This is a genomic window from Kitasatospora sp. NPDC004531 (assembly GCF_053602195.1).
Map to the genome: position 1 here is coordinate 1 of NZ_JBSGDD010000044.1, position 55,558 is coordinate 55,558.

54 protein-coding genes are annotated in these 55,558 nt (G+C 72.1%); 30 read left to right on the forward strand and 24 right to left on the reverse strand.

The features are described from left to right. Window positions 1-152: 152 nt before the first annotated feature. From ACWEMJ_RS18940 to ACWEMJ_RS18960, 5 genes are all read right to left on the reverse strand, one after another. Entirely contained in the window at window positions 153-638 is a 486-nt protein-coding gene (locus ACWEMJ_RS18940; protein ID WP_452138203.1) for a hypothetical protein, read from the reverse strand. A gap of 103 nt (window positions 639-741) precedes the next feature. Next, the gene (locus tag ACWEMJ_RS18945; RefSeq protein ID WP_452138204.1) at window positions 742-1,512 is read right to left on the reverse strand and encodes a TIGR04222 domain-containing membrane protein; all 771 of its coding nucleotides are present in this window, start codon (window positions 1,510-1,512) and stop codon (window positions 742-744) included. An 80-nt stretch (window positions 1,513-1,592) separates the two neighbouring features. Next, window positions 1,593-2,714 carry a TIGR04222 domain-containing membrane protein gene (locus ACWEMJ_RS18950; RefSeq protein ID WP_452138205.1) on the reverse strand — a complete coding sequence of 374 codons (1,122 nt, stop codon included), beginning with the start codon at window positions 2,712-2,714 and terminating at the stop codon, window positions 1,593-1,595. A 40-nt stretch (window positions 2,715-2,754) separates the two neighbouring features. Further along, on the reverse strand, window positions 2,755-3,192 hold the full coding sequence (locus ACWEMJ_RS18955; protein WP_452138206.1) for a hypothetical protein: 438 nt from the start codon (window positions 3,190-3,192) through the stop codon (window positions 2,755-2,757). Then, window positions 3,161-4,033 carry a DUF692 domain-containing protein gene (locus tag ACWEMJ_RS18960; protein WP_452138207.1) on the reverse strand — a complete coding sequence of 291 codons (873 nt, stop codon included), beginning with the start codon at window positions 4,031-4,033 and terminating at the stop codon, window positions 3,161-3,163. The genes ACWEMJ_RS18955 and ACWEMJ_RS18960 overlap by 32 nt, the downstream gene beginning before the upstream one ends. 199 nt (window positions 4,034-4,232) lie before the next feature. Here ACWEMJ_RS18960 and ACWEMJ_RS18965 point away from each other — a divergent pair, with 199 nt between their 5' ends. Next, window positions 4,233-5,141 (forward strand): N-acetyltransferase family protein, encoded by a 909-nt coding sequence (locus ACWEMJ_RS18965; RefSeq protein ID WP_452138208.1) that lies wholly within the window; start codon window positions 4,233-4,235, stop codon window positions 5,139-5,141. 292 nt (window positions 5,142-5,433) lie between these two features. On the opposite strand, the gene ACWEMJ_RS18970 is transcribed toward ACWEMJ_RS18965, so the two are convergent. The 5 genes from ACWEMJ_RS18970 to ACWEMJ_RS18990 all read right to left on the reverse strand — a co-directional run bounded on the left by ACWEMJ_RS18970 (window position 5,434) and on the right by ACWEMJ_RS18990 (window position 10,918). Next, window positions 5,434-7,512 (reverse strand): restriction endonuclease, encoded by a 2,079-nt coding sequence (locus ACWEMJ_RS18970; RefSeq protein ID WP_452138209.1) that lies wholly within the window; start codon window positions 7,510-7,512, stop codon window positions 5,434-5,436. Window positions 7,513-7,615: 103 nt separating this feature from the next. After that, window positions 7,616-8,020 (reverse strand): peptide-methionine (R)-S-oxide reductase MsrB, encoded by a 405-nt coding sequence (gene msrB, locus ACWEMJ_RS18975; RefSeq protein ID WP_452138210.1) that lies wholly within the window; start codon window positions 8,018-8,020, stop codon window positions 7,616-7,618. Window positions 8,021-8,048: 28 nt separating this feature from the next. Continuing rightward, window positions 8,049-9,455: a UDP-N-acetylmuramate--L-alanine ligase gene (gene murC / locus ACWEMJ_RS18980; RefSeq protein ID WP_452138211.1), complete on the reverse strand. Its 1,407-nt coding sequence runs from the start codon at window positions 9,453-9,455 to the stop codon at window positions 8,049-8,051. 92 nt (window positions 9,456-9,547) lie between these two features. Beyond that, entirely contained in the window at window positions 9,548-10,012 is a 465-nt protein-coding gene (locus ACWEMJ_RS18985) for an indole-3-glycerol phosphate synthase (protein ID WP_452138212.1), read from the reverse strand. Window positions 10,013-10,144: 132 nt separating this feature from the next. After that, window positions 10,145-10,918 (reverse strand): pyrimidine reductase family protein, encoded by a 774-nt coding sequence (locus ACWEMJ_RS18990; protein WP_452138213.1) that lies wholly within the window; start codon window positions 10,916-10,918, stop codon window positions 10,145-10,147. A 347-nt stretch (window positions 10,919-11,265) separates the two neighbouring features. Between ACWEMJ_RS18990 and zapE the strand changes: the two genes are divergently transcribed. Next, window positions 11,266-12,279 carry a cell division protein ZapE gene (gene zapE / locus ACWEMJ_RS18995; protein WP_452138214.1) on the forward strand — a complete coding sequence of 338 codons (1,014 nt, stop codon included), beginning with the start codon at window positions 11,266-11,268 and terminating at the stop codon, window positions 12,277-12,279. Between the two features lie 7 nt (window positions 12,280-12,286). Here zapE and ACWEMJ_RS19000 read toward each other — a convergent pair whose 3' ends face one another. Beyond that, the gene (locus tag ACWEMJ_RS19000) at window positions 12,287-12,841 is read right to left on the reverse strand and encodes a hypothetical protein (protein ID WP_452138215.1); all 555 of its coding nucleotides are present in this window, start codon (window positions 12,839-12,841) and stop codon (window positions 12,287-12,289) included. Window positions 12,842-12,916: 75 nt separating this feature from the next. Between ACWEMJ_RS19000 and uvrB the strand changes: the two genes are divergently transcribed. The 3 genes from uvrB to ACWEMJ_RS19015 all read left to right on the forward strand — a co-directional run bounded on the left by uvrB (window position 12,917) and on the right by ACWEMJ_RS19015 (window position 16,971). After that, a complete protein-coding gene (gene uvrB, locus ACWEMJ_RS19005; protein WP_452138216.1) occupies window positions 12,917-15,007 on the forward strand; it encodes an excinuclease ABC subunit UvrB in 2,091 nt (696 codons plus the stop codon). A 179-nt stretch (window positions 15,008-15,186) separates the two neighbouring features. Continuing rightward, the gene (locus ACWEMJ_RS19010) at window positions 15,187-15,765 is read left to right on the forward strand and encodes a TerD family protein (protein WP_452138217.1); all 579 of its coding nucleotides are present in this window, start codon (window positions 15,187-15,189) and stop codon (window positions 15,763-15,765) included. Between the two features lie 222 nt (window positions 15,766-15,987). Next, window positions 15,988-16,971, forward strand: a complete 984-nt coding sequence (locus ACWEMJ_RS19015; protein ID WP_452138218.1) for a TerC family protein — start codon at window positions 15,988-15,990, stop codon at window positions 16,969-16,971. A 58-nt stretch (window positions 16,972-17,029) separates the two neighbouring features. On the opposite strand, the gene ACWEMJ_RS19020 is transcribed toward ACWEMJ_RS19015, so the two are convergent. After that, complete coding sequence (locus ACWEMJ_RS19020) at window positions 17,030-17,683, reverse strand: MBL fold metallo-hydrolase (RefSeq protein WP_452138219.1); 654 nt, start codon at window positions 17,681-17,683, stop codon at window positions 17,030-17,032. A gap of 46 nt (window positions 17,684-17,729) precedes the next feature. Next, window positions 17,730-18,479 (reverse strand): maleylpyruvate isomerase family mycothiol-dependent enzyme, encoded by a 750-nt coding sequence (locus ACWEMJ_RS19025; protein ID WP_452138220.1) that lies wholly within the window; start codon window positions 18,477-18,479, stop codon window positions 17,730-17,732. A 228-nt stretch (window positions 18,480-18,707) separates the two neighbouring features. Between ACWEMJ_RS19025 and uvrA the strand changes: the two genes are divergently transcribed. The 11 genes from uvrA (at window position 18,708) to ACWEMJ_RS19080 (ending at window position 31,315) form a co-directional block, all read left to right on the forward strand. Next, complete coding sequence (gene uvrA / locus ACWEMJ_RS19030) at window positions 18,708-21,584, forward strand: excinuclease ABC subunit UvrA (protein ID WP_452138221.1); 2,877 nt, start codon at window positions 18,708-18,710, stop codon at window positions 21,582-21,584. A 110-nt stretch (window positions 21,585-21,694) separates the two neighbouring features. Beyond that, a complete protein-coding gene (locus ACWEMJ_RS19035) occupies window positions 21,695-22,102 on the forward strand; it encodes a Rieske (2Fe-2S) protein (protein WP_452138222.1) in 408 nt (135 codons plus the stop codon). A 43-nt stretch (window positions 22,103-22,145) separates the two neighbouring features. After that, window positions 22,146-24,137 carry an excinuclease ABC subunit UvrC gene (gene uvrC, locus ACWEMJ_RS19040; RefSeq protein ID WP_452138223.1) on the forward strand — a complete coding sequence of 664 codons (1,992 nt, stop codon included), beginning with the start codon at window positions 22,146-22,148 and terminating at the stop codon, window positions 24,135-24,137. A 2-nt stretch (window positions 24,138-24,139) separates the two neighbouring features. After that, a complete protein-coding gene (rapZ, locus tag ACWEMJ_RS19045; protein ID WP_035867026.1) occupies window positions 24,140-25,018 on the forward strand; it encodes an RNase adapter RapZ in 879 nt (292 codons plus the stop codon). A 61-nt stretch (window positions 25,019-25,079) separates the two neighbouring features. Beyond that, window positions 25,080-26,141, forward strand: a complete 1,062-nt coding sequence (locus ACWEMJ_RS19050; protein WP_452138224.1) for a gluconeogenesis factor YvcK family protein — start codon at window positions 25,080-25,082, stop codon at window positions 26,139-26,141. Next, on the forward strand, window positions 26,132-27,112 hold the full coding sequence (whiA, locus tag ACWEMJ_RS19055; RefSeq protein WP_043910002.1) for a DNA-binding protein WhiA: 981 nt from the start codon (window positions 26,132-26,134) through the stop codon (window positions 27,110-27,112). Before ACWEMJ_RS19050 ends, whiA begins: the two co-directional genes overlap by 10 nt. A gap of 230 nt (window positions 27,113-27,342) precedes the next feature. Then, the gene (gene gap, locus ACWEMJ_RS19060) at window positions 27,343-28,350 is read left to right on the forward strand and encodes a type I glyceraldehyde-3-phosphate dehydrogenase (protein WP_452138225.1); all 1,008 of its coding nucleotides are present in this window, start codon (window positions 27,343-27,345) and stop codon (window positions 28,348-28,350) included. A gap of 169 nt (window positions 28,351-28,519) precedes the next feature. After that, entirely contained in the window at window positions 28,520-29,725 is a 1,206-nt protein-coding gene (locus ACWEMJ_RS19065; RefSeq protein WP_452138226.1) for a phosphoglycerate kinase, read from the forward strand. Window positions 29,726-29,731: 6 nt separating this feature from the next. After that, window positions 29,732-30,517, forward strand: coding sequence for a triose-phosphate isomerase (gene tpiA, locus ACWEMJ_RS19070; RefSeq protein WP_452138227.1), 786 nt, complete (start codon window positions 29,732-29,734; stop codon window positions 30,515-30,517). Window positions 30,518-30,604: 87 nt separating this feature from the next. Further along, complete coding sequence (gene secG, locus ACWEMJ_RS19075) at window positions 30,605-30,838, forward strand: preprotein translocase subunit SecG (RefSeq protein WP_452138228.1); 234 nt, start codon at window positions 30,605-30,607, stop codon at window positions 30,836-30,838. Between the two features lie 141 nt (window positions 30,839-30,979). After that, window positions 30,980-31,315 (forward strand): RNA polymerase-binding protein RbpA, encoded by a 336-nt coding sequence (locus ACWEMJ_RS19080; protein WP_073814874.1) that lies wholly within the window; start codon window positions 30,980-30,982, stop codon window positions 31,313-31,315. A gap of 217 nt (window positions 31,316-31,532) precedes the next feature. Here ACWEMJ_RS19080 and pgl read toward each other — a convergent pair whose 3' ends face one another. From pgl to tkt, 5 genes are all read right to left on the reverse strand, one after another. Next, the gene (gene pgl, locus ACWEMJ_RS19085) at window positions 31,533-32,255 is read right to left on the reverse strand and encodes a 6-phosphogluconolactonase (protein ID WP_452138229.1); all 723 of its coding nucleotides are present in this window, start codon (window positions 32,253-32,255) and stop codon (window positions 31,533-31,535) included. Then, complete coding sequence (opcA, locus tag ACWEMJ_RS19090; protein ID WP_452138230.1) at window positions 32,252-33,310, reverse strand: glucose-6-phosphate dehydrogenase assembly protein OpcA; 1,059 nt, start codon at window positions 33,308-33,310, stop codon at window positions 32,252-32,254. The genes pgl and opcA overlap by 4 nt, the downstream gene beginning before the upstream one ends. Beyond that, complete coding sequence (zwf, locus tag ACWEMJ_RS19095; RefSeq protein WP_452138248.1) at window positions 33,307-34,866, reverse strand: glucose-6-phosphate dehydrogenase; 1,560 nt, start codon at window positions 34,864-34,866, stop codon at window positions 33,307-33,309. The genes opcA and zwf overlap by 4 nt, the downstream gene beginning before the upstream one ends. A 70-nt stretch (window positions 34,867-34,936) precedes the next feature. Then, entirely contained in the window at window positions 34,937-36,070 is a 1,134-nt protein-coding gene (gene tal, locus ACWEMJ_RS19100; protein WP_452138231.1) for a transaldolase, read from the reverse strand. A gap of 96 nt (window positions 36,071-36,166) precedes the next feature. After that, a complete protein-coding gene (gene tkt / locus ACWEMJ_RS19105; protein WP_452138232.1) occupies window positions 36,167-38,263 on the reverse strand; it encodes a transketolase in 2,097 nt (698 codons plus the stop codon). A gap of 402 nt (window positions 38,264-38,665) precedes the next feature. Between tkt and ACWEMJ_RS19110 the strand changes: the two genes are divergently transcribed. Then, window positions 38,666-39,607, forward strand: a complete 942-nt coding sequence (locus ACWEMJ_RS19110) for a heme o synthase (protein WP_452138233.1) — start codon at window positions 38,666-38,668, stop codon at window positions 39,605-39,607. Between the two features lie 26 nt (window positions 39,608-39,633). On the opposite strand, the gene ACWEMJ_RS19115 is transcribed toward ACWEMJ_RS19110, so the two are convergent. Next, window positions 39,634-40,278, reverse strand: coding sequence for a DUF2461 domain-containing protein (locus tag ACWEMJ_RS19115; protein ID WP_452138234.1), 645 nt, complete (start codon window positions 40,276-40,278; stop codon window positions 39,634-39,636). 135 nt (window positions 40,279-40,413) lie between these two features. Between ACWEMJ_RS19115 and ACWEMJ_RS19120 the strand changes: the two genes are divergently transcribed. Genes ACWEMJ_RS19120 through ACWEMJ_RS19130 form a run of 3 tightly spaced genes read left to right on the forward strand, consistent with a single transcriptional unit; the run spans window position 40,414 to window position 42,584 of the window. Next, complete coding sequence (locus tag ACWEMJ_RS19120) at window positions 40,414-41,001, forward strand: hypothetical protein (protein ID WP_452138235.1); 588 nt, start codon at window positions 40,414-40,416, stop codon at window positions 40,999-41,001. Then, window positions 40,998-42,242, forward strand: a complete 1,245-nt coding sequence (locus ACWEMJ_RS19125; RefSeq protein ID WP_452138236.1) for an FAD-dependent monooxygenase — start codon at window positions 40,998-41,000, stop codon at window positions 42,240-42,242. Before ACWEMJ_RS19120 ends, ACWEMJ_RS19125 begins: the two co-directional genes overlap by 4 nt. A gap of 9 nt (window positions 42,243-42,251) precedes the next feature. After that, a complete protein-coding gene (locus tag ACWEMJ_RS19130; RefSeq protein WP_035867061.1) occupies window positions 42,252-42,584 on the forward strand; it encodes a hypothetical protein in 333 nt (110 codons plus the stop codon). Window positions 42,585-42,593: 9 nt separating this feature from the next. On the opposite strand, the gene ACWEMJ_RS19135 is transcribed toward ACWEMJ_RS19130, so the two are convergent. Continuing rightward, window positions 42,594-43,031 (reverse strand): MarR family winged helix-turn-helix transcriptional regulator, encoded by a 438-nt coding sequence (locus ACWEMJ_RS19135; RefSeq protein ID WP_452138237.1) that lies wholly within the window; start codon window positions 43,029-43,031, stop codon window positions 42,594-42,596. 120 nt (window positions 43,032-43,151) lie between these two features. On the opposite strand from ACWEMJ_RS19135, the gene ACWEMJ_RS19140 reads away from it, so the two are divergent. Continuing rightward, the gene (locus ACWEMJ_RS19140) at window positions 43,152-43,682 is read left to right on the forward strand and encodes a nitroreductase family protein (RefSeq protein WP_452138249.1); all 531 of its coding nucleotides are present in this window, start codon (window positions 43,152-43,154) and stop codon (window positions 43,680-43,682) included. 3 nt (window positions 43,683-43,685) lie between these two features. On the opposite strand, the gene ACWEMJ_RS19145 is transcribed toward ACWEMJ_RS19140, so the two are convergent. Next, window positions 43,686-44,639 carry a COX15/CtaA family protein gene (locus ACWEMJ_RS19145; protein ID WP_452138238.1) on the reverse strand — a complete coding sequence of 318 codons (954 nt, stop codon included), beginning with the start codon at window positions 44,637-44,639 and terminating at the stop codon, window positions 43,686-43,688. A gap of 214 nt (window positions 44,640-44,853) precedes the next feature. Between ACWEMJ_RS19145 and ACWEMJ_RS19150 the strand changes: the two genes are divergently transcribed. Then, complete coding sequence (locus ACWEMJ_RS19150; RefSeq protein WP_452138239.1) at window positions 44,854-46,137, forward strand: choice-of-anchor A family protein; 1,284 nt, start codon at window positions 44,854-44,856, stop codon at window positions 46,135-46,137. 30 nt (window positions 46,138-46,167) lie between these two features. On the opposite strand, the gene ACWEMJ_RS19155 is transcribed toward ACWEMJ_RS19150, so the two are convergent. Continuing rightward, entirely contained in the window at window positions 46,168-46,938 is a 771-nt protein-coding gene (locus tag ACWEMJ_RS19155) for an ABC transporter permease (RefSeq protein WP_073814855.1), read from the reverse strand. After that, window positions 46,935-47,852 (reverse strand): ABC transporter ATP-binding protein, encoded by a 918-nt coding sequence (locus ACWEMJ_RS19160; RefSeq protein WP_452138240.1) that lies wholly within the window; start codon window positions 47,850-47,852, stop codon window positions 46,935-46,937. Before ACWEMJ_RS19160 ends, ACWEMJ_RS19155 begins: the two co-directional genes overlap by 4 nt. A 133-nt stretch (window positions 47,853-47,985) precedes the next feature. Here ACWEMJ_RS19160 and ACWEMJ_RS19165 point away from each other — a divergent pair, with 133 nt between their 5' ends. The 8 genes from ACWEMJ_RS19165 to ACWEMJ_RS19200 are packed head-to-tail and all read left to right on the forward strand — an operon-like array spanning window position 47,986 to window position 54,762. After that, complete coding sequence (locus ACWEMJ_RS19165; RefSeq protein WP_452138250.1) at window positions 47,986-48,834, forward strand: helix-turn-helix transcriptional regulator; 849 nt, start codon at window positions 47,986-47,988, stop codon at window positions 48,832-48,834. Then, a complete protein-coding gene (gene sufB, locus ACWEMJ_RS19170; protein ID WP_452138241.1) occupies window positions 48,831-50,243 on the forward strand; it encodes a Fe-S cluster assembly protein SufB in 1,413 nt (470 codons plus the stop codon). Before ACWEMJ_RS19165 ends, sufB begins: the two co-directional genes overlap by 4 nt. A 60-nt stretch (window positions 50,244-50,303) precedes the next feature. Further along, entirely contained in the window at window positions 50,304-51,536 is a 1,233-nt protein-coding gene (gene sufD / locus ACWEMJ_RS19175; RefSeq protein ID WP_452138242.1) for a Fe-S cluster assembly protein SufD, read from the forward strand. Then, window positions 51,533-51,856 carry a non-heme iron oxygenase ferredoxin subunit gene (locus ACWEMJ_RS19180; RefSeq protein ID WP_400897593.1) on the forward strand — a complete coding sequence of 108 codons (324 nt, stop codon included), beginning with the start codon at window positions 51,533-51,535 and terminating at the stop codon, window positions 51,854-51,856. Before sufD ends, ACWEMJ_RS19180 begins: the two co-directional genes overlap by 4 nt. A 7-nt stretch (window positions 51,857-51,863) precedes the next feature. Next, window positions 51,864-52,628, forward strand: coding sequence for a Fe-S cluster assembly ATPase SufC (gene sufC, locus ACWEMJ_RS19185; protein ID WP_452138243.1), 765 nt, complete (start codon window positions 51,864-51,866; stop codon window positions 52,626-52,628). Further along, complete coding sequence (locus ACWEMJ_RS19190) at window positions 52,625-53,887, forward strand: cysteine desulfurase (RefSeq protein ID WP_452138244.1); 1,263 nt, start codon at window positions 52,625-52,627, stop codon at window positions 53,885-53,887. The genes sufC and ACWEMJ_RS19190 overlap by 4 nt, the downstream gene beginning before the upstream one ends. 10 nt (window positions 53,888-53,897) lie before the next feature. Next, window positions 53,898-54,350 (forward strand): Fe-S cluster assembly sulfur transfer protein SufU, encoded by a 453-nt coding sequence (gene sufU / locus ACWEMJ_RS19195; RefSeq protein WP_452138245.1) that lies wholly within the window; start codon window positions 53,898-53,900, stop codon window positions 54,348-54,350. A 22-nt stretch (window positions 54,351-54,372) separates the two neighbouring features. Beyond that, window positions 54,373-54,762, forward strand: a complete 390-nt coding sequence (locus tag ACWEMJ_RS19200) for a metal-sulfur cluster assembly factor (RefSeq protein WP_452138246.1) — start codon at window positions 54,373-54,375, stop codon at window positions 54,760-54,762. A 57-nt stretch (window positions 54,763-54,819) separates the two neighbouring features. On the opposite strand, the gene ACWEMJ_RS19205 is transcribed toward ACWEMJ_RS19200, so the two are convergent. After that, entirely contained in the window at window positions 54,820-55,323 is a 504-nt protein-coding gene (locus tag ACWEMJ_RS19205; protein WP_452138247.1) for a hypothetical protein, read from the reverse strand. Window positions 55,324-55,558 lie beyond the last annotated feature (235 nt).

Here is a 55,558-nt window from a genome sequence, read left to right on the forward strand (position 1 = left end):
GGGGGAGGGTCCTTTCCTCCCCCGCCCCCCCCCGGTGGGGGGGCCCGCGGGGCGGGGGGTGTTACGCCCGCCCCAGCCCCCCCCCCCCCCCCGCGGCCCCCCCCCCCCCGCCGCCCCCCGGCTGTCGGTGTGTCAGGGCATGGCCGTCCGGGTCAGGACGGGGCGTTCTCCAGGTCGTCGATCACCAGGTCGGGCAGCCGCAGCTGGTACTCCACGGGGATGGTGGAGCCGTCCGCCCACCGCTCGGTGAGCAGCACGGTGGTGTGGCCGGCGCCGCTGCCGCCCTGGGCGAGGGTCCAGCTCGCCGGGACGTTCTGGGCCCGGAACACCGGGTCGGCGTCGTACTCGGCCGCCCACTGGTCGAGGCGGTCGTTCAGGTCCTTGGTCAGGTACTTCAGCCGGACCATGCGGGCCGCCTCGGGCGCGCCGTGCAGGATCGCGTTGCGGTAGTCGGTGAAGAACCGGTTGACCCGGTCCTCGGCGGCGGTCAGCAGCACGCCCGGCTGCGAGGACGGCCAGGCCTGTGTGGTGAGCGGGGAGTCGGGTCGGGTGGCGGCGAACGCCGCCGGGCCGGGGGCCAGCGGGCCGGCCAGGGACAGGGTGAGGACCGCCGCGGCGGCGGTGCGGAATCGAATCATGGCGACGAGTCTGCGAGCGGCCCCGGGCCCTTCGGACACGGCGCGCTGGTGCGGTGCGGGAGTCGGCACGGACGGTTGCGCTCCGGTCGGGTCAGCGCGGTGTTCAGCGCCGGTGGTGACCCAGCGCGGCCCGCAGGCGCGGGTCCTGGACGGCCTCGGGGCCGCGGATCGCGACCGCGGTGAGCAGGTCGTCGGCGGTGCGGGCCCGGCAGATGTGCGGCCGGCGCAGGGTGCGCAGCAGGTGCTGCCCGGCAGGGGCCGCCCACGCGGTGTAGGCGTGCACGTCGACCCGGGCCATCAGCAGGGTGCCGCCGGTCAGCACCAGCGGCAGCGAGTACCAGGCGACGGCGGTCCTGGCCGCCTCCCCGTCGGAGGTCAGCACCACCGTGAGCAGCAGCATCGCGACCGCCGTGAGCAGCGCGCACCGCACGTGCCCGACCGCCTGCCGGGCGCGCTCGCGGACCACGGCCGGGGTGGCCAGGCCGGCCAGCGCCAGCCGGTCGCCGATGTCGCGGACGGTCGGGTGGGCGGCCAGCGCGGCCTTCAACTGGGCGGTGCGGCACTGGCCTTCGGGCCCGATCGCGGCGATCAGCGCCCGTTCCAGGCGGCTGCGGCCCTGCGGATCGACCACCGTCGTCCAGCCGGTGTGCGCGAGGTGCAGCCGGCCGAGGCCCGCCATCCGCACCAGCGCCAGCTCGGCCACCCGGGCCGGGCCGCCCGCCAGGTACGCGGTCTCGTACAGGCCGACGCCCGGGACGCGGTCGGCGGCCGGCAGGTGCTCGGTGAGGGCGTCGGCGACCGAGGCGACCCGGACCAGGCGCAGACAGCTCAGCACGGCGGCGGCACAGGTCGGGATCAGCAGCAGCACCCACATGGTGTTTGTTCTAGTCCGGTGTGCGCGGCAAGCGGAATGGATCCACCTGCCGCGATACCGAACTGTGACACGGCGTCGGCTCAGGAACCGCAGCCCCCGCCGCCACCGCAGCTGGAGCCGGACGAGCCGCAGGAGCTCGACGAACCGCAGGAGTGCGAGTGCCCGCCGCCGCACGAGTGCCCACCGGAGTGGCCGCCGGAGTGCCCGCCGGAGTGGCCGTCGGAACCGCCCGAGTGACCGCCGGAGTGCCCGCCCGAGCCGCCGGAGTGGCCGGAGCCGCCGGAGCCGCCGGAGTGGCCGGAGGACGAGCCGCACGCGTAGGTGACGGCCCCGCACCACGCGTTGCCCACCGACGCCGTCCCGCCGGCCGGTTCGTTGCCCGACCCGGTGGAGCGGCGGCCCGCCTTCGTCAGCCGGACCGGCCAGGCGACGGCGCCGCCGAACGCCTCGCGCAGCAGGTGCTCCTCGTCCGTCAGCGCGGCGGCCCCGCCCAGGGCGAACGCGCCGACCACGGCGGCGTGCTCCCCGGCCACCTCGCGCGGACGCCACGGGCTGCTGCCGCGCACCAGTTGCAGCTGGCGCTGCCCGGCGGGCGTGATCGGCTCCCGCGGCGGCCGTCCGACCATCAGGTACAGCCCGCCGACCAGGGCCAGCGCCGCGAACGCGAAGACCGGCGGGGTGCTCTCGTTCGGGTTCGGCCCGGACAGCCACTCGGCGGTGGCGTACGTGCCGAGCACCAGGGTGGCCAGCAGCGCGAACGCCACCAGCCGGCGGGCCCGCCAGGCCGCCTCGATCGCGGCGGGCCGGCGCAGCAGGCCGCGGGCGGCCAGCGGCTCGCCGATCCGCTGCACGTCGGGGCTGCCCACCACGGAGGTGCGCAGCACGGACAGGTCCCGGCCGGTGCGGCCGCCGACCGCCGTGATCAGCACGGCCTCGACGGCGTCGCGCGGCTCGCTGTCGGTGACCGTCACCCGGTGGGCCCGGGAGATCACCGCCCGGCCCTCGCGCTCCATCCGGACCAGCGCGGTGTCCACCGCGCGGGCCGGGCCGCCGGCCAGGTACGCGGCCTCCAGCAGCGACATGCCGCGTCCGGGCAGGCCGCTGGGCTCGGTGACGCGGCGGCAGCGCCGGTCGAAGACGGCGGCGACGACCATGGCCAGGGCGACCAGGACCAGCGCCACCACGAACTCGATGTTCCACATTCCCCCGTACGTCCTTTCGTGCTGTCGTGCGGTGCGGTTCCTACAGGTGCGCCGGGCGCGAGCGGCGCGGCAGCAGCCGGCCCCAGCGGCGGGCGGCCGGGTGGAGCAGGCGGTGCAGCGCGGAGTGCCACGGTGCGGTGGGAGCGGCGTCCAGGGCCCACTCGGCGAAGGCGCGGGCGTCGGCCCGGTAGCCGCCGGTGAGCGGCCGGCCGGCGGCGTAGCGGCGGAACAGCGGCGCGAAGTCCGCGCCGAGCAGGTCGGGCAGTTCGGGCATCAGGTGGCCGACGGTCTCGCGGCGCTTGGCGAGCAGGCCCTCGGCCTGGGTGCGCAGCTGCGCCGGGTCGAAGCCCGCGGGGGCGGGGCCGCCGGCCACCAGGGCGGTCAGCAGTTCCTCCTGGCGGGCCGCCAATCGGCGGCGGGACAGCGCGAGTTCGGCGTCGGCGCGGTCACGGATCAGATATTCGTCCCGTTCGGACACGGTCGGGCTCCTTCCGGTGGTCGCGGGCCGTGCGGTGGACCCGGCGAATGGCGTCGAGTTCGGCGGAGAGTTCGGCGGGCGGCGGGTAGGCGCCGTCCCGTTCCAGCAGCACCCCGGGCGGGTCGGTGCGTTCGCACAGTGCGGCGAGCACCTCCAGCACAGGGGCGGTGACGGGATGGGTGTGGGTGTCGTGCCAGACGCCGTCGCGCTCCACCCCGCCCGCGACGTGCACGTAGGCGAGCGCCTCCAGCGGCAGCCGGTCGAGCTCGGCGGCCGGGTCGACGCCCAGGTTGACCCGGTTGGTGTGCAGGTTGGCGACGTCCACCAGCAGGTGCACGCCGGTCTGTTCGACCAGCTCGGCGAGGAATTGCGCCTCCGTCAACTCCTCGTCGGGCCAAGCCAGTTGGGCGGCGATGTTCTCCAGCGCCAGCGGCACCGGCAGCTCGCGCTGGGCGATCCGCACATTGGCCGCCACCACCCGCAGCGCCTCCCGGGTGCGCGGCACCGGCAGCAGGTGACCCGCCTCCAGGCCGCCCGCCCGGACGAACGCCATATGCTCGCTGACCAGCGGCGAACCCAGCGCCTGGGCGACCGCCGCCAGCCGGGCCAACCGCCCCCGGTCCGGCTCGGCGGCGTCGCCGAGACCCAGCGAGACCCCGTGCGGGACGACCGTCACGCCCCGCGCCCGCAACGCCTCCAGCGACGGCGGCAGATGGTCGGCGCAGACGTTCTCGGCGACCACCTCCACCCAGTCCAGCCCGGGCATCCGCTCCACGGCGGTGTCGATCTCGGGGCGCCAGCCGAGCCCCGTGCCCAGCTGCGGAATTCCGTACGAAGACATGCCCCACCCCTTCCCACCGGGCTTTTCGACCGCCCCGACTTCTCCCTGCCGAGGGTGTATCCGGGCGGGGCCGGTGCCAAGCCGGACACCGGAAACTCAGAGCTGAACTTGAGCTTTCCCGGGCACTGAACATCCCGGCCCGCAGGTGGGGGGAAATTCAGCAGCGCGCAGGCGAACGACTGACTAACGTGACATGCCTATGACTTCGATGCCGTACCACCTCCGCCCGTTCGCACCCGAGGACGCCGCCGGGGCCACCGAGGCCTACCGGGCCGGCCGGCCGCACCTGGTCGTCACGCCCGAAGTGACCAACTGGCTCACCCGCCTCCCGCACTACCACCTGCTGGTCGCCGAACGGGCCGGCCAGGTGGTCGGCTCCGCGAGATTCGGCCCGGTCACCGAGAGCACCACCCCGCACCAGGGCTTCCTCAACGTCAGCGTGCAGCCCGAACACCGGGGCGTCGGCATCGGCACCGCACTGCTCACTGCCGCCGAACGCGAACTCGCCGCGATGGACGTCCGCGACGTCCACGGCTGGGCCGACGGCACCCCCGCCGCGCTCGGCTTCGCCGCCGCCCGCGGCTACCACCGGGGCCGGCGCGCCCAGTTCGCCGGCCTCGACCTGACGGCGCCGCTGCCCACACTGCCGCCCACCCCGGCCGGCGTCGAACTGCGGCCCGCCGCGGACTTCCTGGACGACCCGTACCCGATCTACCTGGTCGACATCGACGGGACGCGCTCCGAACCCGGCGACCTGACGATGGACGACCAGCCCTACGAGAGCTGGCTCGCGGAGATCTGGCAGCGCCCCGACCAGGACCACACGCTCACCATGGTCGCCCTGGACGGCGGCGAGGCGGTCGCCTTCTCGGCGGCCCAGACGGACGGCCGCAACTACTGGTCGGCCTTCACGGCGACCCGCTCCACCCACCGCGGCCGAGGACTCGCGAAGCTCGCCAAGGCGCACTCCCTGCACCGCGCGCAGGCCCGCGGGCTGGCGGCGGCGTACACCCACAACGACGGGGAGAACGCGGCGATGCTCGCCATCAACGAGTGGTTCGGGTACCGGGTGTGCGCGGAGGAGTGGAAGCACACGCGCACGCTCTGACGGGCGGGCGCGCAACGCTAAGAGGCGCGAAACGCGACAGGGCGCACAACGCAGGCGGGCGCACAACCGGGGGCGCGGGGAGACTCGCGCGAGCGGGTGGGCGTGAAAACAGGGGCGCGGGGAACTGCGCGACGAGCGCAAGTCACGTCCGTAAGGTCGCGATCACGTGCAGGTCATTGTCCTGCGTCGCGATCTTGCGGTTGGGTGCCTTCCGCTTCGCGCAGTTCCCCGCGCCCCTGGTTGTGCTCTCCCTGGTTGTGCGGCCTCTGGTTGTGTAGCCCCTGCCCGCCTGCTACTCCACGTCCACGCCGTGATCGCGGGCCAGCCCCGCCAGCCCGTCCGACCAGCCCTGGCCGACGGCGCGGAGTTTCCAGCCGTCGGCGGGGTGGCGGTAGAGCTCGGCGACGAGCATCGCGGAGATGGCCGGGTCGGTCGGTGGGCGGAAGAGCCAGCGGGTGGGGCCGGCGGTGAGTTCCACGGTGGGGTCGATCAGGTCGGCGCAGGTGGCGTCGCTCTCCGCGTCCAGGTTGACCGAGATGGCCACCCGGTGGACGGCGGCCGGGAGCCGGCCGGTGCGGACCAGCGCGCTGCCGTCGCCGGGCTCCAGGGTGACGGCCCCGTCGGCGGCGGTCGGCTGATGGTAGAAGACGAAGTCCTCGTCGGCCCGGACCTTGCCGTCGGCAGTGAGCAGCAGCAGCGTCAGGTCGGCGTCCGCGCCGTCGGACCGGAAGCGCACCCGCACCTCGTCGGCGGCCAGCACCGCGTTCTGGCCGGGCGTCAACTCCGTTGCGGGAAGGGCGTCTTCGGTCCGCTGGGCGGGTACGGCACCCGGCCCGAGGCGGCCCGGGAGGCCGTGTTCGCGGAGTAGGGTGACCAGCATCGGCCCGTCCACCAGGGTGAGCGGCTGGCCCTCGGCGTGCTTGCGGGAGCCCGGGCCGAAGCCCGAGGTGGTCACCAGGATGCCGCGGTTGGCGCCCTGGCGGCGCATGGTGGACTCCAGGTCGCGGACGGCGCTGGGGGAGACGGTGTGCCGGTACCGCTTGGCCTGGATGACGATCTTTCCGCCGGTGATCGGGTCCGGGTCCTCGGCGAGCACGTCCACGCCCTCGTCGCCGCTGCGCGCCGTGGTGCTGGTGCGGAAGCCGCGGCGCCGGAACAGTTCGGCGATCAGCTTCTCGAACTCGATCGGGTCCATCGCGAACAGGTCCGGCTCCTCGCCGTCCCCGGCCGAGGTCGCGGCGGCCGGGATCGCGGCCACCGTGTCGGCCTTCTCGGGACGGGCGGACAGCCGTCCGCCGAGCGCGTCCAGCAGGCAGTCCAGCGGGGCGACCCGGTCCAGCGCCAGCCCGGCGAAGGTCGCCCGGTCCACCTCCACCGCCAGCAGGCAGCGGTCGCCCTCCTGGCCGGTCGCCGGGTCCGGGGCGACCACCACGCCGTTCAGACCGACGGTGGCGATCAGCCCGTCGGGGTCGGCCCGGAAGACCTCCGCCAGGACGCGCAGCGCGCACTGCGCCAGCACCTCGCGGTAGACCTCCTTGCGCTGGGTGGCCGGCCGGGCCACCTCGTCCTCCCGGTCGTCGGAGCGGACGTAGCGGTAGCGGCCGACCGTCGGCACCACGTCGAACGACGGCAGCTCCCAGCGCACCACCAGCCGGCGGGCGTCCGCGTCCCAGGAGGTCTCGCCGTCGGTGGGGAAGCCGTCCGGCCAGTCCTCCCGCCAGTCGATCACCGCCTCGAAGTACTCGGCGACCGCCGCGGCCTCGCCCGCCCGCAGCCGCTCCGCGAGCCGCCCCGCCTGCGTGCTCTGCCCGGCCAGCAGCCGGTGCCGCTCCGCCGCCCACGCGTCGTACTGGGCGCGGTAGTCGGCGAGTTGGCGCTGCCGCTGCTGCTCGGCCGCCCACGCCGCCTGCCAGTCGTACTCGAACCTGGCGCGGGCGTGCGCGGACTGCTCGTCCCACTGGCGGCGCGCCGCCGGGTTGTACGCCTGCGGGCCCGTCAACGGCGGCACCAGGTACCAGTTCTGATCGGGCATCGGCACCGGGACGCCCAACGGACCCGGGTCGAACGGCGGGATCGCGCCCTGCCCGCCCCGGCTCTGCTCCGCCAGCGAGAACCCCGGACCGGCCAGCCCCGCCGCCAGTACGCCGCGCAACTCGGCGATCCGCTCGTCCAGTTCGGCCGTCCGACGGGCCGCGTCCGCCTCCCGCTGCTGCTGGTACGCCTTCAGCGCCTCGCGCTCACCGCGCGCCGCCGCCCGCTGCGCCTCGCGTTGCGCCCGCTCGTGGTCCCGCTGCTGCGCGGCCGCCGCTTTCCGCTGCGCCTCCGCGCGTTGGTGCTGCGCGCGCTGCGCCTCCGCCAGTACCGACCACACCCCGGAAGACCGCCGCCGCGCCACGCCCGCCCCACCCACGTTCCAGACCGATCAAGGGAGTTCAGTCTTCCACGGGGGCGGGCGTCGGCGCGCGGGGTGGCGGCTACTCGGCGGGCTTCAGGCGCAGCGAGATCGAGTTGATGCAGTACCGCTGGTCGGTGGGCGTGTCGTAGCCCTCGCCCTCGAAGACGTGCCCGAGGTGGCTGCCGCACTTCTTGCAGCGCACCTCGACCCGGCGCATGCCGAGCGTGGTGTCCTCCAGGTACTCCACCGAGTCGCCGGCCAGCGGCGCGTAGTACGACGGCCAGCCGCAGTGCGACTCGAACTTCGTCTCGCTGCTGAACAGTTCCGCCCCGCACGCCCGGCAGCTGTACACGCCGACCGTCCTGGTGTCGGTGTACTCGCCGACGTACGGGCGCTCGGTGCCGGCCTCGCGGAGCACGTGGTACTCCTCGGGGGTCAGCTCGGCGCGCCACTCGGCGTCGGACTTCTGGACCTCGTAGCTCACGGCACTCTCCCGGGGCTCGCCGTTCGACTCAGACAGCAGGTGCAACGTCCGCCAGGGCGGCCAGAATTTCCGGGCCCAGGTTGGTGACGTCGCCCGCGCCCATGGTCAGCACCAGGTCGCCGGGGGCGGCCAGGGCGGCCAGCACGGCGGGCGCGGCGGCGAACTCGTGCTCGGCGCGGACGTCCGCGCCGGCCCGGCGGGCCGCGTCGATGATCAGTTCGGCGGTGACGCCGGGGATCGGGTCCTCGCGGGCCGGGTAGATGTCCAGCACCACCGAGGCGTCGGCCAGCGCCAGCGCCCCGCCCATCTCCTCGGCGAGCTGCTGGGTGCGGGAGAACAGGTGCGGCTGGAACACCACCAGCACCCGGCCCGCGCCCGCGGCCTCACGGATCGCCTCCAGGTCGGCGGCCATCTCGGTCGGGTGGTGCGCGTAGGAGTCGATCACCTGCACGCCGCGGGCCTCGCCCTTCAGCTGCAGCCGCCGCTTCACGCCGGTGTACGCGCCCAGCGCCTTCGCCAGCCCGTCCGCCGGAACGCCCAGCGCGACGCCCGCGGCCAGCGCCGCCACCGCGTTGTGCGCGTAGTGCCGGCCCGGCACCGAGACGGTGAACGTCAGCCGCTCGCCGCCCAGTTCGACCGTCACCTCGCTGGTCATGCCGCGCGCCGCCACCGACAGCACCCGCACGTCCGCGTCCTCGGCCGCGCCGACCGTCACCACGTTCAGGCCCGCGCGCCCGGCCACCCGGCGGGTCAGCTCACGGGCGCCCTCGTGGTCGGCCGACACCACCAGGGTGCCGCCGGGGACGATCCGGCCGACGAAGGTCTCGAAGGACTCGTAGATCTCCTCCATCGACGCGTAGTTGGCGTGGTGGTCCAGCTCCACGTTCAGCACGATCGCCACCTCGGGCGCGTACTTGTGGAAGCTGCGGTCGCTCTCGTCCGCCTCCGCGACGAAGATCTCGCCCGCGCCGTGGTGCGCGTTCGACCCCGGCAGGTCCAGGTCGCCGCCGATCGCGTAGGAGGGCTCCAGGCCCAGCTCGGCGAGGCTGACCGCCAGCATCGAGGTGGTGGTGGTCTTGCCGTGGGTGCCCGCCACCGCGAGCGCCCGACGGCCGCCCATCAGCGCCGCCAGCGCGTCCGAGCGGTGCACCACCGGGACGCCGCGCTCGCGCGCCGCGACCAGCTCCGGGTTGTCGGCGCGGATCGCGCTGGAGACCACCACGCTGCTGGTCCCGGCCGGCAGGTGCTCGGCGGCGTGGCCGACGAACACCGTCGCCCCCAGCTCGCGCAGCGCCCGCACGGTGTCCGACTCCTTGGCGTCACTGCCCGAGACGGTGGCGCCGCGCACCGCGAGGATCTTCGCCAGGCCGGACATGCCGGCGCCGCCGATGCCGATGAAGTGCGGGGCGTGCAGGTCGTGCGCGGCGTCGTTCAAGGCTGGCTCCGTACTGGCGAGGAATGAGTCGTCCCGTGCGCTATGCAGCTAGCACGACGCACGGGACGATTCTGCCCTAGTCGGGAGGGCGGTCAGGAGTCGCTCGCGAACAGCTTGAGCACCGGGACGCCGACCTCGTGCCGGGCGCGGGAGGCCCAGTCCCGGTGGAAGAACTCCTCGACGAAGTGCGGCGAGGTCAGCACCAGCACCTCGTCGGCCCGGAACTCCTCCACCACCTCGCGCAGGCGCACCAGCGGCTGCTGCTCCACCACCTCGCCCACCGCCTCCGCGCCGGAGTGGCGCAGGTGCCGCAGGCTGTGCTCCAGGGACTCCCCGGCGAGGGTCGGCCCCTCCTCGTCGGACTCGTCGTGCTCGTGCACCGCCCGGTCGAGATGGCCGAGGGCCACATCGTCCAGGGCGCGCAGCAGTTCGTCCTGCTTGCCGCGCGGTTGCATCAGGACGACGAAGGACACCTGTTCGTCGCCGTGGAGAGTGGTGACCAGTTCCACGTCGGCGTCCGAGAGTGCCTTCTCGATCATCAGTACGGTCTTGAACACGCGAGTCCCTTCGGTGGTTCGGGCCCCCGGGTCCGGTTCCACATCCCCTCCTTCATAGTGCCCGGAGGAAGGATTCCTCACGCTGCACACGCGCCACACAGAGCACGTGGTCCACATCGGTCAGGAAGTGGCTCAGGTGAGGGCGGGGTCGCTCGGCGAGCGGTCCGGATCGGTCGACCGAAGATAGCGGGTGAAGAGGAAACCTTTCTCCTCGATCAAGGACACCAGCCGCATCCGCTGGACGTCCGCGATCTGCGGACCGTTCACGATCCTCGGTGAATCACCGCCCGTCACCAGCGGGGCCACCGAGAGGCACAGCTCGTCCAGCAGGCCGTCCGCCGCGAGCTGGCCGAGCAGGCGCGGGCCGCCCTCCGTGAGCTGCCGGCGCCAGCCACGCTCGGTGAGCGCCGCGACCGCCCGGGGCAGGTCCACCGCACCCGTGCCGGCCGTGATCACCTCGGCGACGGCGGCCACCCGGGCGAGCCGGTCGGCCGGGGCGTCGGAGGTGGTGATCACGACGGTCGGCACCAGCGGCTCGGTGAACAGCGGGGCCGACAGATCCAGCTCCAGGCTGCGCGAGACCACCGCGATCACCGGCGCCGGGAGCTGGCCCGCGGCCCGCCGCCGCTCGGCGAACTCCTTGCGCGCCCGCCCCGGCCGGTACCCCTCCGCCCGCACCGTCTCGGCACCCACCAGCACCACGTCGCACAGCGCGCGCAGCACGCCGAAGATCCGCTTGTCCGCTTCGCTGGACAGGCCGTCCGAGAGGCCGTCCAGCCGGGCCGCGCCGTCCAGCGAGGACACCATGTTCGCCCGCAGCCAGGCGGTCTCCGGATACGCGTACGCCTGGGCCAGCCACTCCAGGGTGCCGGGGGTGCCGGGGGTGTCGCCGATCAGTTGCTCCATGGCACCGAGTCTTCCAGGCCGGGCGGGCACCGACGGACGCGAAACCCGTGCGGGCGCGAAACCCGTGCGGACGCGAAGACCGTGCGGGGCGCGAAACCCGTGCGGGCGCGAAACCGGGGGCGCGGGGAACTGCGCGACAAGCGCCAACGGGTCCGTAAGGTCGCGAGCACGTGCAAGTCACTGTCCTGCGTCGCGATCTTTGCGGTGGGCTGCCTTCCGCTTCGCGCAGTTCCCCGCGCCCCTGGTCTCGCATCCCTCCCGCGCGCCCCCGGTTTCGCGCCCTCCTGGGTGTCCCCGTACGCTTGTTCTCCGTGTCTGCACCTGCCTCGGAGTCCGAAATCCGTACCGTGACAGCCCTCGCCTCTCGGCGGCCGGTGGTTCCGGCCGAGCGGCTGGTGGCCGAGATGGTGCCGCCGCCGCGGTTCGCCGGTGTGAGCTTCGGCAGTTACCTGCCGGATTCCTCGCAGCCGAGCCAGTACGAGGCCGTGCAGATCCTGGAGGGCTTCGCGGCGAGCCTGAACGCGGGTGCGGAGCCCGCCAGGCGCGGATGGTTCCGCAGGTCCGCGCCGGCGCCGAGCGGCCCGGCGGGGATCTACCTGGACGGCGGGTACGGCGTCGGGAAGACGCACCTGCTGGCGTCGCTGTGGCACGCGGTGCCGGGCCCGAAGGCGTTCGGCACGTTCGTCGAACTGACCAACCTGGTCGGCGCGTTGACGTTCCAGGGCGCGGTGCGCACGCTGAGCTCGCACCGGCTGCTGTGCATCGACGAGTTCGAGCTGGACGACCCGGGCGACACGGTGCTGGTCTCGACGCTGCTGAGCCGGCTGGTGGAGAACGGCGTCAAGCTCTGCGCGACGTCGAACACCCTGCCGGAGAAGCTCGGCGAGGGCCGCTTCGCGGCGGCGGACTTCATGCGCGAGATCCAGGGCCTGTCCGCGCATTTCCGCCCGGTGCGGATCGACGGCCAGGACTACCGCCACCGCGGTCTGCCGGCCGCGCCGCCGCCGTACACCGACGCCGAGGTGACCGCGCGGGCCGAGCAGACCCCGAACGCCTCGCTGGACGACTTCGACGGGCTGCTGGAGCACCTGAAGGAGGTGCACCCCAGCCGGTACGGCGCGCTGCTGGACGAGGTGGGCGCGGTGTTCCTGCGCGGGGTGCGGCAGGTGGACGACCAGGCGACGGCGCTGCGGCTGGTGGTGCTGGCGGACCGGATGTACGACCGGGAGCTGCCGATCACCGCGTCCGGCGTGCCGTTCGACCAGGTGTTCACCGAGGAGATGCTGCGCGGCGGCTACCGCAAGAAGTACCTGCGGGCGGTCTCCCGCCTGGTCGCGCTGGCCCGGGACTCCGCCAAGTAGCCGGGGCTCAGGCGTCCAGGACCACGCCGGGAAGCGGCCGGCCGGCGGCGTCGAACAGCGGCGTCCCGCAGTCGCAGTGCTCCCCGGCCAGGGTCTCGCCGGGCGGCAGCTGCCAGATCAGCGGCTCGGCGCAGCCGGGGCAGTCCAGGCAGACCAGGCCCGGTTCGGTGCCCCAGCGAAGCACCAGGGCGTCCTGGTGGGTCAGCGCGGGCGGTTCGCGGTCGTCGGTCCGGGCGACCAGCACGGTGTAGGAGTCGTCCCCGCGGTGCACCAGCAGGAGCGTGCAGCCGAGGCCGGCCAGCACCTCGGACAGGTGGTTCAGCTGGCGCACCGGGAGGTCGCCGCGCTCCAGCGCCGGGTCCTGCTCGGCCGCCCGGCGGACGGCCGTGTCGTCGACGCCCGCCGGGTCCGCCCCGAGGGCCCGCACCCGTTCGGCGACGAATGCCGCGAGCTGCCCGGGCGCGTCCTCACCGCTCCAGTCCATGGAGAACGCCACGCGGTCGACGTCGATCCCGCGGCTGCGCTCGTCGGGGGTCAGCACCAGTTCTTCCAGCTCTGTCATGCCGGGCACGGTAGCGGCCGCCGCCGACAGCCGGAGCGGTCCCGGTCTGTCAGTGGCCGGTCGTACCGTGGAGTGGTGCGTCCCATCACGAGTATTGAGCGGTCCGTGGCGCCCTTCGAGGTCGTCAGCCCCTACCAGCCCAATGGCGACCAGCCGGCGGCCATCGCCGAGCTGGAACGCCGCATCCGCGCGGGGGAGAAGGACGTCGTCCTGCTCGGCGCGACCGGCACCGGCAAGTCCGCCACCACCGCGTGGATGATCGAGAAGCTGCAGCGCCCCACCCTGGTGATGGCGCCGAACAAGACGCTGGCCGCGCAGCTGGCGAACGAGTTCCGCGAGCTGCTGCCGAACAACGCCGTCGAGTACTTCGTCTCGTACTACGACTACTACCAGCCCGAGGCGTACGTCCCGCAGACGGACACCTACATCGAGAAGGACTCCTCGATCAACGAGGAGGTCGAGCGGCTGCGCCACTCCGCCACCAACAGCCTGCTCACCCGGCGCGACGTCGTGGTGGTGGCGTCCGTGTCGTGCATCTACGGCCTCGGCACCCCGCAGGAGTACGTGGACCGGATGGTGCGGCTCAAGGTCGGCGAGGAGGTCGACCGGGACGCCCTGCTGCGCCGCTTCGTGGACATCCAGTACACCCGCAACGACCTGGCGTTCAGCCGCGGCACCTTCCGGGTCCGCGGCGACACCATCGAGATCTTCCCGGTCTACGAGGAACTCGCCGTCCGGATCGAGATGTTCGGCGACGAGATCGAGGCGCTGTACACGCTGCACCCGCTGACCGGCGAGGTGATCAGCCAGGACGAATCGGTGTACGTCTTCCCCGCCTCGCACTACGTGGCCGGCCCGGAGCGGATGGAGCGCGCGGTCCGCGACATCGAGACCGAGCTGGAGCAGACCCTGGCCCGGATGGAGAAGCAGGGCAAGCTGCTGGAGGCCCAGCGGCTGCGCATGCGCACCACGTACGACATCGAGATGCTGCGGCAGATCGGCACCTGCTCGGGCGTGGAGAACTACTCGATGCACTTCGACGGCCGGCAGCCCGGCTCGCCGCCGAACACCCTCCTCGACTACTTCCCCGAGGACTTCCTGCTGGTCATCGACGAGTCGCACGTCACCGTCCCGCAGATCGGCGCGATGTACGAGGGCGACGCCTCGCGCAAGCGCACGCTGGTCGAGCACGGGTTCCGGCTGCCCTCGGCGATGGACAACCGGCCGCTGAAGTGGGAGGAGTTCCAGGAGCGGATCGGCCAGACCGTCTACCTGTCGGCCACCCCCGGCAAGTACGAACTGGCGCGCGGCGACGGGCAGGTGGAGCAGATCATCCGCCCGACCGGCCTGATCGACCCCGAGGTGATCGTCAAGCCCACCGAGGGCCAGATCGACGACCTGGTGCACGAGATCCGGCAGCGGGTGGAGAAGGACGAACGCGTCCTGGTCACCACCCTCACCAAGAAGATGGCCGAGGACCTCACCGACTACTTCCTCGGCCTGGACATCCGGGTCCGCTACCTGCACAGCGACGTCGACACGCTGCGCCGGATCGAGCTGCTGCGCGAGCTGCGGGCCGGCGAGTACGACGTGCTGGTCGGCATCAACCTGCTGCGCGAGGGCCTCGACCTGCCCGAGGTGTCGCTGGTGGCGATCCTGGACGCCGACAAGGAGGGCTTCCTGCGCTCCGGCACCTCGCTGATCCAGACCATCGGCCGCGCCGCGCGAAACGTCTCCGGCCAGGTGCACATGTACGCCGACAAGATCACCCCGGCGATGGAGCTGGCGATCTCCGAGACCAACCGCCGGCGCGCCGTCCAGCAGGCGTACAACGAGAAGCACGGCATCGACCCGCAGCCGCTGCGGAAGAAGATCGGCGACCTGCTCTCCACCATGGCCGGCGAGGACGTCGACACCGAGGAGCTGCTCGCCACCGGCTACCGCCAGCAGGGCAAGGGCAAGGCCCCGGTGCCGTCGCTGGGCATCGACCGCAAGCCCGCCAAGAGCCTGCCCGCGGCCGAACTCGCCCAGCTGATCCAGGACATGACGGACCGGATGCACACCGCCGCCGCCGAGCTGCAGTTCGAGGTGGCGGCCCGGCTGCGCGACGAGGTCAAGGAGCTCAAGCGCGAGCTGCGCCAGATGCGCGAGGCCGGCATGGCCTGATCCGGGCGGTCCGAAACGGCCGTCATGTCGTAGTTCTGCCACAGTCTCGACCGTCCCGGACCGGGGCGGCGGGGCGGCGGCGTAGGGTGGTGCGCGACCGGCTCGGGGCCCGGACGCTCCTGTCACGGCCGGTCGTGCGCGAGAGGCCGGGGTCAGCCCGGAGGAATGGGGTGGTCGGCGTGTCGGTGAGCCTGGCGAAGGGGCAGAGCGTCAGCCTGGCGAAGTCCAGTGGCGAGACGCTGAGCGTGGTGCGGATGGGCCTCGGCTGGAAGTCCGCCCCGGGCAAGCGCGGCTTCTTCAGCCGCCGCCCGAAGGAGATCGACCTGGACGCCTCCGCCCTGCTGTACGACGGCAGGGCGATGAGCGACGTGGTGTTCTTCTCGCACCTGGTCAGCAACGACGGTTCGGTGCAGCACACCGGCGACAACCTGGTCGGCGGCGTCGGCGGCGAGGACGACGAGAGCATCCTGGTCGACCTGACCAAGGTGCCGGCCCGGGTCACCCAGATCGTGTTCACCGTCAGCTCGTACAGCGGCCAGAACTTCCTGGAGGTGCAGAACGCGCACTGCCGGCTGGTCGACGAGACCACCAACACCGAGCTGGCCCGCTACGAGCTCACCGGCGGCGGCACCCACACCGGGCAGATCATGGCCAAGGTCGAGCGGGACGGCGCGGGCTGGAAGATGACCGCGATCGGCGCCCCCGCCACCGGCCGCACCTTCCGGGACATGCTGCCGCACATCGAGCCCTTCCTGTAGGCCGTCCAGGGCAGCCCTTTACCTTCTTTACCTTCCCTTGGTGTTCCTGTTACTCTCGACGGGAGCGGAGGGGAGTATTCCCCGTTCAGTGACCCCGTCATCACGGCTGCCCGTCGCGGCATCCCGGGGCGCTGGCCGCGCGGCGCCCGCCGATGGGCGTGCCGCGCGGTGGAAGAGACCTCCGGCAGTGACGATGTTCGCCTAGCTGCCGGAGGAGCAGTCATGGACGTTTCCGCAGGCCTGTGGGCCGGCACCATCGCGGTGCTGGCCCTGTTGATCATGGCCGATTTCTTCATCGGCGGTCGCAAGCCGCACGAGGTCTCCCTCAAGGAGGCCGGGATCTGGACGGCGGTCTGGGTCGTGCTGGCGGTGCTGTTCGGCGGTTTCCTGTGGTGGTACGGCGGCGGTGAACCGGCCGGCGAGTTCTTCGCGGGCTACATCACCGAGAAGTCGCTCAGCGTGGACAACCTGTTCGTGTTCATCCTGATCATGGGCAAGTTCGCGGTGCCGAAGATCTACCAGCAGCGGGTGCTGATGTTCGGTGTGATCATCGCCCTGGTGCTGCGGGCGGTGTTCATCGCCGGCGGCGCGGCGCTGGTCTCCAGTTTCTCCTGGGTGTTCTTCATCTTCGGCGGTTTCCTGATCTGGACGGCCTGGAAGCTGCTCAAGGAGGCGCGCGCCGAGGAGGAGGGCGAGGAGGACTTCGAGGAGAACCGCCTGCTCAAGTCCATCCAGAAGCGCGTCCCGTCCACCGGCGAGTACCACGGCACCAAGCTGTTCATCCGGGAGAACGGCCGCCGGCTGGTGACCCCGATGCTGATCGTGATGATCGCGATCGGCACCACCGACGTGCTGTTCGCGCTGGACTCGATCCCCGCCATCTTCGGTCTCACCCAGGATCCGTACATCGTCTTCACCGCCAACGCCTTCGCGCTGATGGGCCTGCGGCAGCTGTACTTCCTGATCGGCGGCCTGCTGAAGAAGCTGGTCCACCTGTCCTACGGCCTGTCGGTGATCCTCGGCTTCATCGGCGTGAAGCTGGTGCTGCACGCCCTGCACGAGGCCGGCGCGCACGTCCCGGAGATCAGCATCCCGGTGTCGCTGGGCTTCATCCTGGTCACCCTGGTGGTCACCACCATCACCAGCCTGATCGCCGCCCGCAAGCAGGACGACGACTCCGGCCGGCCGGAGAAGATCGACGCCTGACGCCGACGGTAGACGCAAGGAGGGCCCCCGCCTCGGCGGGGGCCCTCGGTCGTGCGGTTCACCAGCCGCGTTCGCGCCACTCCGGCAGGTGCGGGCGCTCGGCGCCCAGCGTGGTGTCGCCGCCGTGGCCGGGGTAGACCCAGGTCTCGTCCGGGAGGGCGTCGAAGATCTTCTCGTTGACGTCCCGGAACAGCGACTCGAAGGCGGCCGGGTCGCCCCAGGTGTTGCCCACCCCGCCGGGGAACAGGCAGTCGCCGGTGAACAGGTGCGGGTGGCCCTGCGGGTCGTCGTAGACCAGCACGATCGCGCCGGGGGTGTGTCCCACCAGGTGGCGGACGGTCAGCCGGATCTGCCCGACCCGGAGCACCGAGCCGTCCTCCAGGGCGACGTCGGTGGGCACCTCGATGCCCTCCGCGTCGATCCGCCCGGCGGCGGTGCGCGCCCCGGTGGCGGCGACCACCTCGGCCAGCGCGCCCCAGTGGTCGCGGTGCCGGTGGGTGGTGACCACCATGGCCAGCCGGTTGCCGACGGTCTCCAGCAGCACCGGGGCGTCGGCGGCCGCGTCGATCAGCAGCTGCTCGTCGGTGGCCCGGCAGCGCAGCAGGTAGGCGTTGTTGTCGTACGGCCCGACCGCCACCTTGGTGATGATCAGATGGGCCAGCTCCCGGACGTCCGGCGCACCGCCGACCTTGACCGTTCCGTGGTACGTCATCACGCGCTCCTCGCTGCCGCTGGGGGTGTCCCGTCAACCGGCACCATCATCCCATCGGGGGCAGCTGGGGCAGGGCGGTGCGCGCGTCGACCAGGTGGCCGTCGCGGTGGACCTGCAGGCCGTCGCCGTCCGAACGCCCCGACAGCCAGCCGGTGAGCGCCCGCACCGGGCCCTCGACGGTCAGCTCCGGCTCGCCCGCGCCGCCGAGCCGGGCCTCCAGGCCGGTGTCCTCGGCGATCAGCCGGACCGCCGGGAGGCCGTCCTGGGCGCCGAAGTGGGTGCCCAGGCGGTGGAACTCGGCGATCGCGAACTGCTCCGACCAGTGCGCCGGGGTGTAGCCGGCGTTCAGGTCGACGTGGTGGTACTCCAGCTCGGCCAGCCGCTTGCCGGGCAGCTGCCAGGCCGGGAACGTGTAGCCGGAGCGGTGGGTGAGGACGGCCTGCCAGTGCTCGGGGGCGAGCAGCCGGGCGGCGTCCACGAAACGCTGCTGGCTGTCGCGGATGTCGGCCAGCTGCACGTCCAGCGGGCGGCCGGAGTCGGCCTCGATGCCGGCGTTGCGGGCCGCGGAGCTGGCGTACTGCGGGTCCTCGCGGCCGGTGCGGGCGTTGTTCAGCAGGATCACCAGCGAGTCGGCGTTGCGGGCGATGTGCGCCAGCACGTGGCCGCGGGTCCAGCCGGGCAGCGCGGACGGTTCGAACACCTCCTCGGGCTTCAGCTCGGCCAGCGTGTGCAGCAGGAGTTCGGTGCTCTCGACAGTGGCCTGCAGCTGTCCGGCTGCGGTGGTCGCGTCGCTCATCGGGCGGTGCCTTTCGACGGTCGGTGGAGCGGTTCCCACCGCCCCAGACCGTTGCCGGGGGCGGTTGTCAGTCGTTGACGCTACCGTCGGGCGAGGGTGCCGTTCACTCCTTTGGGTGGACCCTGCCGGACGGTTCGATATTCGAACAGATGAGCTAGTACGCTGGCGGGCGCATCCTGGAAGAAGCAGACCTCAGACATTTCGACCCGGAGAAAGGCGCCAGAAGCAGTGGCAGACCGCCTCGTCGTCCGCGGTGCACGCGAGCACAACCTCAAGAACGTCTCGCTCGACCTGCCCCGGGATTCCCTCATCGTCTTCACGGGCCTCTCCGGGTCCGGTAAGTCCTCGCTCGCCTTCGACACGATCTTCGCCGAGGGCCAGCGGCGCTACGTCGAGTCGCTGTCCTCGTACGCCCGTCAGTTCCTCGGGCAGATGGACAAGCCGGACGTCGACTTCATCGAGGGTCTCTCCCCGGCCGTCTCGATCGACCAGAAGTCCACCAGCCGCAACCCGCGCTCCACCGTCGGCACCATCACCGAGGTGTACGACTACCTGCGCCTGCTGTTCGCCCGCATCGGCAAGCCGCACTGCCCGCACTGCGGCCGCCCGATCGCCCGGCAGTCGCCGCAGGCGATCGTCGACAAGGTGCTGTCGCTGGAGGAGGGCACCCGGTTCCAGGTCCTCAGCCCGGTCGTCCGCGAGCGCAAGGGCGAGTTCGTCGACCTCTTCGCCGACCTGCAGTCCAAGGGCTACGCCCGGGCCCGGGTCGACGGGCAGACCGTCCAGCTGACCGAGCCGCCGACGCTCAAGAAGCAGGAGAAGCACACCATCGAGGTGGTGATCGACCGCCTCACCGTGAAGTCCAGTGCCAAGCGCCGCCTCACCGACTCGGTGGAGACGGCCCTCAAGCTGGCCGGCGGCATGGTGGTGCTCGACTTCGTCGACCTCGCCGAGGACGACCCCGAGCGCGAGAAGATGTTCTCGGAGCACCTCTACTGCCCCTACGACGACGTCTCCTTCGAGGAGTTGGAGCCGAGGTCGTTCTCCTTCAACTCCCCGTTCGGCGCCTGCCCCGACTGCTCGGGCCTGGGCAACCGGATGGAGGTCGACCCCGAACTGCTCGTCCCCGACGAGGAGAAGTCGCTCGACGAGGGCGCCATCCACCCGTGGTCGCAGGGCGCCACCAAGGAATACTTCCAGCGCCTGGTCAACGCGCTGGCCGGCGAGCTCGGCTTCCGCACCGACATCCCGTGGGCCGGGCTGCCCGCCCGCGCCCGCAAGGCCCTGCTGTACGGCCACAAGACCCAGGTCGAGGTCCGCTACCGCAACCGGTACGGCCGCGAGCGCTCCTACACCACCGCCTTCGAGGGCGCCGTCCCGTTCGTGACGCGGCGGCACTCCGAGTCCGAGAGCGACTCCAGCCGCGAGCGCTTCGAGGGCTACATGCGCGAGGTGCCCTGCCCGACCTGCAAGGGCACCCGGCTCAAGCCGGTCGTCCTCGCGGTCACCGTGATGGAAAAGTCCATCGCCGAGGTCTCCGCCATGTCGATCAGCGACTGCGCGGACTTCCTCGGCGCGCTGCGCCTCGACGCCCGCGACAAGAAGATCGCCGAGCGGGTCCTCAAGGAGGTCCTGGAGCGGCTGCGCTTCCTGGTCGACGTCGGCCTCGACTACCTGTCGCTGAACCGTGCCGCGGGCACCCTCTCCGGCGGCGAGGCCCAGCGCATCCGGCTCGCCACCCAGATCGGCTCCGGCCTGGTCGGCGTGCTCTACGTGCTGGACGAGCCGTCCATCGGCCTGCACCAGCGCGACAACCACCGCCTGATCGAGACCCTGGTCCGGCTGCGGGACATCGGCAACACCCTGATCGTCGTCGAGCACGACGAGGACACCATCAAGACCGCCGACTGGATCGTCGACATCGGCCCCGGCGCCGGCGAGCACGGCGGCAAGGTGGTGCACTCCGGCTCGCTCAAGGAGCTGCTGGAGAACGACGAGTCGCTCACCGGCCAGTACCTGTCCGGCAAGCGCGGCATCCCGATCCCGGCCGCCCGCCGCCCGCGCGACAAGAAGCGCCAGATCGTGGTGCACGGCGCCCGCGAGCACAACCTGCGGGACGTCACGGTCGCCTTCCCGCTGGGTACCTTCACGGCCGTCACGGGCGTCTCCGGCTCCGGCAAGTCCACGCTGGTCAACGACATCCTCTACTCGCACCTGGCCCGCGAGCTCAACGGCGCCCGCAGCGTCCCCGGCCGGCACACCCGGATCACCGGCACCGACCTGGTCGACAAGGTGGTGCACGTCGACCAGTCGCCGATCGGCCGCACCCCGCGCTCCAACCCGGCCACCTACACCGGCGTCTTCGACCACGTCCGGCGGCTGTTCGCGGAGACCCAGGAGGCCAAGGTCCGCGGCTACCTGCCCGGCCGGTTCTCGTTCAACGTCAAGGGCGGCCGCTGCGAGAACTGCTCCGGCGACGGCACCATCAAGATCGAGATGAACTTCCTGCCGGACGTCTACGTCCCCTGCGAGGTCTGCCACGGCGCCCGCTACAACCGGGAGACGCTGGAGGTCCACTACAAGGGCAGGTCCATCGCCGAGGTGCTCGACATGCCGATCGAGGAGGCCCTCGACTTCTTCGAGGCCGTCCCCGCGATCGCCCGCCACCTGCGCACCCTCAAGGAGGTCGGCCTCGGCTACGTCCGCCTCGGCCAGCCCGCCACCACCCTCTCCGGCGGCGAGGCCCAGCGCGTCAAGCTCTCCGCCGAACTCCAGAAGCGCTCCACCGGCCGCACGGTCTACGTCCTCGACGAGCCCACCACCGGCCTGCACTTCGAGGACATCAGCAAGCTGATCAAGGTCCTCGAAGGCCTGGTCGACAAGGGCAACACCGTCATCGTCATCGAGCACAACCTCGACGTCATCAAGACCGCCGACTGGCTCGTCGACATGGGCCCGGAGGGCGGCGCCGGCGGCGGCACCGTCGTCATCGAGGGCACCCCCGAGGAGGTCGCCGCCTCCACGGCCAGCCACACCGGCAAGTTCCTCCGCGACATCCTCCCGGGGGTCTCGGACGCCGCACCGGTCAAGCGCCGCAAGAAGTAGTACCGGCCGCCGACGCGGGCCGCCCGGAGAGCGCACCAGGCTCCCCGGGCGGCCCGCGTTGTGCGTGCTACGTTGCTGGCGCCCTTCCCCGCACCACCGAGGAGTTCCCGATGTCCGAGCCCGTCGCCTCCCGCCGTACCGTCCTCTGCTGCGCGGCCGTCGCGCTGGCCGGTGCGACGGCGGCCGGTTGCTCAAGCTCCAAGGAGAAGACCGAAACGCCCTCCGGCCCGATCGACCTCGGCGCGGCCTCCGACGTCCCGGTCGGCGGCGGCAAGGTGTACCGCGAGCAGGCCGTCGTCGTCACGCAGCCGACCGCCGGCCAGTACAAGGCCTTCAGCGCCAAGTGCACGCACGCCGGCTGCCTGGTCAACGGCGTGCTCAAGGAGCAGATCCAGTGCCTGTGCCACGGCAGCCGCTTCGCCATCACCGACGGCGCCGTGCAGGACGGCCCGGCCCCGAAGCCGCTGCCCGAGTACCAGGTCGCGGTGCAGAACGGTCAGCTCCAGGTCACCAAGTAGCATCCCGCCCCGAGGTGTCGGCGCCAGTCGGTACGGTAGGGGCATGGCTGACCCGTCCACCTACCGTCCGGCTCCGGGGGCGATCCCGCTCTCGCCCGGGGTGTACAAGTTCCGTGACGCGCACGGGCGGGTCATCTACGTCGGCAAGGCGAAGAACCTGCGCCAGCGGCTCTCCTCCTACTTCCAGGACGTCGCGAACCTGCACCCGCGCACCGCGACGATGGTCACCACCGCGGCGTCGGTGGAGTGGACGGTGGTGTCCACCGAGGTCGAGGCGCTGCAGCTGGAGTACTCCTGGATCAAGGAGTTCGACCCGCGGTTCAACGTCAAGTACCGGGACGACAAGAGCTACCCGGAGCTGGCGGTCACCCTGAACGAGGAGTTCCCGCGGGTCCAGGTGATGCGCGGGGCGCACAAGAAGGGCGTGCGCTACTTCGGCCCCTACGGGCACGCCTGGGCGATCCGCGAGACCGTCGACCTGCTGCTGCGGGTCTTCCCCGTCCGCACCTGCTCCAACGGCGTCTTCAAGCGCGCCCAACAGGTCGGCCGGCCCTGCCTGTTGGGGTACATCGGCAAGTGCGCGGCCCCCTGCGTGGGCCGGGTCGACGCCGCCGAGCACCGCGAACTCGCCGAGGAGTTCTGCGACTTCATGGCCGGCCGGACGGGCAACTACCTGCGCCGCCTGGAGCAGCAGATGCAGGAGGCCGCCGCCGAGATGGAGTACGAGAAGGCGGCCCGGCTGCGCGACGACCTCGGCGCGCTGCGCCGCGCGATGGAGAAGAACGCGGTGGTGCTGGGCGACGGCACCGACGCCGACCTGCTCGCGCTGGCACAGGACGAACTCGAAGCGGCCGTGCAGATCTTCCACGTCCGCGGCGGCCGGGTGCGCGGCCAGCGCGGCTGGGTGACCGACAAGGTCGAGGACGTGGACACGGCCGGCCTGGTCGAGCACGCGCTGCAGCAGCTGTACGGCGCGGGCACCGAGCAGGTCCCGCGCGAGGTCCTCGTCCCGGCCGTGCCGGACGAGGCCGTCCATGAGTGGCTGTGCACCCTGCGCGGCTCCCAGGTCGACCTGCGCGTCCCGCAGCGCGGCGACAAGAAGGACCTGATGGAGACGGTGCAGCGCAACGCCCAGCAGGCGCTGGCGCTGCACAAGACCAAGCGCGCCTCGGACCTCACCACCCGCAGCCGCGCGCTCCAGGAGATCGCCGAGGCCCTGGAGTTGGACTCGGCGCCGCTGCGCATCGAGTGCTTCGACATCTCCCACCTGCAGGGTGAGGACGTGGTCGCGTCCATGGTCGTCTTCGAGGACGGCCTGGCCCGCAAGAGCGAGTACCGCCGGTTCCAGATCAAGGGCTTCGAGGGCCAGGACGACGTCCGCTCGATGCACGAGGTGATCACCCGCCGCTTCCGCCGCTACCTCCAGGAACGCGAGCAGACCGGCGAGTGGGCCGTCCCGGAGGAGGACGAGTCGCTCACCGACGAGACCGGCCGCCCCAAGCGCTTCGCCTACCCGCCGCAACTGCTGGTGGTCGACGGCGGGCAGCCCCAGGTCGCCGCCGCCCAGCGGGCCCTGGACGAACTGGGCATGGACGACGTCGCGGTGTGCGGCCTGGCGAAGCGCCTGGAGGAGGTGTGGCTGCCCGGGCAGGACGACCCGGTGGTGCTGCCGCGCTCCTCCGAAGGCCTCTACCTGCTGCAGCGGGTGCGCGACGAGGCGCACCGGTTCGCGATCAACTACCAGCGCTCGAAGCGCTCCAAACGGCTCACGGCGGGGGAACTGGACTCCGTCCCCGGGCTCGGCGAGACTCGCCGCCGGGCCCTGCTGAAGCACTTCGGTTCGCTGAAGAAGCTCCGGGCGGCCACCGTCGACGAGTTGTGCGAAGTCCCGGGGATCGGGCGCCGGACCGCGGAGACTGTTGCCGCAGCCTTGGCCTCCCGTACACCCGCCGCATTCGCGGTCAACACCGCGACCGGCGAGATCATCGAAGACAGCACCGCCACAGCAGTACCGAGAAGCGGGGAAGAGACGTGACTGTGTCCAACGGGGGAGAGAGCACCCCCGAGCTGGTGATCATCTCCGGCATGTCCGGGGCGGGCCGCTCCACCGCGGCCAAGTGCCTGGAGGACCTCGGCTGGTTCGTGGTCGACAACCTGCCGCCGGCGCTGATTCCCACCATGGTCGACCTGGGGGCCCGCTCGCAGGGCGCGGTGCCGCGGATCGGCGTGGTCGTCGACGTGCGCGGCCGCACCTTCTTCGACGACCTGCTGACCTCGCTGGAGGAGCTGGAGAAGCGCGGCGTCCGGCTCCGGGTGGTCTTCCTCGACTCCTCCGACGACGCCCTGGTGCGCCGCTTCGAGTCGGTGCGCCGCCCGCACCCGCTGCAGGCCGACGGCCGGATCGTCGACGGCATCGCCCAGGAACGCGAGCTGCTGCGCGAGCTGCGCGGCGAGGCCGACCTGGTCGTCGACACCTCCAACCTCAACGTGCACCAGCTGCGCGCCAAGATGGACGCCCAGTTCGCCGGCCAGGACGAGCCGGAGCTGCGCGCCACCGTGATGTCCTTCGGCTTCAAGTACGGCCTGCCGGTCGACGCCGACCTGGTCGTGGACTGCCGCTTCCTGCCGAACCCGCACTGGGTCCCCGAGCTGCGGGCCCGTACCGGAACCGATCCGGACGTGGCAGAGTACGTGTTCCAGCAGCCCGGGGCGCAGCCGTTCCTGGACGGCTACACCGAGCTGCTGCGGATCATCACGGAGGGCTACCGCCGCGAGGGGAAGCGCTACATGACGCTTGCCGTAGGCTGCACCGGAGGCAAACACCGCAGCGTGGCGATGTCCGAGCAGCTGACCAAGCGCTTGATCGCGGACGGAGTCGAGACGGTGCTGGTCCACCGGGACATGGGCCGGGAGTAGCGGCCGGGAACCACCCGTACCGCCGCCCCGGCCGAGCACGAGACAGGAACATGGGGTCGGCGTGACGGGATACGTGCCAGCGCGGCAGCAGCTCCGGACCAAACCCGCCGAGCGGGCCGCCGCCGGGCAGCACCGCCCCGGCGCGCCGAAGATCGCCGCACTGGGCGGCGGCCAGGGCCTGTCCGCGTCGCTGTCCGCGCTGCGCCGGCTGACCACCGAGCTGACCGCCGTGGTCACCGTCGCCGACGACGGCGGCTCCAGCGGGCGGCTGCGCGCCGAGCTCGGCGTGCTGCCGCCCGGCGACCTGCGCAAGGCGCTGGCCGCGCTGTGCGGCGACGACGACTGGGGCCGCACCTGGTCGGAGGTCATCCAGCAGCGCTTCACCGGCAACGGCGAGCTCGGCGGCCACGCGGTCGGCAACCTGCTGATCGTCGCGCTGTGGGAGAAGCTCGGCGACCCGGTGGAGGCGCTGAACTGGGTGGGCCGGCTGCTGAACGTGCAGGGCCGGGTACTGCCGATGTCCGCGGTGCCGCTGGACATCGAGGCGCAGGTCCGCGGGCACGACCCGCTGCGGCCCGGCGAGGTGACGGCGGTCCGCGGCCAGGCCTCGGTCGCGGTGACGCCCGGCACCGTCCAGTCGATCCGACTCGTGCCGGACGAGCCGCCGGCCGTCCCGGAGGCCGTGCAGGCCGTGCGGGAGGCGGACTGGGTGGTGCTCGGCCCGGGCTCCTGGTTCACCAGCGTGCTGCCGCACCTGCTGGTCCCCGACCTCGCGAAGGCCCTCACCGAGACCCGCGCCCGCCGCCTGCTGACGCTCAACCTGGCCCCGCAGCCCGGCGAGACCGAGGGCTTCACCCCGCAGCGCCACCTGGAGGTGATCGCCGACCACGCTCCGGACCTCGCCGTGGATGCGATCCTGGTGGATGAGCGGGCCGTCAGCGGAGGCGCATTCGGGCTCGCCGACCTGACGGGCCTGGAGCAGGCCGCGAAGCGGATGGGCGCCGCCCTGGTGCTCGACTCGGTGGCCCGCGCCGACGGCACCCCGCGACACGACCCGGAGCTCTTGGCCGCCGCGTACGACCGGATTTTCCGGACTCATGGAAGGATCGGCCCATGGCGATGACGGCAGCGGTGAAAGACGAGATCTCCCGGCTTCCCGTCACCCGTGCCTGCTGCCGCAAGGCGGAGGTCTCGGCGATCCTGCGTTTTGCGGGCGGACTGCACATTGTGAGCGGCCGCATCGTGATCGAGGCGGAGCTGGACACCGGCATTGCGGCACGGCGGCTGCGCAAGGACCTCCTGGAGATCTTCGGACACTCCTCGGATCTGGTGGTGATGGCCCCCGGCGGGCTGCGTCGCGGCAGCCGGTACGTGGTGCGGGTGGTGAAGGACGGCGAGCTGCTGGCCCGGCAGACCGGGCTGGTGGACGGACGCGGACGGCCGATCCGGGGCCTGCCCCCGGCGGTGGTGTCCGGCGCGACGTGCGACGCGGAGGCCGCCTGGCGCGGCGCGTTCCTGGCGCACGGCTCGCTCACCGAGCCCGGCCGCTCCTCCTCGCTGGAGATCACCTGCCCCGGCTCGGAGGCGGCGCTCGCCCTGGTCGGCGCGGCCCGCCGGCTCGGCATCCCCGCCAAGGCCCGCGAGGTCCGCGGCGTCGACCGGGTGGTGATCCGCGACGGCGACGCGATCGGCGCGCTGCTCACCCGCCTCGGCGCGCACGAGTCCGTGCTGGCCTGGGAGGAGCGCCGGATGCGCCGCGAGGTCCGCGCCACCGCCAACCGGCTGGCCAACTTCGACGACGCCAACCTGCGCCGCTCGGCCCGCGCCGCCGTCGCGGCCGGCGCCCGGGTGGCCCGCGCCCTGGAGATCCTCGGCGAGGAGGTGCCCGAGCACCTGGCGGCGGCCGGCGCGCTGCGCATGCAGCACAAGCAGGCCTCGCTGGAGGAGCTCGGCGCGCTCGCCGACCCGCCGCTGACCAAGGACGCGGTGGCCGGCCGGATCCGCCGCCTGCTGGCGATGGCCGACAAGCGCGCCGCCGAACTCGGACTGCCCAACACCGAGGCCAACCTCACCGAGGAGATGGCCCTGAACTGACCGGCCGTCGGCCTCCCGGAACGCAACCCCGAAGGGGCGTGCGGAGCGTGACGCGGCATCCGCCGCGGACCGGCCCGCACGCCCCTTTCGGCCGTCCGGGCCCTTGCGCCGACCGGTGAGGCGATGTGCCTTGCGACACTTGGGGGAGGTAGGGTCAGCAGTGGTCGGGGAAACCCAAAATTTCACCCCCGTCGGGCTCCGGCCCGGCGTACCTGTTAGGAGATCGGTTCGTGACGATCCGGGTAGGCATCAACGGGTTCGGCCGCATCGGCCGCAACTTCTTCCGTGCGGTCAAGGCCCAGGGCGCGGACATCGAAATCGTCGGTGTCAACGACCTGACCGACACCAAGACGCTGGCTCACCTGCTCAAGTACGACACCACTCTCGGTACCTTCCCCGGCGAGGTCTCGCACACCGAGGACACCATCACCGTCGATGGTCACACCTTCAAGGTCACCGCCGAGCGTGACCCCGCCAACCTCCCCTGGGCCGAGCTGGGCGCCGACATCGTCGTCGAGTCCACCGGCATCTTCACCAAGGCCGAGGGTGCGAAGAAGCACCTGGCGGCCGGCGCGAAGAAGGTCGTCATCTCGGCGCCCGCCAGCGACGAGGACATCACCATCGTGCTGGGCGTCAACGACGACAAGTACGACGCGGCCGCGCACAACATCATCTCGAACGCCTCCTGCACCACCAACTGCGTGGCGCCGATGGCGAAGGTGCTGGACGAGAACTTCGGCATCGTCAAGGGCCTGATGACCACCGTGCACGCCTTCACCAACGACCAGGTCACCCTGGACTTCCCGCACAAGGACCTGCGTCGCGCCCGCGCCGCCTCGCAGAACATCATCCCGACCTCGACCGGTGCCGCCAAGGCCACCGCCCTGGTCCTCCCGCAGCTGAAGGGCAAGCTGGACGGCACCTCGCTGCGCGTCCCGGTCCCGACCGGCTCCATCACCGACCTGGTGGTCACCCTGGAGCGCGAGGTCACCAAGGACGAGGTCAACGCCGCGTTCCAGAAGGCCTCCCAGGAGGGCCCGCTCAAGGGCATCCTGGCGTACACCGAAGACCCGATCGTCTCCTCGGACATCGTGAACGACCCGCACTCCTGCATCTTCGACTCGAAGCTGACGATGGTTCAGGGGAACCAGGTCAAGGTGCTCGGCTGGTACGACAACGAGTTCGGCTACTCCAACCGCCTCGTCGACCTGGTCGCCATCGTCGGCGAGCAGCTCTGACTCTTCAGCGGTAGCTGACGTGACGTAAGGGGCAGGGCCCGGAAGGCTGTCACCGCCGACCGGGCCCTGCCGCTGCGCCCATCCTCGTCCGTCCTACCCTGTCCCGGTGTGTGACCCGCTGCCCCGTGTCGCCGCCTGCCGATCCATCCATCGAGGAGCAAGCAAGACCGTGAAGACGATCGAAGACCTGGAGGTCTCCGGCAAGCGGGTGTTCGTCCGCGCCGACCTCAACGTGCCGCTGTCCGGGGACACCATCACCGACGACGGCCGGATCCGCGCCGTCGCGCCGACCATCGCCAAGCTCGTCGAGCGCGGCGCCCGGGTGGTCGTCGCCTCGCACCTCGGCCGCCCCAAGGGCGAGCCGGACCCGAAGTTCTCGCTCGCGCCGGTGGCGGTCCGCCTCGGCGAGATCCTGGGCCGCCCGGTGAGCTTCGCCACCGACACGGTCGGGGACAGCGCGAAGGCCACCGTCGCCGCTCTCGGCGACGGCGAGGTCACGCTGCTGGAGAACCTGCGCTTCAACGCCGGCGAGACCTCCAAGGACGACGCCGAGCGCGGCGCGTTCGCCGACGAGCTGGCCGCCCTGGCGGACCTGTACGTCGGCGACGGCTTCGGTGCGGTGCACCGCAAGCACGCCTCCGTCTACGACCTGCCGGCCCGGCTGCCGCACGCCGTCGGCGACCTGATCGCCACCGAGGTGGGCGTCCTCAAGCGCCTCACCGAGGACGTGGCCCGCCCGTACGTGGTGGTGCTCGGCGGCTCGAAGGTCTCCGACAAGGTCGGCGTGATCGAGAACCTGCTCGGCAAGGCCGACCGGATCCTGATCGGCGGCGGCATGATGTACACCTTCATCGCCGCCCAGGGCCACGGCGTCGGCGCCTCGCTGCTCCAGGAGGACCAGATCCCGGTCGTCCAGGACTACCTGAAGCGCGGCGCCGAGCAGGGCGTGGAGTTCGTGATCCCGCTGGACACCGCGGTGTCCGGCAGCTTCCCGGACGTCAAGACCGGCGCCCCGGTCGAGGACTTCGCGGTGGTCGACGTGGACGCCATCCCGGACGGCGCGCTCGGCCTGGACATCGGCCCGAAGACCGCGCAGCTGTTCGCGGAGAAGATCGCCGACGCGAAGACCGTGTTCTGGAACGGCCCGATGGGCGTGTTCGAGCACCCGGCGTTCGCGGACGGCACCCGGGCCGTGGCCCAGGCGCTGATCGACTCCGACGCGTTCACGGTGGTCGGCGGCGGCGACTCGGCGGCGGCGGTCCGCACCCTGGGCTTCGACGAGACGAAGTTCGGACACATCTCGACCGGCGGTGGCGCGAGCCTCGAGTACCTGGAGGGCAAGACCCTTCCCGGTCTCGCCGCACTGGAGGACTGAGAACACATGACTGAGCGTCTCCCGCTGATGGCGGGCAACTGGAAGATGAACCTCGACCACCTCGAGGCCATCCGCCACACCCAGAAGCTGGCGTTCTCGCTGGCCGACAAGGACTACCAGGCCGTCGAGGTCGCCGTCCTGGTCCCGTTCACCGACCTGCGCTCCGTGCAGACCCTGGTCGACGGCGACAAGCTGAAGATCAAGTACGGCTCGCAGGACATCTCGCAGCACGACGGCGGCGCCTACACCGGCGAGATCTCCGGCCCGATGCTGGCGAAGCTGAACTGCGCCTACGCGGTGATCGGCCACTCCGAGCGTCGCCAGTACCACGGCGAGAACGAGGAGATCGCCAACGCCAAGGTGAAGGCGGCCTACCGCAACGGGATCACCCCGATCCTGTGCATCGGCGAGCCGCTGGAGATCCGCAAGGCCGGCACCCACGTCGAGTACACCCTCGGGCAGTTGGACGGTGCGCTGGACGGCGTTCCGGCCTCCGACGCCGAGAGCATCGTGGTCGCCTACGAGCCGGTCTGGGCGATCGGCACCGGCGAGGTCGCCACCCCCGAGGACGCGCAGGAGGTGTGCGGCGCGATCCGGGCCCGGCTCGCCGAGCTGTACGGCGCCGAGCTGGCCGGCAAGGTCCGCGTCCTGTACGGCGGTTCGGTGAAGTCCTCGTCGGCGGCCGGCCTGATGGCCAAGCCCGACATCGACGGCGGACTGATCGGCGGCGCCTCGCTGGACGCCGAGGAGTTCGTCAAGATCGTGCGCTACCGTGACCAGGCAGTAGGCTAACGCCGCCGCAGCAACGTAGGCTTTGGGGCCGGACCGCTCAAGCGGGCCCGGCCCCTTCGCCGAAGATTCGAGAGAGTTGGTCCCGTCGTGGTTCTCGGGTTCGAGATTGCTCTGATCGTCCTCAGTGTGCTGATGATCCTGTTGGTGCTGCTGCACAAGGGCAAGGGCGGCGGCCTGTCCGACATGTTCGGCGGCGGCGCGATGTCCACCGGTGGCGGCTCCGCGGTGGCCGAGCGCAACCTGGACCGCATCACCGTCGTGATCGGCCTGGGCTGGTTCGCCTGCATCATCGTGCTGGGGCTGCTGCTCAAGGGCAACTGAGGTCGGTGACCGACACCGACAACTGACAGGAAGTCGGCGGGCGGTGGTGGCACAGCCTTAACTGCCGCTTACACTAGGACGACTTCGCCACCGTCCGCCCAGCCGCGGCCGGACGGCACCAGCACGCAGGGGAGTCAGACCGTGGCAAGTGGCAACGCGATCCGAGGCAGCAGAGTCGGTGCTGGCCCGATGGGGGAGGCGGAGCGCGGCGAGTCCGCCCCCCGCAACCGGATCTCCTTCTGGTGCGCCAACAAGCATGAGACGCGCCCCAGTTTCGCTGCGGAGGCGGCCATCCCGGACACCTGGGACTGCCCCCGCTGCGGCTTCCCCGCCGGCCAGGACGAGCACAACCCGCCCGCCCCGGCCCGCAACGAGCCGTACAAGACGCACCTCGCGTACGTGCGCGAGCGGCGGACGGACGCGGACGGCGAGGCGATTCTCGCTGAGGCGCTGGCCAAGCTGCGCGGAGAGATCTGAGCCGTTCGGCAACGTGAAAGCCGCCCACCTCTGGAGGATTCTCCGGGTGGGCGGCTTCGGCGTTGGTGACGTGAGCGCAGCGGTACGGATGGCGAAAGCCGCCCACCGGGGATCGGATTCCCTGGACGGGCGGCTTTCGGCTTGTCGCGTTCCCCTTCGCGCAGTTCCCCGCGCCCCTGACGGGGCGCGTGGCTGGTGGAGCAGCCCTGACGGGAGGTCAGGGGAGTTTGCCGGCGGCGGCTTCGTCCAGGAACCAGAGGGTCTGCTCGGTGCCCTTGACCGCGCCGGCCGGGGCGGTGGTGGCGTCCGGGGCGGTGCGGGCGAGGGCGACGGCTTCGGCCTTGTCGGCGCCGGCGGCCAGGAGCCAGACCTCGCGGGCGCTGTTGAGCGTCGGCAGGGTCAGCGACAGCCGGGTCGGCGGGGGCTTCGGCGAGTCGTGGACGGCGATGACGGTGGCGTCGGTCTCGTGGACCCCGGGGTGGCCGGGGAACAGCGAGGCGACGTGCGCGTCGGGGCCGACGCCCAGGAGCAGGACGTCGAACGCCGGGTCGCCCGCGGCGGCGAGCTCGGCGGCGTACCGGGCGGCGGCGTCCTCCGGGGAGGAGCCGTCGTCGGCGGGCATCTCGTGCACGTGGGCGCCGAGCGGGCGGACGGCGTCCAGGAACGCGGCCGCCTGGACGGCGTTGCGGTCCGGGTCGCCGCCCGGGAGGTAGCGCTCGTCGCCCCACCAGAGGTGGACCCGCGCCCAGTCCACCGCGTCGCGCGCCGGGTGGGCGGCGAGCGCGGCGAGCAGGGCGTTGCCGTTGCGGCCGCCGGTGAGCACCAGGTGGGCGGTGCCGCGTTCGGCCTGGGCGTCGACCGCGGCGGTGATCAGCCGGGCGGCGGCCGCCTCGGCGAGCACCGCCGGGTCGCGGTGGACCAGGACCGTCCCGGTGCTCACTGGGCGCTCTTCTTGCGGGCGGCGGCCTTCTTGGTGGCGGCGGGCTTCTCCTGCTCGCCGACCGCGTGCTCCGCCAGGTGGGCCTGTTCGACGGTGCCGCCGGGGCCCGCGTGCTCGACTCCGGCGATCCGCTCGCGCAGCCGGTCCACGGGGGTCTTGACGGCGGTGGCGTAGATGTCGTCGGGGTCGAGGCGGCGCAGTTCCTCGGCGATCAGTTCGGCGGTGTCGCGGCGCTTGAGCGCGACCATGCGGTCGGGCGCGCCGGGCATCGACAGGGTGCCGAGCAGGCCGTCGGGGCGGTCCAGGACGATGTCGCCGTCCTTGGTGCGCAGCGTGACGGAGGTGATGCCGGGGCCGCCGGTGACGACCCGTTCGACCGGGACGCGCAGGCGGTTGTGCAGCCACAGGCCGAGCAGTTCGACGCTGGGGTTGTACGACTCGCCCTCGACCACCGCGGCGGTGATCGTGACGTCGCGCTGGTCGAGCGCGGCGGCCAGCATGGAGCGCCAGCCGGTGATCCGGGTCCAGGCCAGGTCGGTGTCGCCGGGGTGGTAGCCGGCGGCCCGCTGGGCGAGCTGGCCGACCGGGGACTCGGCGGTCACGGCGTCGGTGATCCGGCGCTGGGCGAGCGCGCCGAGCGGGTCCTGGGCGGGGTTGAGCGGCGCGTTGTCGGGCCACCAGACCACCACGGGGGCGTCCGGCAGCAGCAGCGGCAGCACCACGGACTGGGCGTGCGAGGCGAGTTCGCCGTGCATGCGCAGGACGACCGTCTCGCCGCTGCCGGCGTCGCTGCCGACCAGGATCTCCGCGTCCAGCCGGGTCTCGGCCCGGGCGCGGGGGGAGCGGCCGGCCCGCTTGATGACGGCCAGGGTCCGCGAGGGGTGCTCGCGGGAGGCGTCGTTGGCGGCCTTCAGGGCGTCGTAGGCGCTGCCCTCGTCGGTCACGATGACCAGGGTCAGCACCATGCCGGCGGCGGTCGAGCCGCTGGCCCGCCGGGCGTCCATCAGAGCAGCGTTGATCTTGCTGGACGTGGTGTTCGTCAGGTCGATCTTCATGGCCGGCGCCAGCTCCTGCCGTCTCGTGCGAGCATCTCGTCCGCCTCGACCGGGCCCCAGGTGCCGGCCGGGTACTGCGCGGGTTTGCCGTGGGTGTCCCAGTACTGCTCGATCGGGTCGAGGATCTGCCAGGACAGCTCGACCTCCTGGTGCCGCGGGAAGAGGTTGGCGTCGCCGAGCAGGACGTCCAGGATGAGGCGCTCGTACGCCTCGGGGCTGGACTCGGTGAACGACTCGCCGTAGGCGAAGTCCATGGTGACGTCGCGGACCTCCAGCGCGGTGCCGGGGACCTTCGAGCCGAAGCGCACGGTGACGCCCTCGTCCGGCTGGACGCGGATCACCAGGGCGTTCTGGCCGAGCTCCTCGGTGGCGTAGGAGTCGAACGGCAGGTACGGGGCGCGCTGGAAGACCACCGCGATCTCGGTGACCCGGCGGCCCAGCCGCTTGCCGGTGCGCAGGTAGAACGGCACGCCCGCCCAGCGGCGGTTGTTGATCTCCAGCTTGATGGCCGCGTAGGTGTCGGTCTTGGACTCGGGGTTGATGCCGTCCTCGTCCAGGTAGCCGACCACCTCCTCGCCGCCCTGCCAGCCGGAGGTGTACTGGCCGCGCACGGTGTGCTTGCCCAGGTCGGCGGGGAGCTTGACGGCGCTGAGCACCTTCAGCTTCTCGGCGACCAGCGCCTTCGGGTGGAAGGACGCGGGCTCCTCGATGGCGGTCAGCGCCATCAGCTGGAGCAGGTGGTTCTGGATGACGTCGCGCGCCGAGCCGATGCCGTCGTAGTAGCCGGCGCGGCCGCCGATGCCGATGTCCTCGGCCATGGTGATCTGCACGTGGTCGACGTACGACCGGTTCCAGATCGGTTCGAACATCTGGTTGGCGAAGCGCAGCGCCAGGATGTTCTGGACGGTCTCCTTGCCCAGGTAGTGGTCGATCCGGAAGACCTCGTCGCGGGGGAAGACCTCGTGGACGATCCGGTTCAGCTCCTGGGCGGACTCCAGGTCGTGGCCGAACGGCTTCTCGATGACGGCCCGGCGCCAGGAGCCCGGCGCCGGGTCGGTCAGGCCGTGCTTCTTGAGCTGCTGGACCACGGTGGGGAAGAACTTCGGCGGGACCGACAGGTAGAACGCGAAGTTGCCGCTGGTGCCCTGCGCCTGGTCGAGCTCCTCGATGGTGCGGCGCAGCATGTCGAAGGCGTCGTCGTCGCCGAAGTCGCCCTGGACGAACCGCATGCCCTTGGCGAGCTGCTGCCAGACCTCCTCGCGGAAGGGGGTGCGCGCGTGCTCCTTGACGGCGTCGTGCACCACCTGCGCGAAGTCCTCGTCGGCCCACTCGCGTCGGGCGAAGCCGATCAGCGAGAAGCCCGGCGGCAGCAGGCCGCGGTTGGCGAGGTCGTAGACGGCCGGCATCAGCTTCTTGCGCGACAGGTCGCCGGTGACGCCGAAGATCACCAGCCCGGACGGGCCGGCGATCCTCGGGAGCCGGCGGTCGGCGGGGTCCCGCAGCGGGTTGACGGGCCGGTCCGGGGTGTCTCCCGCGGCCGGCTCCGTTCCCTCCACGTCCGGGTACGGCTGGGTGTTGCTCACTGTGGTGTGCTCCGCTTTCCGTGCGTCGGTTCCGTGAGCAGGGTCAGTTGTCGCCGTGCGACTGGAGCGCGGCGGTGACGGTGTCGAGGAGCTCGTTCCAGGACACCTCGAACTTCTGCACGCCCTCCTCCTCCAGCACCCGCACCACGTCGTCGTAGTCCACGCCGGCCGCGGCGATCGCGTCCAGCACGCCCTTGGCGTCCGCGTAGTTCGGGGTGATGGTGTCGCCGGTGACGACGCCGTGGTCGTCGGTGGCGTCCAGGGTGGCCTCGGGCATGGTGTTGACGGTGCCGGGGGCGACCAGCTCGGTCACGTAGAGGGTGTCCGGCAGGCTCGGGTCCTTGACGCCGGTGGACGCCCACAGCGGGCGCTGCGGCTTGGCGCCGGCGGCCTCCAGGGCCTGCCAGCGGGCCGAGGCGGGCTTCGCGCCGTCGACCGAGCCGTAGACCTCCTCGTACGCCTGGTAGGCGAGGCGGGCGTTGGCCACGGCGGCCTTGGAGCGCAGGTCCTTGGCCTCGCCGCCGAGCGCGTCCAGGCGCTTGTCGATCTCGGTGTCCACGCGGGAGACGAAGAACGAGGCGACCGACTCGATCTGCGAGAGGTCCAGGCCGGCGGCCTTGGCCTGCTCCAGGCCGGTCAGGTGGGCGTCGATGACGGCCTTGTAGCGCTCCAGCGAGAAGATCAGCGTGACGTTGACGCTGATGCCCTTGGCGAGCACGGCGCTGATCGCGGGCAGGCCGGCCAGCGTGGCGGGGATCTTGATCAGCACGTTCGGGCGGTCGACCAGCCACCACAGCTGCTTGGCTTCGGCGATCGTCGCGGCGGTCTCGTGGGCGAGGCGCGGGTCGACCTCGATGGAGACCCGGCCGTCGCGGCCGTTGGAGGCGTCGTACACCGGGCGCAGCACGTCGGCGGCGTCGCGGACGTCCGAGGTGGTGATCATGCGGACGGCTTCGTCGGTGGTGACCTTGCGGACCGCGAGGTCCTCCAGCTGGCGGTTGTAGGCGCCGTTGCCGGCGATCGCCTTCTGGAAGATGGTCGGGTTGGTGGTGACGCCGACGACGTGCTTCTCCTGCACCAGCTCGGCCAGGTTGCCGGAGTTCAGGCGCTCCCGGCTGAGGTCGTCCAGCCAGATCGCCACGCCTTCTTCGCTGAGGCGGTTCAATGCGTCGGTCATGGTGCTTCAGTCCCTCTTCTTCTTTTCGTACGTCTGCGGTGGAGTCCGGGGGCCCGGCCCGGGGGAGTGCGGATCCCCCGGGCCGGGGTGCGACCGCTAGCGGGAGACGGCCTCGACCGTGCGCAGCGAGGCGCGGGCCGCGTTGGCGACCGCGTCCGCGGTGATGCCGAACTCCTGGTAGAGCACCTTGTAGTCGGCGGAGGCGCCGAAGTGCTCCAGGCTGATGATCCGACCGGCGTCGCCGACCAGCTCGCGCCAGCCCTGGGCGATGCCCGCCTCGACCGAGACCCGGGCCCGGACGTTCGGCGGCAGCACGCTGTCGCGGTACGCCTGGTCCTGCTCGTTGAACCACTCCACGGACGGCATCGACACCACGCGGGCCGGGACGCCCTCGGCCTGCAGGGCCTCGCGGGCCTGCATCGCCAACTGCACCTCGGAGCCGGTGCCGATCAGGATCACCTTGGGCTCGCCGCCCTCGGCCTCGGCCAGCACGTAGCCGCCCTTGGCCGCGCCCTCGGCGGAGCCGAACACCTCGCGGTCGAAGGTCGGCACGCCCTGGCGGGTCAGCACCAGGCCGACCGGGCCGGGGTGGCTGGTCTGCCGCTCCAGCACGGTGCGCCAGACCACGGCGGTCTCGTTGGCGTCCGCCGGGCGGACCACGGCCAGGCCCGGGATGGCGCGCAGCGCGGCCAGGTGCTCCACCGGCTGGTGGGTCGGGCCGTCCTCGCCGAGGCCGATCGAGTCGTGCGTCCAGACGTAGACCACCGGCAGCTTCATCAGCGCGGCGAGCCGGACCGCGGGCCGCATGTAGTCGGAGAACACCAGGAAGGTGCCGCCGTAGATGCGGGTGCGGCCGTGCAGCGCGATGCCGTTCATCACGGAGCCCATGGCGTGCTCGCGGATGCCGTAGTGGACGGTGCGGCCGTACGGCGAGGCGCTCTTGAGCGAGTTGCCCTCCGGAAGGAAGGAGGACTCCTCGTCGATGGTGGTCAGGTTGGACTCGGCGAGGTCCGCGGAGCCGCCCCACAGCTCGGGGATCAGCTTGCCGACGGCCTTCAGCGTGTCGCCGGAGGCCTTGCGGGTGGCGACGTCCTTGCCGGCCGGGAAGACCGGCAGGGACTTCTCCCAGCCGTCGGGCAGCTCGCCGATCTGGATCCGGTCGAACTCGGCGGCGCGCTGCGGGTTGCCGGCGCGCCACTCGCGCAGCTGCTCCTCCCAGGCGGTGCGGGCGGCCTGGCCGCGCTGCACGACCTCGCGGGTGTGCGCGATCACCTGGTCGGTCACCTCGAAGGTCTTCTGCGGGTCGAAGCCCAGCACCTTCTTGGTGGCGGCGATCTCGGCGTCGCCGAGGGCCGAGCCGTGCGCCTTGGCGGTGTCCTGGGCGTTCGGCGCGGGCCAGGCGATGATGGTGCGCATCGCGATGATCGACGGCCGCTCGGTCTCGGCCTTGGCGGCCTCCAGCGCGGCGGCCAGCGCGACCACGTCGATGTCGCCGTCCGACTTCGGGACGACCCGCTGGACGTGCCAGCCGTACGCCTCGTAGCGGGCCAGCACGTCCTCGGAGAACGCGGTGGCGGTGTCGCCCTCGATGGAGATGTGGTTGTCGTCGTACAGCGCGACCAGGTTGCCCAGCTTCTGGTGGCCGGCCAGCGAGGACGCCTCGGCGGAGATGCCCTCCTGGAGGTCGCCGTCGGAGACGATCGCCCAGATGGTGTGGTCGAACGGCGAGGTGCCGGCCGGCGCGTCCGGGTCGAACAGGCCGCGCTCGTAGCGGGCGGCCATCGCCATGCCGACCGCGTTGCCGACGCCCTGGCCGAGCGGGCCGGTGGTGGTCTCGACACCGGCGGTGTGGCCGTGCTCGGGGTGCCCCGGGGTGCGGCTGCCCGCGACCCGGAAGGCCTTCAGGTCGTCCAGCGACAGTCCGTAACCGGACAGGAACAGCTGGGTGTACAGCGTGAGGGAGGTGTGCCCCGGCGAGAGCACGAAGCGGTCGCGGCCGACCCAGGTCGGGTCGGTCGGGTCGTGGCGCAGGAAGCGCTGGAAGATGAGGTAGGCGGCGGGGGCCAGCGACATCGCAGTGCCCGGGTGCCCGTTACCCACCTTCTGCACGGCGTCCATGGCCAGGACCCGGGCCGTGTCAACGGCACGCTGGTCCAGCTCGCTCCACTCGAATACGTTCGGCGTCGTGCTCACCCTGGCTCAGGGCTCCTTCCGGATTTTTGTAGAAGTGTCACCCCGTGAAGGGGACCGGTCGGCCACGCCGCTGTGGCTGGTGCCGATCACGGAGGGTTGATCCCGCTTCTCTGTGCGAGCCTACCGTTTGCGGGGCACCTCACCCTGCGTGCCGGGCAACGTGGACGGGAGGCGTCGCATTCCCCTGGTGGCTCGTCAACTGCTCTGTCCTACATTCACCCGGCCGGGGAGGGTTTGCCCGTCCGAGGGGCAAGACGCGAGCGCACACGGCTCGCCGGGGGACCCCGGGGCGGATCGGGAGATATGGAACGTCTATGGTTGCGTGGTACGCGCAGCGCGGACGGTGGGCACCCTGCGGGTCTCCGGGACGCCTGTGGAAGTTCATCGACTGTTGAGGTGTCCGTGACCGCCGTCGAAGCCCGCCCCGCCGGGGTGGTAGGGACGAGCACCGCACGCCGGCCGTTCGGGGCCCGCATCGGGGCCTTCGTCGCCCTCACCAAACCGCGGATCATCGAGCTGCTGCTGATCTCCACGGTGCCGGTGATGTTCCTGGCCCAGGGCGGCGTGCCCAACCTGTGGCGGGTGCTCGCGGTGGTGGTCGGCGGCTACCTGTCCGCGGGCGGCGCCAACGCGCTCAACATGTACATCGACCGCGACATCGACGCGGTGATGTCCCGCACCGAACGGCGTCCGATCGTCACCGGCATGGTCTCCCCCCGGGAGGCCGTGGTCTTCGGTGTCACGCTGGCCGTGGTCTCCACCGTCTGGCTCGGGCTCCTGGTCAACTGGCTGTCCGCGGCGCTCGCGCTGGCCGCGCTGCTGTTCTACGTGTTCGTCTACACGCTGGGCCTCAAGCGGCGCACCGCGCAGAACGTCGTCTGGGGCGGCATCGCCGGCTGCATGCCGGTGTTCGTCGGCTGGGCGTCGATCACCGACTCGCTGTCCTGGTCGGCGCTGCTGCTGTTCCTGGTGGTGTTCTTCTGGACGCCGCCGCACACCTGGGTGCTGTCGATGAAGGTCCGCGACGACTACACCCGGGCCGGCGTGCCGATGCTCCCGGTGATTCGCGGCAACATCGGCGTGGCCAAGCAGGTCGTCGTCTACTCCTGGGTGATGGTGGCGACCTCGATGCTGCTGTGGCCGGTCGCGCACACCAGCTGGCTGTACCCGGTCACCGCCGCCGTGCTCGGTGCGCTGTGGATGAAGGAGGCGTACGCGCTCCAGTCGCGCGCCAAGGCCGGCATCGTGGGCGCCAAGCTCAAGGAGATGCGGCTGTTCCACTGGTCGATCACGTACCTGACGCTGCTGTTCCTGGAAGTCGCGATCGACCCGTTCATCGGCTGACACCCCCTGCGAAACCCCCTCCGGCCTCAGCGCGGCGCAAGCCCGCTGGGGCCGACGTGGTTCTCCAGCCATTCGTGCAGCGGGGCCGCCGCGTGCAGGAAGCCGGTGATCCGGCCGTAGGCCTTCGCGGTGCCCAGCCACGGGGCGGGCTCCCACTGCTGCCAGGCGATCAGGCCCTTGTGGCGCAGCAGCTCGATCCGCGGGTGGTCCTTCGGGTAGCCGCGCGGCGCGGTCTTCAGGCTGTCCCGCCCGACCACCTCGGGCCCGGCCGCGCGGACCGCCGCCACCACCCGCTCCAGCTCGGCGCCCGGCAGGTCCTCGGCGACCGCGGCGCGGTAGGCCGCCAGCTGGTCGCTCGCCAGGTGGTAGTAGCCGAGCCCGCAGGCCAGCCCGTCGGCGGACAGCTGCACGTACCCGCCGGACTCCAGCACCGCGCCGATGTGCGTCTTGTACGGAGACTTGTCGGCGGAGAAGCGGACGTCCCGGTTCGGGCGGAAGATCTTCCCCGGGCCGAACTCGGGCTCCAGGCGGGCCAGCAGCGCCTCCATGGGGGCCCGCACCTGCTCCTCGTACCGGGCCCGGTGCTCGGTCCAGAAGGTCCTGGAGTTGTCGGCCTCCAGGTGCTCGTAGAACTCCAGCGCCTCGGCCGGCCAGCCACGGAAATCGCTCATCGGGCCAGTATTCCCGGTGCGGGCGGGCCGGCCGGCGGCTTTGCCCGGGCAGGGGGTGACGTTTCGTCGGGGGAAACAGTTCTCCAGTAGGGTCGGCGACCGCCGTGACCTGTCGTCATCTTTTCGGGGGAACCGATGCCGCTGCAGTCCATCGTCGTGTCCGGACACCGCTTCCACGCCCGGGAACCCGCCGAGCTCGCCGAGCGGATCGGGGCCTTCGCCGAACCGCCCACCCGGATGCTGCTCGGCGCGGACGGGCTCACCACCACCCTGCTCGCCGCCTGGACCCGCGGGCCCGTCCGGGTCGGCTGCGCCGACCACCTGCGGGTGGCCGCCGCCGGGGCGCCGCCCGGGGCGGCGGCGCTGCTGCGGGCCGGCGCGGACGAGGAGCTGATCGTCCGCCGCTCGGTGCTCACCGGCGCCGGGCGCGCCGAGCTCTCGCGCAACCTGGTGGTCGCCCGGCCCGCCCTCTCCGGCGCCGCCGAACAGTGCCTGACCGACCCCGGCGCCCCGATCGGCGCCGCCCTGCAGGCCACCGGCACCGGCTACCGGCGCACCGTGCTGGACGCCGGGGTGCGGGACTGGGACGGCGCGGACGCCGCCTACAAGACCTACCTGATGTGGCACGGGACGCAGCCGCTGGCCGTCGTCACCGAGACCTTCCACCCGGCCGCGGTGCCCGCCGCGTCCGCCGCCCTGCTCGTCGCCGGAGGACGCCGATGACCCCCCGCCGCACCACCACCGTCGCGATCGTCGGCGCCGGGCCCGCCGGGCTGGTGCTCGCCCATGTGCTGCACCGGGCCGGGATCGCCGTCACCGTCCACGAACGCCTCTCCCGGGCCGCGGTGGAGAGCGCCGCCCGGGCCGGGGTGCTGGAGCACCGGGTGGTCGAGTACCTGCGGGCGCTCGGCCTGGCCGACCGGCTGACCGCCGAGGGCGAGCGGCACGGGCGGTGCGAGATGACCTGCCTCGGCGAGCACGTGCTGGTCGACTACGGCCTGCTGTCCGGCGGCGTCCGGCACTGGGTGTACCCGCAGCAGCTGCTGCTGCGCGACCTGATCGCCCGCTACGAGCAGGACGGCGGCCTGATCGAGTTCGAACGGCCGGTGCTGGGGGTGGACGAGGACGCGGCGGGCCGGCCGGTGCTGCACACCGCCGACGGGCCGCTGCGCGCCGAGTACGCGATCGGCTGCGACGGCGCGCACAGCGTGGTCGCCGCCGCCTTCCCGGCCGGCTCGGAGGGCCCCGGGCGGCGCTACCCGTACGACTGGCTGACGGTGCTGGCGCGGATCTCCCGGCCGGTCGAGCAGATCCGGTACGCGGTGCACGAGGACGGGTTCGCCGGGATGATGCCGCGCACCGCCGACGTCGGGCGGTTCTACCTGGAGGTGCCCGCCGAGGAGGACCTGGGCGGGTGGGACGAGCGGCGGATCCGGGCCGAGCTCGGGCGGCGGCTGGCGCTCGGCGGCGCGGACCCCGCCGTGGGCGCGCTGCTGGAGACCGGCATGCTGCGGATGCGCGGCCGGGTCGCCCGCCGGATCCGGGCCGGCCGGCTGCTGCTGGCGGGGGACGCCGCGCACACCGTCACCCCGTCCGGCGCCAAGGGCCTGAACTCGGCGGTCGCCGACGCGGCCGACCTGGCGTCCGCGCTGCTGGCCGAGCTCGGCGGGGGAGATCCGGGCCCGCTGGACGGCTACGAGCGGCGCAGGCTGGACGCGGCCTGGCGGACCCAGGAGTTCTCCGAGCAGCTGCTCGACCTGCTGCACCTGCCCGTCGGGCTGGCGGGCGGCGAGCGGGAGTTCGCGCTGCGGCTGCGGCTGGAGCGGATCCGCCGGATCGCCGTCCCCGGGCCGGAGGGCGCGGCGTTCGCGCTGGCCTACGCCGGGGCCGGTGAGCTGGCGCTGCCCGCCATGTGGCCGTCGGCACAGGGCGGTGCCGTCGCCACCGGCGCTACCGGTCGGTAGCATGCGGGCATGACCAGCGCAGAGACCGCCACCACCGCCGCGCCGGACGCCCGCGTCGAGCGCCGCGCCAAGCGCATTGCCAAGCACCTGACCAGCTTCGCCGCGCAGCACGGCGGCAGCGCCGACGGCGTCGTCGAGTACGTCGGCCGCACCGCCACCCGGATCGTGGTGGTCGGCGCGGACGGCACCTGGGGCGACCAGGTCGCCCCGACCTACGCGATCGGCCGCCGGGCCGCCGAGCTGGCCGGGCTCACCCTGCACGACGACTTCGAGGGCGAGCTGGGCCTGAAGGTGAAGACCGGCCCGTACGAGTGGAAGCGGATGGCGGGCATCCAGATCTGACGGGGGCCGTCACCCCTGGGCGGTGAGTTTGAGCAGGAGCGCGGACAGCTGTCCGCGCTCCTGTGCGTTCAGCGGGGCGAGCGCCTCGTCCAGCAGGGCGGGCACGGCGGTCTCGGCGGTGGCCAGGCGATGGCGGCCGGCCGGGGTGAGGGTGACGGCGTAGGCACGGCGGTCGGCGGGGTCGCGCTCGCGGCGGACCAGGCCGTCCCGCTCCAGGCCGTCGCAGACGCCGACCATCACGGTGCGGTCGATCCGCAGCTGCTCGCCCAGGGCGCGCTGGGAGGACGGGCCGCGCTCGGCGAGCATCTTCAGCACCAGGTGCGGGCCGACGCCGAGGCCGGCCGCGCGGGCGTGCGCCTCGGCGATCCGGGCCACTGCCGAGGAGGCGCGGCACAGGGCGATGTCGGGCCGCTCGGCCGCGAGCTGTGGGAAGTAGCCGTCGGTCATCCGTCCTCCTGATCGGTCCTGGGCAGCAGTGTAATCGTCTGGCCGCAGATTGTTTGACCGTCGATCGATGGGCTCATATGCTTCCGGATCATCTGCGCAACAACTGTCTGCCGCCAGACGATAGGGGAGTGCTGTGCTCGCAACCGGCAGCGGTGGCACTTCCTGGTGGTCACCGGGACCGAGCAGCGGCTGAAGGTCGCCGAACTCTTCCGCAAGGCGCTGCGCACCGGCGGCGGCGCCCCGCCCACCGCCCGCGACCACGCCCGGATGCACGCCCACCCCGGCAGCATGGAGCGGATCTACGACGGGCTGCAGCACCTGTACGACAACGTCCACCGGGTGCCCGCGTTCGTCGTACCGGCGATCGAGGGCCGCACCGAGGGCGCCTCGGTGCTCGACCAGTCGATGACCTGGGGGTCGATCCTGCCCGCTGTCTGGAGCTTCATGCTGGCCGCCCGGGCCCGCGGCCTCGGCACCGTGTGGACCACCGCGCAGGGCCCGGTGGAGCGGGAGCTGGCCGAGCTGCTCGGCGTCCCGCACCGCGAGGTGATGCTGGCGGCGTTCATCCCGCTCGCGCACACCGTCGGGACGGACTTCAAGCCGGCCCGACGGATCCCGCGCGAGCAGGTCCTGCACTGGGACAGGTGGTGAGCGCTACGCCACCAGCTCGGTGGACGGGGCGGTGGCCTGGGCCGGGATCCGGGCGCGGGTGCGCAGGGCCAGCGGGATGCGCAGGGCGGCGCCCCAGATCAGGGCGGCGCCCAGCATGTGCACGCCGACCATCAGCTCGGGGGCGTCGGTGAAGTACTGGACGAAGCCCAGCACGCCCTGCACCATCAGCAGCGCGAACAGCTCGCGGACCCGGGCCCGGGCCGCGGCGGGGGCCTTCACGGCGGCGAACACCAGCAGCGCGGCCAGCGTCAGGCCGACCGAGAGGAACACCAGGTCGGCGTGGGCCTGGGTGAGCCGGTCGTAGTCGAAGGTGGTGATCCGCGGGGTGCCGGCCGAGCCGGGGTGGTGGCCCGCGCCGGTGACCAGGGTGCCGACCAGCGCGAGCGCGCCGATCGAGCCCACCAGCACCTGCGCGAAGCGGTGGATCGCCGGCGCGACCAGCAGCCGCGGCTCGCCGTCGCCCTCCTTGGACCGCTCCCAGCCCAGCACCGTCGTCCACACCAGGCCCAGCGCGGCCACCATGTGGAAGCCGACCACGTACGGGTTGAGGTGGGTCAGCACCGTGATGCCGCCGATCACCGCGTTCGACATCACCAGCCAGAACTGCGCCCAGCCGAGCCTGGTCAGCGAGCGCCGCCACGGCTTGCAGCAGCGGGCGGCCAGGATGAACCAGCCGACCGCGGCGGACAGCACGTAGGTCAGCATCCGGTTGGTGAACTCGATGACGCCGTGGATGCCCATCGCGGCCGTCGGCGTCAGGCTCTCGCCGGTGCAGCGGGGCCAGGTGGTGCAGCCGAGGCCGGAGTCGGTGAGCCGGACGGCCCCGCCGGTGACCACGATCACCACGCTCATCACCACGGCGGCCATGGCGGCCAGACGGACGTGCTGCGGGCTCGGGTGCCAGCGCTCGGCGAGGAGGGAGAACGGATTGGTCACCGGACCATGGTAGGCGGGCTTACACGCCGTTCCGGCGGCGGGCGCGGTGGAGCGGGCGCCCGGGAGGACGCGCGGACAAAACGGGTGCTTTCGAGCGTGTCGGGTCACTGGTCTTGACCTACCGGCGAGTGGCCGAAAGGGTGCGACTTGGTTCAGACCTTTCACAGGTTGGGCTCATCTCCCCCTGCCCGTCTCCATTCGCGGAGTCCTGCACATGCGCAAGTCCATATCCGCTGCCGCCGTGGCACTCGGTGGCTCCCTCGCCCTTGCCGCGCTGGTCGTTCCGACCTCCGCGACCGCCGCCCCCGGCGAGGGCAGCTGCTTCAGCCTCGGCGTCGCCGGCAAGTACGGAGAGTTCATCGAGGGCGACGACACCCACAGCCCCGACGCCGAGGGCGCTGTCGCGGTCGGCGGCAACGCCGATTTCAGCCACGGTGGCTTCACCGTCGGCAACGAGCTCACCGCCGCCGAGGTGGCCGCGCTGCCCGGCGGCATGGCGCTGGTGGTCGGCGGCAATCTCGTCCAGAACGGCGCCCACGTCCAGGTGATGAAGGGCAAGGGCGTGGTGGCCGGCCAGATCGTCGGCGGCGGCCAGCTGGAGGGCGTCGGCAAGGGCCCGTCGCCGATCGACTTCGCCGCCGAGTTCGCCAAGCTGCGCGCGCTCTCCGCCGAACTGGCCAGGACCGCCGGCGCGGCCCCGGCCGCCGACGGGCGGACGCTGACCTTCACCGGCACCGACGCCAAGGCCAACTTCTTCACGGTGTCGGCGGACACCCTGCAGAAGGCGAACGAGATCCAGCTCAAGGTCCCGGCCGGCTCGTCCACCGTGATCACCGTCACCGGCGGCAGCTACGACCAGACCAAGGCGCCCACCAGCGGCTTCCTGATCTGGGACAACGCCAGGAAGAGCTACGTGCTGGACGACAAGCTCCAGTCCGCGGACGGCGGCGCCGAGCGGTCCAGGCTGCTGTGGAACTTCCCGACCGCCACGAAGATCACCAAGCACAGCGGGAACGCCTGGCCGGGCAGCATCCTGGCCCCGAACGCGGCGTTCGACCTGGGCCGGGGCGGGCCGGTGAACGGCTCGGTGTGGGCGAAGTCGCTGACCGGCAGCGGCGGGGCCGAGACCCACCACTACCCGTTCGAGGGCTGCCTGCCCGGCACCACGGTGCCGCCGGTCTCGCCCTCGCCGTCCCCCTCGGGGAGCACCGGCACCTCCGAGAGCCCGTCGCCGTCGAGCAGCGCCTCGACCCCGGGCGGCACCGCCTCCCCGAGCCCGAGCGGTTCGGCCGGTCCTTCGGAGAGTGCGTCGGCCGGTGTCACGCCCGCCCCGTCCGCGAGCCACGGCTCGGGCGGCTCGGGCGGCGGCGGCGGTGGCGGGCTGGCGTTCACCGGCGTCGAGGGCCTGCTGCCGCTGACCGTCGGCGGTGTCGTGGTGCTCGGCGTCGGCGGCGCGCTGGTCTACAAGGCGCGCCGCAAGAAGGCCGCCTCCGCCTGACCCCCGGAGTAGGGCCCCCGCCCGGGGGCCCTACTCCCAGCGGAAGAAGCGGGCCGCCGCGGCCAGGCCCAGCACCGACCAGACGGCCAGGATGCCGAGGTCGGCCCAGGGCGTGCCGCCGCCCAGCTGGAGGACCGAGCGCAGGCCGTCGGAGAGGGCCGAGATCGGCAGCAGCTCCAGCACCGGGCGCACCGCGTCCGGGAACTTGGCGAGCGGGACGACCACGCCGCCGGCCAGCAGCAGCAGGATGAACACCAGGTTGGCGCCGGCCAGCGTGGCCTCCGCGCGCAGCGTGCCGGCCATCAGCAGGCCGAGGCCGGAGAACGCGGCGGTGCCGAGCACCAGCAGGAGCAGCACCGCGAGCGGGTTGCCGTGCGGCGACCAGCCGAGGGCGAGCGCGATGCCGGACAGCAGCAGCACCTGGAGCAGTTCGGTGACCAGCACGCAGCCGGTCTTCGCGGTGAGCAGCGCCCAGCGCGGCAGCGGCGTGGCGCCGAGCCGCTTGAGGACGCCGTAGCGGCGCTCGAAGCCGGTGGCGATGGCCTGGCCGGTGAAGGCGGTGGACATCACGGCGAGCGCCAGCAGGCCGGGCGCGAGGAAGTCGACCCGCTTGCCGGGGCCGTCCACGGCGACCACGTCGACGGCGGAGAACAGCACCAGCAGCACGGTGGGGATGACCACGGTGAGCAGCAGCTGCTCGCCGTTGCGCAGCAGCATCCTGGTCTCCAGGGCGGTCTGCGCGAGCAGCATCCGGCCGACCGGGGCGGCGCCCGGGCGGGGGGTGAGGTCGGTGGCGGTCATCGCAGGTCACGTCCGGTCAGGTCGAGGAAGACGTCTTCGAGGCTGCGGCGCTGCACCGCGAGCTTGTCGGGCATCACCCCGGCTTCGGCGCACCAGCCGGTGACGGCGGCGAGCAGGGCGGCGTCCAGGGCGGCCTCGACGCGGTAGGAGCCGGGGGCGGGCTCGGTGACGGCGGCGGCGTCCGGGAGGACCTTGCGCAGCCCGGCCAGGTCCAGTCCGGCGGGGCCCTCGAAGCGCAGCTGGGCGTCGGCGCCGCGCAGCCCGTCGGGGGTGCCGTGGGCGACGACCCGGCCGCGGTCGATGATCGCGACGTGGTCGGCGAGCTGTTCGGCCTCGTCCATCTGGTGGGTGGTGAGGACGACGGTGACGCCGGCGGCGCGCAGTTCGGCGACCAGGTCCCAGGTGGCGCGGCGGGCCTGCGGGTCGAGGCCGGCGGTGGGCTCGTCGAGGAAGACCAGTTCGGGGCGGCCGACCACGGCCATGGCGAGGGCCAGGCGCTGCTGCTGGCCGCCGGAGAGCCGGCGGTAGGGGGTGCGGCCGCAGGAGTCGAGGCCGAGGCGTTCGGCGAGCGGGTCGACGGGCAGCGGGTTCGCGTACAGCTTCGCGGTGTGGCGGAGCATTTCGAGGGCGCGCGCACCGGCGTACACGCCCCCGGACTGGAGCATCACGCCGATCCGCGGGCGGAGCTGCGCGGCCTGCGCGACCGGGTCCAGCCCGAGGACGCGGACGGTGCCGGCGTCGGGGCGGCGGTAGCCCTCGCAGGTCTCGATCGTGGTGGTCTTGCCCGCGCCGTTCGGGCCGAGCACGGCGGTGACGGCGCCGCGGGCGACGGCCAGGTCCAGGCCGTCCACGGCGGTCTTGTCGCCGTACCGCTTGACCAGTGCGGTCACCTCGACGGCGGGGTCTGCATGCATACCCGCGAGTGTAGGAGCCGGCCGCTGCGCCGTCCGGGTAAGGCTTGCCTTCCGTGACGGAGGCCACCGGTGCGCCCCGGGTCGTGGCTTGTCTCCCGTCGGCGAATTAAGCAACAATCGTGTTGTGAAAAACATCCGCGAGCATGACGCTCAGCGGGAGCCCGAGGCTCCCGGCTGCGACGTGCCCGCGACGGCGGCGGCGGAGGCGCTCACCGAGGGCCACCGGGCGACCCGGGAGCGGGTCGCACGGTCGATCCTCGACCACGGGCCGTCCTCGGCCGCCGACCTGGCCGGCCGCCTGGGCCTGACCACCGCCGCGGTGCGCCGCCACCTGGACGGCCTGACCGCCGCCGGGCTGGTCGAGTCCCGCGAGCAGCGGGTCTACGGCAGCCGCGGCCGGGGCCGCCCCGCCAAGGTGTTCGCCCTGACCGACGACGGGCGGGACGCCTTCCACCAGGCCTACGACCAGCTCGCCGCGGACGCGCTGCGCTGGATCTCGGAGGCGGCCGGCGGCGGCGAGGCGGGCGAGCAGGCGGTCGCCGCCTTCGCCCGGGCCCGGCTCGCCAAGCAGGGCCGCAAGTACGCGGGCACGGTCGAACAGGCCGACGCCCAGCAGCGGGCCGAGGCACTCGCCCAGGCCCTGAGTGCCGACGGGTACGCTGCCACGGTGCGGCGGGTCCCCACCGCCGGCTCGGCGCCCGCCGCCCCGGCCGGCGCCCAGCTCTGCCAGCACCACTGCCCGGTCGCGCACATCGCCGAGCAGTTCCCGCAGCTCTGCGAGGCGGAGACCGAGGTCTTCTCGCAGCTCCTGGGCACCCATGTGCAACGGCTGGCCACCATCGCCCACGGCGACGGGGTCTGCACCACGTATGTGCCGGCATCCGGTGCCGCACCGTCGTCCTCCCGGACGCCCGGTGCCGTGCCGACTGCCGGTACGTCCCCCAACGAAACCGGCTCCACCGCGCGGAGGAACCTCGCATGACTGACATCGCACACCCCGAGCTCGAAGGCCTCGGCACGTACGAGTACGGCTGGGCCGACTCGGACGCGGCCGGTGCCGCCGCCAAGCGCGGCCTGAGCGAAGAGGTCGTCCGCGACATCTCGGCGAAGAAGAGCGAGCCCGAGTGGATGCTCAACCTTCGCCTCAAGGGCCTGAAGCTGTTCGGCAAGAAGCCCATGCCGACCTGGGGCTCCGACCTGTCGGGCATCGACTTCGACAACATCAAGTACTTCGTGCGCTCGACCGAGAAGCAGGCCGAGTCCTGGGAGGACCTGCCCGCCGACATCAAGGCCACCTACGACAAGCTGGGCATCCCGGAGGCGGAGAAGCAGCGCCTGGTCGCCGGTGTCGCCGCCCAGTACGAGTCCGAGGTCGTCTACCACCAGATCCGCGAGGACCTGGAGGAGCAGGGCGTCATCTTCCTGGACACCGACACCGCGCTGAAGGAGCACCCGGAGCTCTTCAAGGAGTACTTCGGCACCGTCATCCCGGTGGGCGACAACAAGTTCGCCTCGCTGAACACCGCGGTGTGGTCCGGCGGATCGTTCATCTACGTGCCGAAGGGCGTGCACGTGGACATCCCGCTGCAGGCCTACTTCCGGATCAACACCGAGAACATGGGCCAGTTCGAGCGGACGCTGATCATCGTCGACGAGGACGCCTACGTCCACTACGTCGAGGGCTGCACCGCGCCGATCTACTCCTCGGACTCGCTGCACTCCGCGGTGGTCGAGATCATCGTCAAGAAGGGCGGCCGCTGCCGCTACACGACCATCCAGAACTGGTCGAACAACGTCTACAACCTGGTCACCAAGCGCGCCGTGGCGTACGAGGGCGCGACCATGGAGTGGGTCGACGGCAACATCGGCTCCAAGGTCACCATGAAGTACCCGGCCGTCTACCTGATGGGCGAGCACGCCAAGGGCGAGACGCTGTCGATCGCGTTCGCGGGCGAGGGCCAGCACCAGGACGCCGGCGCGAAGATGGTCCACATGGCGCCGAACACCTCGTCGCACATCGTCTCCAAGTCGGTGGCGCGCGGCGGCGGCCGGACCTCCTACCGCGGCCTGATCGAGATCGGCGAGGGCTCGCACGGCGCCAAGTCGAACGTGCTGTGCGACGCGCTGCTGGTGGACACCATCTCCCGCTCGGACACCTACCCGTACGTGGACGTCCGCGAGGACGACGTGTCGATGGGCCACGAGGCGACGGTCTCCAAGGTCTCCGAGGACCAGCTCTTCTACCTGATGAGCCGCGGCCTGACCGAGACCGAGGCGATGGCGATGATCGTCCGCGGCTTCGTCGAGCCGATCGCCCGAGAGCTGCCGATGGAGTACGCGCTGGAGCTGAACCGGCTGATCGAGCTGCAGATGGAGGGCGCGGTCGGCTGACGCGCCGTCAGCCCCCGCCCGTCCGTCGACCATTTCCGAAAGAGAGCAACACGAACAGCCATGGCTGAGCAGAACACCCCCGGCTCCACCACCGCCGGTTCGATCGAGGTGGGCACCGCCGGCGCCGGCGCGCAGCTCGCCGGCCCGGGCACCGGCCGCGAGAGCGTCCGGCAGCCGATCGACGCCCGGGTCGCGGTCAAGCCGTCCTTCGACGTCAACGACTTCCCGGTGCCGACCGGCCGCGAGGAGGACTGGCGCTTCACGCCGATGCACCGCCTCGGCGGCCTGCACGACGGCACCGCGGTGGACGCGGTGAAGGGCGAGGACAAGATCGAGCTGGGCCTGCCGGAGGGCGTGACCTCCGAGCTGGTCGGCCGCGACGACGCCCGGATCGGCAAGGCCGGCACCCCGGTGGACCGGGTCGCTGCGCAGGCGTTCAGCGCCTTCGAGCAGGCCCTGGTGGTGACCGTCCCCAAGGAGACGGTGCTGACCGAGCCGGTCCGGATCGACGTGCACGGCGAGGGCGGTGTCCGCTTCGCCCACCTGGTGGTCGAGGTCAAGCCGTTCGCCGAGGCCGTCGTGGTGCTGAACCACTCCGGCACCGGCACCCGCGCCGCCAACGTCGACCTGCTGGTCGGCGACGGCGCCAAGCTGACCTTCGTCTCCGTCCAGGACTGGGAGCGCGACGCGGTGCACGCTGCCCAGTGCAACGCGCTGGTCGGTCGGGACGCCTCGTTCAAGTCGGTCGTCGTGACCTTCGGCGGCGACCTGGTGCGCCTGCACCCGCGGGTCTCCTACGCGGGCCCCGGCGGCGAGGCCGAGCTGTTCGGCCTGTACTTCGCCGACGCGGGCCAGCACCTGGAGCACCGCCTGATCATCGACCACGACACCCCGCACTGCCGCTCCAACGTCGCCTACAAGGGCGCGCTGCAGGGCGAGGACGCGCACGCGGTGTGGATCGGAGACGTGCTGATCCGCGCGGCCGCGGTCGGCACCGACACCTACGAGCTCAACCGCAACCTGGTGCTCACCGACGGCGCCCGGGTCGACTCGGTCCCGAACCTGGAGATCGAGACCGGCGAGATCGTCGGCGCCGGCCACGCCTCCGCCACCGGCCGCTTCGACGACGAGCAGCTGTTCTACCTGCAGTCGCGCGGCATCCCGGCCGACGAGGCCCGCCGCCTGGTGGTGCGCGGCTTCTTCGCCGAGCTGGTCCAGCAGATCGGCGTCGCCGAGATCCAGGACCGCCTGATGGCGAAGATCGAGGCCGAGCTGGAAGAGACGGTCGCATGAGTGCCGGCTACGTGCGTGCCTGTGCGCTGAGCGTGCTGCAGGAGGACGTGCCCAAGAAGGTCGAGCTGAACGGCGTCCCGGTGGCGGTCGTCCGCACCGACGAGGGCGTGTTCGCGATCAACGACATCTGCTCGCACGCCAACGTCTCGCTGTCCGAGGGCGAGGTCGAGGACTGCATGATCGAGTGCTGGCTGCACGGCTCCAGCTTCGACCTGCGCACCGGAAAGCCGTCCGGGCTGCCCGCGACCAGGCCGGTCGCCGTCTACCCCGTAAAGATCGAAGGGGACGATGTGCTCGTCTCCGTCAACCAGGAGAACTGAGTACCCCATGGCAACGCTTGAAATCCGCGACCTGCACGTCACCGTCGAGGCCGAGGGCGGCCCCCGCGAGATCCTCAAGGGCGTCGACCTGACGGTCAAGCAGGGCGAGACCCACGCGATCATGGGTCCGAACGGCTCCGGCAAGTCCACCCTGGCCTACTCGCTGGCCGGCCACCCCAAGTACACCGTCACCGGCGGCCAGGTGCTGCTGGACGGCGAGGACGTGCTGGCGATGTCGGTCGACGAGCGCGCCAAGGCCGGCCTGTTCCTGGCCATGCAGTACCCGGTCGAGGTGCCCGGCGTCTCGGTCTCCAACTTCCTGCGCACCGCCGCCACCGCCGTCCGCGGCGAGGCCCCCAAGCTGCGGCTGTGGGTCAAGGAGGTCAAGGAGGCGATGGCCGCCCTGCAGATGGACCCGGCGTTCGCCGAGCGCAACGTCAACGAGGGCTTCTCCGGCGGTGAGAAGAAGCGCCACGAGATCCTCCAGCTGGAGCTGCTCAAGCCGAAGGTCGCGATCCTCGACGAGACCGACTCCGGCCTGGACGTCGACGCGCTGCGGATCGTCTCCGAGGGCATCAACCGGGTCCGCTCCACCGGCGAGGTCGGCACCCTGCTGGTCACCCACTACACCCGCATCCTGCGCTACATCAAGCCCGACTACGTGCACGTCTTCGCGGGCGGCAAGATCGTCGAGTCCGGCGGCGCCGAGCTCGCCGACAAGCTGGAGGAAGAGGGCTACGAGAGCTACGTGAAGGGCGGCGCTTCCGAGTGACCCATTCCCATCTGACCGGACTCCTCGACACCGACGCGATCCGCAAGGACTTCCCGGTCCTGTCGCGGGTGCTGCACGACGGCAAGCCGCTGGTCTACCTGGACAACGCGGCGACCTCGCAGAAGCCGCGCCAGGTGCTGGACGCGCTGAACGCCTACTACGAGCAGCACAACGCCAACGTCCACCGCGGCGTGCACGTGCTCGCCGAGGAGGCCACCGCGCTGTACGAGGGCGCCCGGGACAAGGTCGCGGCGTTCATCAACGCGCCCAGCCGGAACGAGGTGATCTTCACCAAGAACGCCTCGGAGTCGCTCAACCTCGTTGCCAACATGCTGGGTTGGGCCGACGAGCCGTACCGGGTGGACGCCGACTCGGAGATCGTCATCACCGAGATGGAGCACCACTCCAACATCGTGCCGTGGCAGCTGCTGGCGCAGCGCACCGGTGCGAAGCTGAAGTGGTTCGGGCTGACCGACGAGGGCCGGCTCGACCTGTCCAACATCGACGAGCTGATCACCGAGAAGACGAAGATCGTCTCGGTGACGCTGGTGTCGAACCTGCTGGGCACCGTCAACCCGGTGGAGACCATCGTCCGCAAGGCGCAGTCGGTCGGCGCGCTGGTCGCCATCGACGCCTCGCAGGCCGCCCCGCACGCCGCCCTCGACGTGCAGGCGCTGGAGGCCGACTTCGTCGCCTTCACCGGCCACAAGATGCTCGCCCCGACCGGCATCGGCGTGCTGTGGGGACGCCAGGAGCTGCTGGAGGACCTCCCGCCGTTCCTCGGCGGCGGCGAGATGATCGAGACCGTCACCATGGGCTCGTCCACCTACGCCCCCGCGCCGCACAAGTTCGAGGCCGGCACCCCGCCGATCTCGCAGGCCGTCGGGCTGGGCGCCGCCATCGACTACCTGTCGGCGATCGGCATGGACAAGGTGGCCGCGCACGAGCACGCGATCACCGCGTACGCGATCGAGCGCCTCGCCGAGGTGCCCGACCTGCGGATCATCGGCCCGCGCACGGCCGTGGACCGCGGTGCGGCGATCTCCTTCACGCTGGGCGACATCCACCCCCACGACGTGGGCCAGGTCCTCGACGAGCAGGGCATCGCCGTCCGGGTCGGCCACCACTGCGCGCGGCCGGTCTGCCTGCGGTACGGAATTCCGGCGACCACCAGGGCGTCGTTCTATCTGTACTCCACGCCCGGCGAGGTGGACGCGCTGATCGACGGCCTCCACCACGTCCGCAACTTCTTCGGCTGAGGTGGCTGGCATGAAGCTCGACTCGATGTACCAGGAGATCATCCTGGACCACTACCGCAACCCCCACGGCAAGGGGCTGCGGGACGGCGACGCCGAGGTGCACCACGTCAACCCGACGTGCGGCGACGAGATCACCCTGCGGGTGAAGCTCGACGGCGCCGTCGTCGCGGACGTCTCCTACGAGTCGCAGGGCTGCTCGATCAGCCAGGCCTCCGCCTCCGTCCTGAACGACCTGGTGGTCGGCAAGACGGTCGGCGAGGCCCAGCAGGTCCAGGAGGCCTTCCTGGAACTGATGCAGAGCAAGGGCCAGTCCGAGGGCGACGAGGAGATCCTGGAGGACGCCGTGGCCTTCGCCGGGGTCTCCAAGTACCCGGCCCGGGTCAAGTGCGCCCTGCTCGGCTGGATGGCCTGGAAGGACGCCACCGCGAAGGCCCTGTCCGGCCGCCCCTCGATCAACGACTGACGCCCGTTAGGACACTGGATTCATGAGCGAGAACGAGACCCCCGAGGCCGCCCCGGCCGAGGTCGCGGTGTCCGACAGCCCCGGCGCGTTCACCACCGCCGGGACGGTCACCACCGAGGACCTCATGGAGGCCCTGATGGACGTCGTCGACCCCGAACTGGGCATCGACGTCGTCAACCTGGGCCTGATCTACGGCCTGCACATCGACGAGGACGACACCGCCACCGTCGACATGACGCTGACCTCCGCGGCCTGCCCCCTCACCGACGTCATCGAGGACCAGGCCCGCACCGCCACCGACGGCCTGGTCAAGGACCTGCGCATCAACTGGGTCTGGATGCCGCCGTGGGGCCCCGACAAGATCACCGACGAGGGCCGCGACCAGCTGCGCGCGCTCGGCTTCAACGTCTGACAGCTCGACGGAAGGGGCGGAATCCATCGGGATTCCGCCCCTTCCGCGTGCCTCCAGTCAGGCCCTGCGGCGCAGGACGGCGGCGGCCAGGGCCAGTGAGGCGGTGGCGGCGAGCAGGGCGAAGCCGGTGACGGCGGGGAGCAGGCCCCAGGCGCGGGTGAGGGTGCCGACGGCGATGATCGGGGCGGAGGAGCCGAGGTAGACGATCACCCAGAGGGTGGAGAGTTCGCTGCCGCGGCGGGCGGGGTCGAGGGCGGCGACGGCGGTGGTGAACAGGGAGCGGAAGGCGATGCCCTGGCTGACGCCGGCCAGCACGCTGCCGACGAAGAGGAGCGCGGGGGTGCCGGTGGCGGCGGCCGCGGTGAGCAGGCCGAGGCCGACGGCGAGGCCGGTCAGGCCGGCGGCGACCACCGCGCGGTCGGAGGTCGGCGGGACCAGCAGCTGGGCGGCCGCCGACGAGCCGAGCAGCAGGGCCGCGACGGCGGCGCCCGCCATCCGGGAGTCGGTGTGCAGCAGGGTGGCGGAGAACGCGGGGGCGAGCGCCAGGTAGACGCCGAACACCGCGTAGGAGACGAAGCCCGCGCCGGCCGCCAGCAGGAACTCGCGGCGGCCCGAGCGGGGCAGCCGCAGGCGCTGCGGGCGCAGGTGGGCGGGTGTGGTGACGCGCGGCGGGGAGGCCGGCGGGCGGAGGGCGGCGCGGACAGGTCGAACGCCCCGACGGCACCTTCCTGGACGTCCCCCCGCTGGACGGCGCCTTCGTCGTCAACCTCGGCGAACTCCTCGAAGTCGCCACCGA

Bases quoted from the DNA above. Each gene is read 5' to 3' on its own strand.
- ACWEMJ_RS19035 (WP_452138222.1), top strand. From the start codon at position 21,695: ATGTCCGAGCCCGTCGCCTCCCGCCGTACCGTCCTCTGCTGCGCGGCC.
- ACWEMJ_RS19125 (WP_452138236.1), top strand. From the start codon at position 40,998: ATGACCCCCCGCCGCACCACCACCGTCGCGATCGTCGGCGCCGGGCCC.
- ACWEMJ_RS18990 (WP_452138213.1), bottom strand. From the start codon at position 10,918: ATGGAGCAACTGATCGGCGACACCCCCGGCACCCCCGGCACCCTGGAG.
- ACWEMJ_RS19015 (WP_452138218.1), top strand. From the start codon at position 15,988: ATGGACGTTTCCGCAGGCCTGTGGGCCGGCACCATCGCGGTGCTGGCC.
- ACWEMJ_RS18960 (WP_452138207.1), bottom strand. From the start codon at position 4,033: ATGTCTTCGTACGGAATTCCGCAGCTGGGCACGGGGCTCGGCTGGCGC.
- opcA (WP_452138230.1), bottom strand. From the start codon at position 33,310: ATGAAGATCGACCTGACGAACACCACGTCCAGCAAGATCAACGCTGCT.
- ACWEMJ_RS19200 (WP_452138246.1), top strand. From the start codon at position 54,373: ATGAGCGAGAACGAGACCCCCGAGGCCGCCCCGGCCGAGGTCGCGGTG.
- ACWEMJ_RS19135 (WP_452138237.1), bottom strand. From the start codon at position 43,031: ATGACCGACGGCTACTTCCCACAGCTCGCGGCCGAGCGGCCCGACATC.
- ACWEMJ_RS19115 (WP_452138234.1), bottom strand. From the start codon at position 40,278: ATGAGCGATTTCCGTGGCTGGCCGGCCGAGGCGCTGGAGTTCTACGAG.
- whiA (WP_043910002.1), top strand. From the start codon at position 26,132: ATGGCGATGACGGCAGCGGTGAAAGACGAGATCTCCCGGCTTCCCGTC.
- ACWEMJ_RS19130 (WP_035867061.1), top strand. From the start codon at position 42,252: ATGACCAGCGCAGAGACCGCCACCACCGCCGCGCCGGACGCCCGCGTC.
- ACWEMJ_RS19000 (WP_452138215.1), bottom strand. From the start codon at position 12,841: ATGACAGAGCTGGAAGAACTGGTGCTGACCCCCGACGAGCGCAGCCGC.
- sufU (WP_452138245.1), top strand. From the start codon at position 53,898: ATGAAGCTCGACTCGATGTACCAGGAGATCATCCTGGACCACTACCGC.
- sufB (WP_452138241.1), top strand. From the start codon at position 48,831: ATGACTGACATCGCACACCCCGAGCTCGAAGGCCTCGGCACGTACGAG.
- tal (WP_452138231.1), bottom strand. From the start codon at position 36,070: ATGACCGACGCATTGAACCGCCTCAGCGAAGAAGGCGTGGCGATCTGG.
- ACWEMJ_RS18945 (WP_452138204.1), bottom strand. From the start codon at position 1,512: ATGTGGGTGCTGCTGCTGATCCCGACCTGTGCCGCCGCCGTGCTGAGC.
- ACWEMJ_RS19120 (WP_452138235.1), top strand. From the start codon at position 40,414: ATGCCGCTGCAGTCCATCGTCGTGTCCGGACACCGCTTCCACGCCCGG.
- ACWEMJ_RS19150 (WP_452138239.1), top strand. From the start codon at position 44,854: ATGCGCAAGTCCATATCCGCTGCCGCCGTGGCACTCGGTGGCTCCCTC.
- sufC (WP_452138243.1), top strand. From the start codon at position 51,864: ATGGCAACGCTTGAAATCCGCGACCTGCACGTCACCGTCGAGGCCGAG.
- ACWEMJ_RS19155 (WP_073814855.1), bottom strand. From the start codon at position 46,938: ATGACCGCCACCGACCTCACCCCCCGCCCGGGCGCCGCCCCGGTCGGC.
- ACWEMJ_RS19025 (WP_452138220.1), bottom strand. From the start codon at position 18,479: ATGAGCGACGCGACCACCGCAGCCGGACAGCTGCAGGCCACTGTCGAG.
- ACWEMJ_RS18950 (WP_452138205.1), bottom strand. From the start codon at position 2,714: ATGTGGAACATCGAGTTCGTGGTGGCGCTGGTCCTGGTCGCCCTGGCC.
- ACWEMJ_RS18965 (WP_452138208.1), top strand. From the start codon at position 4,233: ATGACTTCGATGCCGTACCACCTCCGCCCGTTCGCACCCGAGGACGCC.
- ACWEMJ_RS19180 (WP_400897593.1), top strand. From the start codon at position 51,533: ATGAGTGCCGGCTACGTGCGTGCCTGTGCGCTGAGCGTGCTGCAGGAG.
- ACWEMJ_RS19160 (WP_452138240.1), bottom strand. From the start codon at position 47,852: ATGCATGCAGACCCCGCCGTCGAGGTGACCGCACTGGTCAAGCGGTAC.
- sufD (WP_452138242.1), top strand. From the start codon at position 50,304: ATGGCTGAGCAGAACACCCCCGGCTCCACCACCGCCGGTTCGATCGAG.
- ACWEMJ_RS19020 (WP_452138219.1), bottom strand. From the start codon at position 17,683: ATGACGTACCACGGAACGGTCAAGGTCGGCGGTGCGCCGGACGTCCGG.
- tpiA (WP_452138227.1), top strand. From the start codon at position 29,732: ATGACTGAGCGTCTCCCGCTGATGGCGGGCAACTGGAAGATGAACCTC.
- uvrC (WP_452138223.1), top strand. From the start codon at position 22,146: ATGGCTGACCCGTCCACCTACCGTCCGGCTCCGGGGGCGATCCCGCTC.
- ACWEMJ_RS18940 (WP_452138203.1), bottom strand. From the start codon at position 638: ATGATTCGATTCCGCACCGCCGCCGCGGCGGTCCTCACCCTGTCCCTG.